The 41,172-nt window shown below is 36.9% G+C and carries 38 protein-coding genes and 3 tRNA genes (1 of these 41 cut by a window edge); 20 read left to right on the top strand and 21 right to left on the bottom strand.

What is annotated here, in order from left to right:
• Positions 1 to 365: 365 nt before the first annotated feature.
• The 4 genes from thrS (at position 366) to rplT (ending at position 3,602) form a co-directional block, all read left to right on the top strand.
• Positions 366 to 2,312 (top strand): threonine--tRNA ligase, encoded by a 1,947-nt coding sequence (gene thrS / locus GUB10_RS14880; RefSeq protein WP_193712250.1) that lies wholly within the window; start codon positions 366 to 368, stop codon positions 2,310 to 2,312.
• Between the two features lie 23 nt (positions 2,313 to 2,335).
• Positions 2,336 to 2,887, top strand: a complete 552-nt coding sequence (gene infC, locus GUB10_RS14875) for a translation initiation factor IF-3 (RefSeq protein ID WP_289024626.1) — start codon at positions 2,336 to 2,338, stop codon at positions 2,885 to 2,887.
• 36 nt (positions 2,888 to 2,923) lie between these two features.
• Positions 2,924 to 3,121, top strand: a complete 198-nt coding sequence (gene rpmI, locus GUB10_RS14870) for a 50S ribosomal protein L35 (protein ID WP_011708523.1) — start codon at positions 2,924 to 2,926, stop codon at positions 3,119 to 3,121.
• Between the two features lie 133 nt (positions 3,122 to 3,254).
• Positions 3,255 to 3,602: a 50S ribosomal protein L20 gene (rplT, locus tag GUB10_RS14865; protein WP_193712249.1), complete on the top strand. Its 348-nt coding sequence runs from the start codon at positions 3,255 to 3,257 to the stop codon at positions 3,600 to 3,602.
• A 231-nt stretch (positions 3,603 to 3,833) separates the two neighbouring features.
• Here rplT and GUB10_RS14860 read toward each other — a convergent pair whose 3' ends face one another.
• The 6 genes from GUB10_RS14860 to tgt all read right to left on the bottom strand — a co-directional run bounded on the left by GUB10_RS14860 (position 3,834) and on the right by tgt (position 10,746).
• On the bottom strand, positions 3,834 to 4,256 hold the full coding sequence (locus tag GUB10_RS14860) for a secondary thiamine-phosphate synthase enzyme YjbQ (RefSeq protein WP_193712248.1): 423 nt from the start codon (positions 4,254 to 4,256) through the stop codon (positions 3,834 to 3,836).
• Between the two features lie 181 nt (positions 4,257 to 4,437).
• Positions 4,438 to 5,622, bottom strand: coding sequence for an asparagine synthetase B (locus tag GUB10_RS14855; RefSeq protein ID WP_289024625.1), 1,185 nt, complete (start codon positions 5,620 to 5,622; stop codon positions 4,438 to 4,440).
• 127 nt (positions 5,623 to 5,749) lie between these two features.
• A complete protein-coding gene (gene dnaB / locus GUB10_RS14850) occupies positions 5,750 to 7,315 on the bottom strand; it encodes a replicative DNA helicase (protein ID WP_193712247.1) in 1,566 nt (521 codons plus the stop codon).
• A 168-nt stretch (positions 7,316 to 7,483) separates the two neighbouring features.
• The gene (locus GUB10_RS14845; protein ID WP_193712246.1) at positions 7,484 to 8,437 is read right to left on the bottom strand and encodes an acetyl-CoA carboxylase carboxyltransferase subunit alpha; all 954 of its coding nucleotides are present in this window, start codon (positions 8,435 to 8,437) and stop codon (positions 7,484 to 7,486) included.
• Between the two features lie 98 nt (positions 8,438 to 8,535).
• Positions 8,536 to 9,612, bottom strand: a complete 1,077-nt coding sequence (locus GUB10_RS14840) for an LptF/LptG family permease (protein WP_193712245.1) — start codon at positions 9,610 to 9,612, stop codon at positions 8,536 to 8,538.
• Positions 9,613 to 9,615: 3 nt separating this feature from the next.
• Positions 9,616 to 10,746, bottom strand: a complete 1,131-nt coding sequence (tgt, locus tag GUB10_RS14835; protein ID WP_193712244.1) for a tRNA guanosine(34) transglycosylase Tgt — start codon at positions 10,744 to 10,746, stop codon at positions 9,616 to 9,618.
• A gap of 364 nt (positions 10,747 to 11,110) precedes the next feature.
• Between tgt and GUB10_RS14830 the strand changes: the two genes are divergently transcribed.
• From GUB10_RS14830 to GUB10_RS14820, 3 genes are all read left to right on the top strand, one after another.
• Entirely contained in the window at positions 11,111 to 11,959 is an 849-nt protein-coding gene (locus tag GUB10_RS14830; protein ID WP_193712243.1) for a transketolase, read from the top strand.
• A gap of 129 nt (positions 11,960 to 12,088) precedes the next feature.
• Positions 12,089 to 13,042 carry a transketolase family protein gene (locus tag GUB10_RS14825; protein ID WP_193712242.1) on the top strand — a complete coding sequence of 318 codons (954 nt, stop codon included), beginning with the start codon at positions 12,089 to 12,091 and terminating at the stop codon, positions 13,040 to 13,042.
• Positions 13,043 to 13,349: 307 nt separating this feature from the next.
• Complete coding sequence (locus tag GUB10_RS14820; RefSeq protein ID WP_193712241.1) at positions 13,350 to 13,946, top strand: outer membrane beta-barrel protein; 597 nt, start codon at positions 13,350 to 13,352, stop codon at positions 13,944 to 13,946.
• Positions 13,947 to 14,167: 221 nt separating this feature from the next.
• Here GUB10_RS14820 and GUB10_RS14815 read toward each other — a convergent pair whose 3' ends face one another.
• Positions 14,168 to 15,073 (bottom strand): FKBP-type peptidyl-prolyl cis-trans isomerase, encoded by a 906-nt coding sequence (locus GUB10_RS14815; protein WP_193712240.1) that lies wholly within the window; start codon positions 15,071 to 15,073, stop codon positions 14,168 to 14,170.
• An 80-nt stretch (positions 15,074 to 15,153) separates the two neighbouring features.
• Here GUB10_RS14815 and GUB10_RS14810 point away from each other — a divergent pair, with 80 nt between their 5' ends.
• From GUB10_RS14810 to GUB10_RS14800, 3 genes are all read left to right on the top strand, one after another.
• Positions 15,154 to 15,546: an RNA-binding S4 domain-containing protein gene (locus GUB10_RS14810; RefSeq protein WP_193712239.1), complete on the top strand. Its 393-nt coding sequence runs from the start codon at positions 15,154 to 15,156 to the stop codon at positions 15,544 to 15,546.
• On the top strand, positions 15,509 to 16,129 hold the full coding sequence (locus GUB10_RS14805) for a methyltransferase domain-containing protein (protein ID WP_370591106.1): 621 nt from the start codon (positions 15,509 to 15,511) through the stop codon (positions 16,127 to 16,129). Before GUB10_RS14810 ends, GUB10_RS14805 begins: the two co-directional genes overlap by 38 nt.
• A 78-nt stretch (positions 16,130 to 16,207) precedes the next feature.
• Positions 16,208 to 16,708 carry a phosphoribosyltransferase family protein gene (locus GUB10_RS14800; RefSeq protein WP_193712238.1) on the top strand — a complete coding sequence of 167 codons (501 nt, stop codon included), beginning with the start codon at positions 16,208 to 16,210 and terminating at the stop codon, positions 16,706 to 16,708.
• Here the strand turns inward: GUB10_RS14800 and GUB10_RS14795 are convergent.
• The gene (locus GUB10_RS14795; protein WP_193712237.1) at positions 16,703 to 17,221 is read right to left on the bottom strand and encodes a shikimate kinase; all 519 of its coding nucleotides are present in this window, start codon (positions 17,219 to 17,221) and stop codon (positions 16,703 to 16,705) included. The genes GUB10_RS14800 and GUB10_RS14795 overlap by 6 nt on opposite strands.
• Positions 17,222 to 17,346: 125 nt before the next feature.
• On the opposite strand from GUB10_RS14795, the gene GUB10_RS14790 reads away from it, so the two are divergent.
• The 3 genes from GUB10_RS14790 (at position 17,347) to GUB10_RS14780 (ending at position 17,694) form a co-directional block, all read left to right on the top strand.
• Positions 17,347 to 17,419 (top strand) — tRNA-Lys (locus tag GUB10_RS14790).
• 33 nt (positions 17,420 to 17,452) lie between these two features.
• A tRNA-Lys gene (locus tag GUB10_RS14785) sits at positions 17,453 to 17,525 on the top strand.
• A gap of 85 nt (positions 17,526 to 17,610) precedes the next feature.
• Positions 17,611 to 17,694: transfer RNA gene (locus GUB10_RS14780), tRNA-Leu, on the top strand.
• A 12-nt stretch (positions 17,695 to 17,706) separates the two neighbouring features.
• Here GUB10_RS14780 and GUB10_RS14775 read toward each other — a convergent pair.
• Together GUB10_RS14775 and GUB10_RS14770 are read right to left on the bottom strand one after the other, a co-directional pair.
• Positions 17,707 to 19,083: an aldehyde dehydrogenase gene (locus GUB10_RS14775; protein ID WP_193712236.1), complete on the bottom strand. Its 1,377-nt coding sequence runs from the start codon at positions 19,081 to 19,083 to the stop codon at positions 17,707 to 17,709.
• Between the two features lie 10 nt (positions 19,084 to 19,093).
• Positions 19,094 to 19,891 carry an SDR family oxidoreductase gene (locus tag GUB10_RS14770; protein ID WP_193712235.1) on the bottom strand — a complete coding sequence of 266 codons (798 nt, stop codon included), beginning with the start codon at positions 19,889 to 19,891 and terminating at the stop codon, positions 19,094 to 19,096.
• A 105-nt stretch (positions 19,892 to 19,996) separates the two neighbouring features.
• Here GUB10_RS14770 and GUB10_RS14765 point away from each other — a divergent pair, with 105 nt between their 5' ends.
• The 5 genes from GUB10_RS14765 to GUB10_RS14745 all read left to right on the top strand — a co-directional run bounded on the left by GUB10_RS14765 (position 19,997) and on the right by GUB10_RS14745 (position 24,909).
• The gene (locus tag GUB10_RS14765; RefSeq protein WP_193712234.1) at positions 19,997 to 20,890 is read left to right on the top strand and encodes a MerR family transcriptional regulator; all 894 of its coding nucleotides are present in this window, start codon (positions 19,997 to 19,999) and stop codon (positions 20,888 to 20,890) included.
• 6 nt (positions 20,891 to 20,896) lie between these two features.
• On the top strand, positions 20,897 to 22,357 hold the full coding sequence (locus tag GUB10_RS14760; RefSeq protein ID WP_193712233.1) for an NAD(P)/FAD-dependent oxidoreductase: 1,461 nt from the start codon (positions 20,897 to 20,899) through the stop codon (positions 22,355 to 22,357).
• A 3-nt stretch (positions 22,358 to 22,360) separates the two neighbouring features.
• Positions 22,361 to 23,200: a phytoene/squalene synthase family protein gene (locus GUB10_RS14755; RefSeq protein ID WP_193712232.1), complete on the top strand. Its 840-nt coding sequence runs from the start codon at positions 22,361 to 22,363 to the stop codon at positions 23,198 to 23,200.
• 1 nt (position 23,201) lies between these two features.
• Positions 23,202 to 23,651, top strand: a complete 450-nt coding sequence (locus GUB10_RS14750) for a sterol desaturase family protein (protein WP_193712231.1) — start codon at positions 23,202 to 23,204, stop codon at positions 23,649 to 23,651.
• A gap of 121 nt (positions 23,652 to 23,772) precedes the next feature.
• Entirely contained in the window at positions 23,773 to 24,909 is a 1,137-nt protein-coding gene (locus GUB10_RS14745; protein WP_193712230.1) for a lycopene cyclase family protein, read from the top strand.
• A 1-nt stretch (position 24,910) separates the two neighbouring features.
• Here the strand turns inward: GUB10_RS14745 and GUB10_RS14740 are convergent, their stop codons facing one another.
• From GUB10_RS14740 to GUB10_RS14715, 6 genes are all read right to left on the bottom strand, one after another.
• Positions 24,911 to 25,474 (bottom strand): TlpA disulfide reductase family protein, encoded by a 564-nt coding sequence (locus GUB10_RS14740; RefSeq protein ID WP_193712229.1) that lies wholly within the window; start codon positions 25,472 to 25,474, stop codon positions 24,911 to 24,913.
• Positions 25,475 to 25,685: 211 nt separating this feature from the next.
• Positions 25,686 to 27,953 (bottom strand): aconitate hydratase, encoded by a 2,268-nt coding sequence (locus GUB10_RS14735; protein ID WP_193712228.1) that lies wholly within the window; start codon positions 27,951 to 27,953, stop codon positions 25,686 to 25,688.
• A gap of 533 nt (positions 27,954 to 28,486) precedes the next feature.
• Positions 28,487 to 28,660, bottom strand: coding sequence for a PLDc N-terminal domain-containing protein (locus GUB10_RS16190; RefSeq protein WP_227740433.1), 174 nt, complete (start codon positions 28,658 to 28,660; stop codon positions 28,487 to 28,489).
• A 134-nt stretch (positions 28,661 to 28,794) separates the two neighbouring features.
• Positions 28,795 to 29,748 (bottom strand): MoxR family ATPase, encoded by a 954-nt coding sequence (locus GUB10_RS14725; protein WP_193712226.1) that lies wholly within the window; start codon positions 29,746 to 29,748, stop codon positions 28,795 to 28,797.
• A 10-nt stretch (positions 29,749 to 29,758) separates the two neighbouring features.
• Positions 29,759 to 31,207 (bottom strand): peptidylprolyl isomerase, encoded by a 1,449-nt coding sequence (locus GUB10_RS14720; RefSeq protein ID WP_227740430.1) that lies wholly within the window; start codon positions 31,205 to 31,207, stop codon positions 29,759 to 29,761.
• Positions 31,182 to 32,045: a peptidyl-prolyl cis-trans isomerase gene (locus GUB10_RS14715; RefSeq protein ID WP_227740429.1), complete on the bottom strand. Its 864-nt coding sequence runs from the start codon at positions 32,043 to 32,045 to the stop codon at positions 31,182 to 31,184. The genes GUB10_RS14720 and GUB10_RS14715 overlap by 26 nt, the downstream gene beginning before the upstream one ends.
• 220 nt (positions 32,046 to 32,265) lie before the next feature.
• Here GUB10_RS14715 and GUB10_RS14710 point away from each other — a divergent pair, with 220 nt between their 5' ends.
• Together GUB10_RS14710 and GUB10_RS14705 are read left to right on the top strand one after the other, a co-directional pair.
• Positions 32,266 to 32,715, top strand: coding sequence for an SRPBCC family protein (locus tag GUB10_RS14710; RefSeq protein WP_193712225.1), 450 nt, complete (start codon positions 32,266 to 32,268; stop codon positions 32,713 to 32,715).
• A 68-nt stretch (positions 32,716 to 32,783) separates the two neighbouring features.
• Entirely contained in the window at positions 32,784 to 33,311 is a 528-nt protein-coding gene (locus GUB10_RS14705) for an OmpH family outer membrane protein (RefSeq protein WP_193712224.1), read from the top strand.
• A gap of 170 nt (positions 33,312 to 33,481) precedes the next feature.
• On the opposite strand, the gene guaB is transcribed toward GUB10_RS14705, so the two are convergent.
• The 5 genes from guaB to GUB10_RS14680 all read right to left on the bottom strand — a co-directional run.
• Complete coding sequence (gene guaB / locus GUB10_RS14700) at positions 33,482 to 34,954, bottom strand: IMP dehydrogenase (RefSeq protein WP_193712223.1); 1,473 nt, start codon at positions 34,952 to 34,954, stop codon at positions 33,482 to 33,484.
• Positions 34,955 to 35,050: 96 nt separating this feature from the next.
• Positions 35,051 to 36,037, bottom strand: coding sequence for an ABC transporter ATP-binding protein (locus tag GUB10_RS14695; protein ID WP_193712222.1), 987 nt, complete (start codon positions 36,035 to 36,037; stop codon positions 35,051 to 35,053).
• Between the two features lies 1 nt (position 36,038).
• Positions 36,039 to 37,703: an iron ABC transporter permease gene (locus GUB10_RS14690; protein ID WP_193712221.1), complete on the bottom strand. Its 1,665-nt coding sequence runs from the start codon at positions 37,701 to 37,703 to the stop codon at positions 36,039 to 36,041.
• On the bottom strand, positions 37,684 to 38,730 hold the full coding sequence (locus tag GUB10_RS14685; RefSeq protein WP_193712220.1) for a Fe(3+) ABC transporter substrate-binding protein: 1,047 nt from the start codon (positions 38,728 to 38,730) through the stop codon (positions 37,684 to 37,686). Before GUB10_RS14685 ends, GUB10_RS14690 begins: the two co-directional genes overlap by 20 nt.
• A gap of 138 nt (positions 38,731 to 38,868) precedes the next feature.
• Positions 38,869 to 41,172 carry the 3' portion of a TonB-dependent receptor gene (locus GUB10_RS14680; protein WP_193712219.1) on the bottom strand. The gene runs 129 nt beyond the window's last position, so the window shows 2,304 of its 2,433 coding nt (coding positions 130-2,433); the start codon falls outside the window, past its right edge; it ends in the stop codon at positions 38,869 to 38,871.

Here is a 41,172-nt window from a genome sequence, read left to right as displayed (position 1 = left end):
TTTTTTTGAGCTTTCTTAGCCCTAAAAACATCGTAATCCCAGTATGTAATGAACTTCTTAACTTAGAACCCCAAACCTCTTGTGGCGCAAAGCGGGTGCAAATATACTGCTGTTTTTTACTCCCACAAGCTCAACTTCACATTTTTTTAAAGAAAACTTAAAACAAAATTATAACAGCCTCTAAAAAAGGAACTTGTAAGATAAAAAATTTTAAAGAAAATTTTAGAATTGAAAAGTTAATATTTCAGAGATAATTATAAAGGCTTATTTTTATTTTTCAGCAATAATTATTCTCCTTTATATATAAGTATATTGCGCAGGCAAAATCAACCTATTATCTTTGCGCTCATTAAAACTACATATACATGATTAAGGTAAGCTTGCCCGATGGCAGTATAAAAGAATTTGAGAAAGGATCTACTCCAATGGATGTTGCTAACAGCATAAGCGCTGGATTGGCACGAAACGTAATTTCAGCAAAATTCAATAATAAAACTGTAGAAGTTTCTACACCATTAACTACAGATGGCAGTTTAACCTTATTCACCTGGAAAGATGACGAAGGTAAAAAAGCATTTTGGCACTCTACTTCCCACGTAATGGCCCAGGCTATAGAGGAAATGTACCCCGGTTCTAAATTAACTATTGGACCGGCCATTGAAAATGGCTTCTATTATGATGTAGATTTTGGAGAGCACAAAATTTCTGAAAATGATTTTAAGAAGATTGAAGATAGAATGCTTCAAATTGCTCGTGAAAAACATGACTTTAAACTTCGTGAAATTTCTAAAGCTGACGCCCTCTCCTATTATAAAGAACAAAACAACCAGTTTAAAGTAGAGCTTATAGAAAACCTGGAAGACGGCGATATCACTTTCTGTGATCATGACAGCTTTACCGACCTTTGCCGTGGTGGCCACATTCCAAATACCGGTTTTATAAAAGCGGTAAAATTAATGAGTGTTGCCGGCGCCTACTGGCGAGGTAACGAAAACAATCCGCAGTTAACTCGTGTTTACGGAATTTCATTTCCGAAGCAAAAAGAATTAAAGGAATATCTAGAACTGCTTGAAGAAGCTAAGAAAAGAGATCACCGTAAGCTCGGGAAAGAATTGGAGCTATTCACCTTTTCCCAAAAAGTTGGACAGGGACTTCCATTATGGCTTCCTAAAGGTGCAGCTTTAAGGGAAAGACTGGAAAATTTCCTTAAAAATGCTCAAAAGAAAGCAGGTTATGAAATGGTGGTAAGTCCGCATATTGGTCAAAAAGAACTTTATGAAACTTCAGGACATTATGCAAAATATGGCGAAGACAGCTTCCAGCCCATTCATACTCCTAATGAAGGGGAAGAGTTTTTATTAAAGCCTATGAACTGCCCTCACCACTGTGAAATTTATAATTCACAATCATGGAGTTATCGCGATCTTCCAAAACGTTTTGCCGAATTTGGCACTGTTTATCGTTACGAGCAAAGCGGCGAATTACATGGCTTAACCAGGGTAAGAGGCTTCACTCAAGATGACGCCCACATTTTCTGTACTCCAGACCAGTTGGACGAAGAATTTAAAAAAGTAATAGATCTTACCTTATATGTATTTGATTCTTTAGGTTTTGAAAACTTTACTGCTCAGGTTTCTTTAAGAGACCCGGAAAATAAAGAAAAATATATAGGCTCTGACGATGTTTGGGAGAAAGCCGAATCTGCGATAATTAATGCTGCAAAGGAAAAAGGTCTTAATTATGTTGTTGAAACCGGTGAAGCTGCGTTTTATGGACCTAAGTTAGACTTTATGGTAAAAGATGCGCTTGGCAGAAGCTGGCAACTTGGCACCATTCAGGTAGATTACAACCTGCCAGAAAGATTTGAACTTTCTTATAAAGGAAGCGACAATGAGACACATCGTCCGGTAATGATTCATCGTGCCCCCTTTGGCAGTATGGAACGTTTTATTGCTATTTTACTGGAGCATACCGGAGGAAATTTCCCTTTATGGTTAATGCCAGAACAAGCTATGGTGCTCTCAATCAGTGAGAAATATGAAAAATACGCTCAAAAAGTTTTAACTTTGCTGGAAAATAACGAAATTCGCGCCCTAGCAGATAATCGAAACGAGACTATAGGAAAGAAAATTAGGGAAGCCGAAATGAATAAATTCCCATATATGTTAATTATAGGGGAACAGGAAGCAGAGGATGGTACGGTTTCTGTACGAAAAAGAGGGGAAGGCGATATTGGCACCATGCCAGTAGAAGACTTTGCCGAAATAATAAATAAAGAAATTAAAGAAACGTTAAAGACGTTTAAAGTTTAACCAAAAATAGATCAGCCATAGCAATACGTAGAAAAAAATCGAAAAGACCGCTTAGAGCAGTCAAAGAAGATCAACACAGGATTAACCAAAAAATCAGGGCAGAAGAAGTTCGTCTTGTTGGTGATAATGTAGAAATGGGTGTTTATCCCACAAGAAAGGCATTATCTATAGCAGAAGAATTAGGCCTGGATTTGGTAGAAATATCTCCAGATGCTAAACCCCCGGTGGTGAAAGCAATGGACTATAAGAAGTTTCTTTACGAACAAAAGAAGCGCGAAAAAGCTATGAAAGCTAAAGCGAGTAAAGTTGTTGTAAAAGAAATACGTTTTGGTCCGAATACCGATGATCACGATTACGAATTCAAAAAGCGTAACGCAGAGAAATTTTTAAAAGACGGAGCCAAATTAAAAGCTTTTGTATTTTTTAAAGGCCGCTCTATCGTTTTTAAGGATAAAGGAGAAATACTACTACTTAGGTTAGCTCAGGATCTTGAAGAGCTTGGAAAAGTAGAGCAGATGCCAAAACTGGAGGGAAAACGTATGACCATGTTTTTATCTCCCAGGAAAGCAAAATAAAATAATAAGAGAGTTATAATATAAAAAGAGGATAACATGCCTAAGATGAAAACCAAATCTAGTGCTAAAAAGCGTTTTAAGCTTACAGGTACTGGGAAAATAAAAAGAAAGCACGCGTTTAAAAGTCATATCTTAACAAAGAAGTCTAAAAAACGTAAGCTTGCCCTTACTCATAGTACATTAGTACACGATGCAGATAAGGACAATGTTAAACTTCAACTTCGTTTAAAATAGGTTGAAGCTCTTAACGGTTTAATTAATTTAAAAACCCTGGAGTTGGGCAACACTTCGACTTCGCTCAGTGTGATGTTTGAAGTTAAGTTAAAAGTGTCTATTATGGGCCGCCTGCTACAAAACACATAAAAATATGCCAAGATCAGTAAATTCAGTTGCAAAAAGAGCCAGAAGAAAAAAGGTTCTTAAGCAAGCAAAAGGTTACTTCGGACGTCGTAAAAACGTTTGGACAGTAGCAAAAAATGCGGTTGAGAAAGCAATGCTTTACTCTTATAGAGACCGCAAAGCAAAAAAGCGTAATTTCCGTTCGCTGTGGATAATGCGTATTAACGCTGCAGCCCGTGAACACGGTATGTCTTATTCTCAATTTATGGGAGCTGCCAAAGCCGGTGGAATAGGTTTAAACCGTAAGGTACTTGCCGATTTGGCAATGAACCATCCAGAAGCTTTTAAAGCAATTGTAGATAAAGTAAAAAAGTAATTACAAATTAATTATACTCTCTTATTTAAAAATCCGGTTCTTTTGAGCCGGATTTTTTTGTTCTCATTTTTCGATAACGAATGAGTTGACTAAGAGTTGATTTAATTTCTGCTCTAAACGAATGACAGTTCATCTTGCCAGCAATACACGATTTTTTTAAGATTTATTGATGAATTCGTGGCTCCTTAAGTTTTTTCACGATTCCCTACTACCACCCATACCGCAAATAAATTAAACTCCATATAGGCTTAGAACCAATTTTCTGGCACCTCCAAAATCTCTATGTTCTCCTAAATAAATTCCCTGCCAGGTTCCCAGGTTAAGTCTTCCATTGGTCACCGGAATTTGAAGCGAACTCCCCAACAAAGATGCTTTAATGTGCGCCGGCATATCGTCTGGCCCCTCTACTGTATGTTTATAATACGGCATATTTTCCGGAACCATCTTATTAAAATGACTTTCAAAGTCTTCCAGCACCGTAGGATCGGCATTTTCATTAATTGTAATTCCTGCTGAAGTATGTTTTATAAACACATGTAATATACCCGATTTTATTTCTTTTAATTCCAGTAATTGGCTTTCTACCTCGTTTGTCACCAAATGAAAACCTCTAGACCTGGCCTTTAATTTTATTTCCTTCTGAAAAAATTTCATAATTACTGCATATTATTTTCTTTAGATGAATTCTAATAAAAGCCAATATTCCAGCCGAAATAAATAAGACTGAAGATATTGAATTTGATTAAAAATGTATTTCATTTAAACCTAAGGCAAGAAAAATAACCACTAACAAATTAAATATACTTACAAATTAACCAGGTTATTTCTGTTCATCTTAAGTTTTTTGAGGCTTTTTCTTCGCCGCCGGGAAAAGCACATTATTTAAAATTAGTCGGTAGCCCGGTGAAGTGGGGTGCAAATCAAGTTCGGTTTTTGGATCCCCTACCCTATGCTGATAATCTTCAGGATCGTGGCCTCCGTAAAAAGTAAAAAATCCTTTCCCTTTTATTCCATGAATATATCGAGCTTCACCATTTAATTTACTCTCTCCCATCACCAAAACATTTGGTTTAATATTTTTAGGATTATAAGCGGTTGTTTGCCCCATAAATCCTTTAACCAATCGCGTATGATTTTGAGTTAGCATAGTTGGTACCACATCCCATTTAGCGGAGAAATCCTTCAATGTAAAATAATCAGATTCCTTCGGAATATTCCTTTTAGCCGTCATATCTATAGAAGAAAACTCGTAAACCATAGGGCTTCGTTCTAAAGTAAAATCTGTAAAAGCAAAGGTATTGCTAAAGTCTATTTTAGATTGGTAACCCGGTTCACTGGGATCGCCGTCAAACATAGTTTCAGCAATATCTACTCCCTCTGCCGCCAGTGCGATATCAAAACTATCGGTAGCACTACACATGGCAAACATAAAGCCACCACCAACTACATAATCCCTAATTTTTAGAGCTACATCCAGTTTCTCCTCTGAAACTTTATTATAGCCCAACTTTTTAGCCAGAGCCTCTGCTTCTTCTTTTTCCTGAATATACCAGGGAGTGGTTCTAAAAGTCCTATAAAACTTTCCGTATTGCCCGGTAAAATCTTCGTGATGTAAATGCAGCCAATCAAATAAAACCAGTGCATCATTAAGCACAGCTTCATCATAAATGGTTTCATAGGGAATTTCAGCATAGGTAAGCGCCATGGTTACCGCATCATCCCAGGGTTTGTTTCCCTGTGGTGAATACACTGCAATTTTTGGAGCTTTTTCCAATAATACGACTTCCTGGTTTTGCGACGGACTACTAATCTCTTCGAGGATAGACTGGGTTTTAGCATCACTAATTACCTCAAAAGAAACCCCTCTAATTTTACATTCTTTACGCAATAAATCTGTGTCTGAAATTAAAAAAGATCCACCTCTATAATTCAGTAACCATCTAACTTCTAATTTTTCTTCCAGGGCAAAGTAAGTTATCCCGTAAGCTTTTAAATGATTCTTCTGGGAATCTTCATCCATGGGAATTAACAGCTGTGATGCTGTCGCAGAAAAAGAGTTTAAAACCAGAAAAATAAAAAAGACCAGAAAAGGGTTTGTTTTTCCCTTTTTCTGGTCTTCAAGACTTAATATTTGAATTTTATTTTTTTTAAAACGGCACTTCGTCATCATCTTCATTATTTAACCCACTATTCATAGAACTGCCAAAGGCTTCATTCGCACTCGGGTTAGGCAGGTTTGGAGAACCAAACTCATTCTCTTCATTCTCCCCGGTATTCATTTTAGAATGATACTCGAAAGGTGAATCAAACTCTTCTAAGTTATCAAATTTACCAAGATGACCAATAAATTTAAGACGTATATTTTCCAGTCCACCATTTCTGTGCTTGGCAACAATAAATTCTCCCTGCCCATCGGTAGGTGTGCGTTCTTCGTCATCCCATTCTTCAATTTTATAATACTCTGGACGGTAAATAAAGGAAACAATATCAGCATCCTGCTCAATAGCTCCAGATTCCCTAAGGTCAGACAGTAAGGGTCTTTTACTACCTCCCCTGGTTTCAACCGCACGAGATAACTGAGAAAGCGCAATTACCGGTATATTCAATTCTTTGGCCAGGGCTTTAAGGTTACGGGATATTGTAGAAATTTCCTGCTCCCTGTTACCTCCTCCTTTTTGGCTTCCGCCCGCGGTCATTAACTGTAAATAATCAATTACAATAAGTTTAATACCGTGTTGCGAGGCCAGTCTTCTCGCTTTTGCCCTAAGGTCGAAAATTGAAAGTGAAGGTGTGTCATCTATAAATAAGGGGGCATTTTCAAGATCTCTAACCTTTACATTTAGTTGCTCCCACTCATGTTTTTCTAGATTTCCGGTTCTAAGTTTCTCGGAAGAAAGACCGGTTTCTGAAGAAATTAATCGCGTAATTAACTGCACTGCCGACATCTCCAGAGAGAAAAATGCCACGGCCATATTTTGCCCTACCGCAATATTTCTCGCCATCGATAAGGTTAAAGCGGTTTTCCCCATACCGGGACGTGCTGCCACAATAATAAGGTCACTGGGCTGCCAGCCGGAAGTTAGCTCATCTAATTTATCAAAGCCGGAAGGCACACCACTTAAACCTTCTTTATTAGAAATCTCTTCAATTCTATTTTTTGCCTGAATCACGAGGCTTTGTGCTGTCTCTGTAGATTTTTGAATATTCCCCTGGGTTACCTCATATAATTTAGCCTCAGCACTATCCAAAAGATCAAAAACATCGGTAGATTCGTCGTATGCTTCTTCAATAATCTCATTTGAAATTTTAATAAGGCTTCGCTGAATATACTTTTGAAGAATAATACGCGCATGAAATTCAATATGCGCAGATGAAGATACTTTTTGAGTTAGTTGAATAAGGTAATAATCTCCTCCTGTCTTTTCAAAATTACCATCTTTCTTTAACTGGTTAGAAACGGTTAATAAGTCAATCGCTTCAGTATTTTCAAAGAGCTTATGTATGGCTTCGAAAATTAATTTATGGGAATTTTTATAAAAAGCATCGGGGCTAAGAATATCAATTATCTCATCCACACCCTTTTTATCTATCATCATTGCACCCAACACAACTTCTTCTAAATCAACAGCTTGAGGCGGAAGCTTACCTTTCTCAAGACTAATAACATTACTTTTTTTAGCTGAAAATTGCTGCGGGGCGGTCATTTTATCCATATTACGAAAATATAAAATTTGTTAAGAGCATCTTAATTTTACGACAACTAGTTAATCAACAGATAGTCAACATTTAACCTGTTGAAAACTATATATTAGTGTTGATAAGTGCAAAAAAAACCGAAACCAGGGTTTCGGAAATTAAATGGGTTATGATATGTGGGGGTATTAGCCTTTAAAAACCCCCATATTCAAATACTTATCCATTCTTTGATTAACCAAATCTGTTGGTGATAAGTTTTTAAATTCCTCATAAGCCTCAAGAATTGCATCTTTAACGGTAGCAAAAGTCTCTTCTCTATTGCTATGCGCGCCTCCAATTGGCTCTTTTACAATTTCATCTATTAGCTTCTGTTTTTTCATATCCTTTGCAGTAAGCTTTAAAGCATCTGCTGCCTGCTCTTTATACTCCCAGCTTCGCCATAATATCGAAGAACAAGATTCTGGAGAAATCACCGAATACCATGTATTTTCAAGCATCATGACTTTATCGCCAACCCCAATACCTAAAGCACCTCCACTAGCACCTTCTCCAATAATAACAACAATTACCGGAACCTTCAGCCTTGTCATTTCCAGAATATTTCTAGCAATGGCTTCTCCCTGGCCACGTTCTTCGGCTTCAAGACCTGGATAAGCTCCCGGAGTATCCACAAACGTCACTACAGGAAGTCCAAATTTTTCGGCAGACTTCATTAAGCGCAAAGCTTTACGATAACCTTCGGGGTTTGCCATTCCAAAATTTCTATACTGCCTTGTTTTAGTATTATAGCCTTTTTGCTGGCCTATAAACATAAAACTCTGATCCTCTATTTTACCAAGACCACCAATCATCGCCTTATCGTCCTTTACATTTCTGTCTCCGTGAAGTTCCAAAAACGTATCACCACAAATAGCATTAATGTAGTCTAAAGTATAAGGCCTATTGGGATGTCTTGAAAGTTGAACCCGCTGCCAGGCCGTTAAATTCTTATATATCTCCTTTCGGGTATCCCTTAATTTCTTTTCAATTTGCCTACAAGTAGCCGTAACATCCACATCGCTCTCTTGCCCTATATTACAAGCTTTATTGTATTGTTCTTCCAACTCTTTAATGGGTAATTCAAATTCTAAATATTCCATAAGTTGTTATGGTTTGTTTTTATTAGCTTACAAATATAACAAACTTTAAAAGGAAGAATTATGAAGAAAGAGCATTAATTTTCGACAAATTTTTGACGCTATCTTTTAGCCCTATATAGTAGAAAAATAGCCAAAAGGCCAAAACTAATATTTGGGAACCATACAGCAATTAAAGGAGAGAAGGTTGATTGTTCGGCCATAGTCCCAAAAACTTTGTCGAAGAAAATAAAAATAAATGCCAGGGTAATGCCTACAGCCAGGTTAACCCCCATACCTCCACGACGCTTCATAGAAGATACGGCCACTGCAATAATGGTTAAAATAAAGGCTGAAACCGGAATACTCCATCTTTTATAAGCCACCACCAGATATCTATTAATATTTCCTGAGCCCCTACGCCGCTCTTGTTCTATAAATTCATTAAGCTCGGTATAATTTAAGGTCTCGGCGATATAGGTTTCAGGGGTTAACTCATCAAACTCGAAAGGAAGAATGGTATCTAACTTGTTTTGGTGAAAAATTGAATCGCCATCCACACCAATAATACGTTTATTTACGTTAGTTAACGAGTAGGTTGTATCTTCCTCATTAAATCTTAAGCTCGAAGCGCTAATTTTAAACTTCAACCTATTTCCTTCAAAATGCTCTAAAGTAAAATTACGGGCAGATTTTCCCAGGGGTTGAAAATGACTCGCATAAATAAACTCATTATCATTTATTTGCCGGTAAACGTCCCTGGTTTCCTGTGTTTCTACGTTCTTTTTTAAGTACTCATACTTAAACTCATTGAAGCCCTTACTGGCCTTTGGAGCCAGAAACATACCAAGAATTAAGGCTAAAATACAAACAATACTCGCACCGATTAAATAAGGCCGTAAAAACCGCCAAAATGAAACACCACTACTTAAAAAAGCAATAATCTCGGTATTATTCGCAAGCTTAGAAGTAAACCAAATAACCGATAAAAATAGAAACAGCGGGAATAATAAATTAGCAAAATAGATTGTAAAATCTACGTAATAAAGCGCCACTTCTATAAAAGGCACTTCGTTATCCAGTATTTTACCAATTTTTTCAGCAAGGTTTACCGTAATACCAATTGGTATAAATAGTAAAAGCATCAGGAAAAAAGTTCCTAAATAGCGCTTTAAAATGTACCAATCTAATATTTTCAAAGTTTACAGTCTTTTATCCATTTGTTTCACCATTATGTTTTTCCAGGTGGTAAAATCTCCTGCTAAGATATGTTTTCTGGCTTCACGTACCAACCACAAATAAAATCCAAGATTGTGAATAGTGGCAATTTGCTTACCAAGAAGCTCGTTCACACTAAATAAATGTCTTACATAAGCTTTGCTATATTCTCTATCAACAAAAGTGATTCCCATTTCATCTATTGGAGAGAAATCATCTTCCCATTTTTTATTCTTAATATTAATCGTTCCATGAGCCGTAAAAAGCATACCATTACGTGCATTTCGGGTTGGCATCACACAATCAAACATGTCTACTCCCAAAGCAATATTTTCCAGGATATTAATAGGAGTTCCCACACCCATTAAATATCTCGGTTTATCCTCGGGAAGAATTTCGGTCACCACTTCGGTCATGGCATACATTTCTTCAGCTGGTTCCCCAACCGAAAGCCCACCAATAGCATTCCCTTCTGCTCCAACTGAAGCGATATATTCTGCAGATTGTTTTCTTAAATCTTTATAAGTACTTCCCTGTACTATTGGAAACAAAGTTTGGTTAAACCCATACAAAGGATCTACCTTCTCTAAATGATTTACGCACCTATCCAACCATCTATGAGTCATATGCATAGAGCGTTTTGCATATCTATAATCACACGGGTACGGTGTACATTCGTCAAAAGCCATAATGATGTCTGCTCCAATAGCACGTTGAATCTCCATAACATTTTCTGGTGTAAATGTATGATAAGAACCATCTATATGCGACTTAAATCTCACCCCTTCCTCCTTAATTTTTCTTCGGGCAGAAAGGGAATAAACCTGGTACCCACCACTGTCGGTTAGGATATTACGATCCCAATTCATAAACTTATGTAAGCCACCGGCTTTTTTAAGAATTTCTGTTTGAGGCCGTAAATAAAGATGATAGGTATTTCCTAAAATAATATCGGGATTAATCTCTTCTTTTAGCTCCCGTTGATGAACTCCTTTTACCGAAGCAACGGTACCAACAGGCATAAAAATAGGGGTTTCAATTTTACCGTGATCGGTTGTTATAGTCCCGGCGCGGGCTTTACTACCGGCGTCGGTACTCAGCAAATCAAATTTCATAGTGCTTATTAAGTGAGCGCAAAGATACTCAAGTAAACTACCTTTAGGCAAACCCGCGAGATATTTTTTTGTTTTCAAGGCATCTCTATTTCCCTGAACAAAACATTTAATTCTAGATTATAGAGTAAATAACAAGTAAACTACCGAGGGGCAAGCCCACGAGGCATTCGTTGGAAACAAATTTTTAATTTCGAGGCAAGCCTCGGAGTATTAAACCCTTTGGCGGTGCCAATAAAAAAGTTTAAAACAGGAAAATGTTAGTTACTTCATAAGTTTTCTTGATAACTGCCTGGCAAGCACTTTGACAAAGCCTTATAAAAACCTATTTTTGTGGCTATTATTTTAACAACACAATTTTACTTTAATGTCAAAAATCAAAGAATTAGAAGATTTTGCCACCCAGGTTCGCCGGGATATCTTAAGGCAGGTTCACAAGGTGAACTCGGGGCACCCCGGAGGTTCGCTTGGTTGTACAGAATTTTTCACCGCTTTGTACCAGGGCGGAGTTATGGAACACAATCCCGAATTTAATATGGATGGAAAAGACGAGGATATTTTCTTCCTGTCTAATGGCCATATTTCACCGGTATTCTATAGCGTTTTAGCCCGCAGTGGTTACTTCCCTGTAGACGAACTTAATACTTTTCGTCTAATAGATTCAAGGTTGCAGGGTCACCCTACCACACACGAAGGTTTACCGGGAATTCGCATGGCTTCGGGCTCACTGGGCCAGGGACTATCTGTAGCCCTTGGGGCAGCTCAAGCTAAAAAGCTTAATAAAGATAATCATTTAGTGTTTGCCCTTTTAGGTGATGGTGAATTGCAGGAAGGACAGAATTGGGAAGCTATAATGTATGCCGCCGGAAATAATGTAGACAACCTCATCGCTACCGTAGACCTTAACGGGCAGCAAATTGACGGAAGTACAGAAACCGTTTTACCAATGGGCAACATGAAAGCTAAATTTGAAGCTTTTGGCTGGGATGTTATGGAGATTGAAGATGGTAACAACATGGAACAGGTAATTGATGGCTTAAATGAAGCCAAGTCCCGCACCGGAAAAGGAAAACCTGTTTGTGTTCTTATGACAACCGTAATGGGTAACGGCGTAGATTTTATGATGCATACACACGCATGGCACGGAAAAGCTCCCAACGACGAGCAATTAGAAACAGGTCTTGCCCAAAACCCTGAAACTTTAGGAGACTATTAAAGCCCCATTTAGCTTCCCTCAAAAAGGGAGGCATATAAAAATTAGGGGAATGGACATACAATAATATAGATTTCCACCTATACTGAAATGAATTCAGCACAGGCTACGGAAACGACAAAGAATAAAAGAATGAAAACATATATAGATACAGGAAAGAAAGATACCCGTTCTGGTTTTGGGGAAGGCCTTACCGAACTTGGTAGAACCAATCCAAACGTAGTGGCACTTTGTGCCGATCTTATAGGATCGCTTAAAATGCAGGATTTTATTGACGAAAATCCAGATCGTTTTTTCCAGACAGGAATCGCTGAAGCCAATATGATGGGAATGGCTGCCGGGTTAACCGTAGGTGGTAAAATTCCTTTTGCCGGGACATTTGCCAATTTTGCTACCGGTAGAGTTTACGATCAAATTCGTCAATCTATTGCATATTCAGGGAAAAATGTAAAGATTTGTGCTTCTCACTCTGGAGTTACTTTAGGAGAAGATGGTGCTACCCACCAAATCCTGGAAGACATAGGACTTATGAAAATGTTACCGGGGATGACGGTAATAAATACCTGCGATTTTAATCAAACCAAAGCAGCTACCATTGCCATAGCAGAACATGATGGACCGGTTTATCTTCGTTTTGGAAGACCTAAAGTAGCTAATTTCACTGCAGAAGACCAAAAGTTTGAAATTGGAAAAGCAGTTCAATTATACGAAGGAACAGATGTTACTATTATTGCTACCGGCCATTTAGTTTGGGAAGCAATACAAGCTGCACAACAACTTTCAGAAAAAGGTATTAGTGCTGAAGTTATCAACATTCACACCATTAAACCTTTAGATGAAAAAGCTATAATCGATTCGGTTAAAAAAACCGGTTGTGTGGTTACTGCTGAAGAACACAACTTCCTTGGCGGTCTTGGGGAAAGTGTTGCACGTACATTAGCTGAAAATAATCCAGCACCACAAGAGTTTGTGGCAACACAAGATACTTTTGGAGAAAGCGGTACACCAGATCAATTAATGGCTAAATACGGTCTTAATGCAGAGGCTATTATCAAGGCTACCGAAAAAGTATTAAAGAGAAAGTAAATAAACTATTGGCAAGCCAACAAATATTTATTTTTTCTTGGATTTTTTGGCAAGCCATAGATTATTAAATCTCGATTATCGAGTAAAAATTCTTTTTAAGTATTTTAAGAGGCTATTTTTAAAGTTATTAAAATCGTCATCCTGAAGTAATTTCAGGATATAATATGTTTATTTTTAAAACATGTTAGAAGCTGAAACAAGTTCAGCTTGACGATACAGGACTTTTTAAATAGCCTCTTTTTTATTTTATATAGAATAATAGGCATTATTAATGCGTTATCTACATCTAATAATAAAACAATCTACTATGAAGAAATTAATGTTTATCGCTGTTTTTTTGTGCTCCTCTGCAGGGCTTATGGCACAGGAAGCAGATTTTGGAATTAAAGGTGGTTTCAATTATGGAGCTACAGGAGATTATGAGAGTATTGGTGAAGGTGCCGATGATTTTAATCAAATAATAAAAGGAAAAGAAAAATCAGGCTACCATATTGGACTTTTTAGCCGCTTTGAAATTGTGGGTATCTTTCTGCAACCCGAATTAATGTATACCCGCTTAAATACCGAATACGAAACTTTTAATTATAAAATAGATAAAATAGATGCTCCTATTTTGCTGGGTGTAAATGTTTTTGGGCCTCTTAATGTTAAAGCCGGACCTTCTTTTCAATATATTATAGACAATGAATTGGAAGACACTACGCTTAAAATTGGCGATGTTGAAAAAGACATTACCGTAGGCTACCAGTTGGGTGCGGGCATTAATCTGGGACGTCTTGGGTTTGATGTAAGGTATGAAGGTGCATTTACCGAAAACACAGCTTTTAGCGAAGAAGCTTCTGAAAACTTCCGAATTGATTCAAGGCCTTCTCAATGGATTTTGAGTTTATCTTATGCCTTTTAAACCGTCTTAGCCAGAACTGCAGAAAGTAAACCACCTTGTAGGTGTTATGATCTTTGGCGGTACAAAAAAAGGCTGTTCGAAAAGTTTTTTGAATCGTCATCCTGAACTTACTTCAAAATCTAAAATGTTAATAAAGCAAACAATTTAGAAGCTGAAACAAGTTCAGCTTGACGAGCTTAGACTTTTCGCACAGCCTTTTCTCTTATAATAATTGACCTGACCTATTGAAAGGTATCAGGATCTAAATAATCTGGAGTACCATTTCCATTAGTATCTGGAAACTCTATACTCCCATCTTCATTAATAATTATTTCATCTTTGGTTGGTGTTCCGTCACCATCATCATCAGGGTCGGCAAAATTTGGAGTTTTATCCCCATCACTATCATCGTCTAAAACATTATTATTCTCATTAAGATCTTCCATCCAGCTTGGTATACCATCCTTATCATGATCGGCCTCGTTTACACCTAGTAATTGCACATTAAAAATTAAAGGGCTATAAGGCGGTATACTGGCTTGTGAACTTGAAAAATACCCTAATCCTGAAGGAAAAATAAGCGCTCCTATACCATAATCATCATTAAACTCTACGGTATTATCAGAATTTGTGGTATATCCTGTTGCACCTTTAAATTCAACAATTCCTTGAGAGAAACCTTTTATGAGCGAAGGCAGATCAAACCATACCGGAGTACTGGCATTATCAAACGAATTAAGGTTTAGTAATTCCCCACGATAAGTAACCAATGTGGAATCGGTAAACCTTGCCTGCTGTCCTTCCCCTTCTCTTACTTTAAGCACGTACATGGTATATTCTACATCATTGCTTACCACTGTTTTTGTGATTAAATTTTCTTCTTCAGAAAGTGGCGTTTTATTGGCATTATCACCAGCTATAGTATCAAAACGAACCATATAATCAAAATCATCTGAAGGATTTTCAAACTCTTCGTAGTTGTAAAAATGCGTTTCCAGGAAGTTATGAATAGAATCTTCATCAGCTATGGCCTGCTCTTCAGGGTCTCTTTCTTCAAATTCAGAAGAATTTCCGTTATCATCGTCCTTACATGAAATCAATGTTAAAGCGGAAATAAAGCTTAGAATAAAAAATTTGTTTAATTGCATTGTCTATATTTTTGGCGCGCAAGATACAATATTCTTGTATTTTTGTTTACAGATTAACGCAGTTTTAAAGTAGAGATTTTATGAGAGTTGACAAGTTTTTATGGTGCGTAAGATATTTTAAAACCCGAAGCATTGCTACCAATGCATGTAAGCAGGGAAAAGTGAAAATGGATGGTACCAGTGTAAAGCCTTCTAAAGAAGTGTTTCCTAACGATAAACTTAGCGTACGAAAGAACCAAATAGATTATCAAATTGAAGTATTAGACCTCCCTCCTAGCAGGGTTGGAGCCAAATTGGTAAATCTTTACCTTATTGATGTTACACCAAAAGAAGCTTTTGAAAAGCTGGAACTTTTAAAGTATTCTAAAGATTATTACCGTAAAAAAGGTACAGGCAGGCCCACTAAAAAAGATCGGCGCGATATAGACGATTGGTTTGAAAACACAGATCCCAATCCAGATGATGTCAAATAGTAGTTTTTCCAGTGAATTCTGGTCTCAGCGTTATAAGCAGCATAAAACGGGCTGGGATCTTGGCGAGATCTCCAGGCCTCTTAAAACCTATATAGACCAGTTTACAAACAGGGACTTAAAAATTTTAATTCCAGGTGCAGGTAACGCCTATGAAGCCGAATATTTATTCAGGAAGGGTTTTAGCAATGTTTTCGTTGCCGACATTAGCGAAAAGCCACTTCAAAATTTTAAATCACGGGTTCACGGCTTTCCTGAAGATCAATTACTGCACACTAATTTTTTTGATATAAAAGGGCAATTCGATCTTATTCTGGAACAAACCTTTTTTTGTGCGCTTCCTGTAGAAGCGAGACCGGAGTACGCAAAAAAAATGTCAGTACTTTTAAAAGACCAGGGGCTACTGGTAGGCTTACTTTTTAGTTTTCCGCTTACAGAAAATGGTCCACCTTTTGGCGGAAATAAAGAAGAATATTTAACGTATTTTAGTCAGTATTTTGAAATTGAAGTTCTGGAAGACTGCTATAATTCTATTACGCCAAGACAGGGAAACGAATTATTTTTCAAATTCAGAAAAAAGCTATAATAAAATCCAGACCGGATTAAGTCTGACAATATTTTAAAAACTCTAACGAATTCCCTAAAAGGGATAAAATTGTACCAAATGAAAGAAAGTGTACTTATATTAAATCACGACCAAATTCAGCATAAAATAAAAAGAATAGCTTACCAGATTTATGAAAGTAATATTAATGAACAGGAAATAATCCTGGCAGGCATCGCCAAAAAAGGCTATCAATTGGCTACACTATTAAAAGAAGCCCTGGAAGCTATTTCCCCACTTGAGATAAAACTTTGTAAAGTACAAATAGACAAAAAAAATCCGCTAGAAAAAATCGATACATCGCTTTCACCTAAGACATACCAGGACAAATCGGTTATCCTGGTAGACGATGTTTTAAATTCTGGAACCACCTTAATTTATGGGGTAAGACACTTTTTAGATGTTCCACTCAAGCAATTTAAAACTGCTGTTTTGGTTGATAGGAATCATAAAAAATATCCCGTAAAAGCCGATTTTAAAGGAATTTCCCTTTCCACTTCTTTAAACGAAATGGTAGAAGTTTCATTTGAACCCAATACCTATAAAGCTGAACTTTTATAGTTTCTCTATAATTTGAGCTACAATCGTTTCAGGTTTTTTGTCATCTACCGTAACATTCAAATCTGATTGATTGTAGTAGTAGGCACGCTCAAAAAGATGTTTTCTTATAAATTCTTCCAAAGCTTCCCGGGTTTCGAGGTGGCTAATAACCGGGCGATGGATTTTTTCAGGAAAAAGTCGGTTTAATAAAGTTTCAACAGAAGCTTTTAAATAAATACTTAAGCTATCTTTTTGAGCAGAAATTCTTTCAAGATTATTTCCATAACAAGGCGTTCCACCCCCCAATGAAATGATCATATTCGAATTATTTTCTAAAATATCATCTAATGCCTGTGATTCTAGCTTTCTAAAATACAACTCGCCTTTTTCTTCAAAAATAGCGTTGATGCTCTTCCCTTGCATCACTTCAATTTGATCATCAAGATCTACATATTTGTAATTCAGCTTTTTAGCAAGCATTTTACCTACAACCGATTTACCGGAACCCATATAGCCCGTTAAAAAAATTTTCATCGTTAAAGTACTTATTATTAGGAGAATCCAAAACTAATATAAATTTATCTCAATTTAGGCTTGAAAAATAAATTAATGCGTGTATATTTGCACCCGCAATCGCAAAAAGATGATTGCCTTTTATTGATCTGGTAGCTCAGTTGGTAGAGCATCTCCCTTTTAAGGAGAGGGTCCTGGGTTCGAGCCCCAGCCAGATCACTTTTTAAGTTCTGATTAAAATATAACAAACCAGATCTGGTAGCTCAGTTGGTAGAGCATCTCCCTTTTAAGGAGAGGGTCCTGGGTTCGAGCCCCAGCCAGATCACTTTTTTAAGTTCTGAATTCTTAACTCGTAGAATTCAATTTTACTACAGCCCTTGGAAACTTCATTATTTCCAGACTTGTTTTAAGCCCGGGTGCTGGAACTGGTAGACAGGCATGGTTGAGGGCCATGTGTCCATTAGGGCGTGCGGGTTCGACTCCCGCTCCGGGCACTTACAAATCTTTTATCCTATTATTTTCTTAATTAGACCAAAAAACTTATAAGGTGGATATTTTAAAGGTATATCTACTTTTGTTGTAGAATTTACCACCCCTCTTTCGTGCGTAAATGCAAGAAAGCTTTCTTTACCATGATATTTACCCATACCACTATGCCCTACCCCGCCAAACGGTAATTTATGGTTCGCCACGTGTATAAGCGTATCGTTAACACAGGCACCACCAGAGCTAGTTTCCTGCAAAACTGTTTTTGCAGTTTTTTTATTTCCAAAATAATAAAGTGCTAGCGGCTTTTTATTACTATTAATATAGGACAAAGCTTCCGCCAATTGGTTAAACTCCATTACCGGTAATATAGGCCCAAAAATCTCTTCTTGCATAATTTCATCTTCAGGCGTTACATTATCTAAAATTGTAGGCGAGATGTACTTTTCTGCTGCATCTATACTCCCTCCTGAATAAACATCCCCATTTAAATACTTTTTCAACCTGTTTAGAGCCGCAGTATTTACAATTCGACCGTAGTAATCGCTTTTCTGAGAATCCTCTCCCAACATATCCTTAAAGGCTGCAGAGATTTCGGCTAGAAGCTGTTTTTTCACCTCTTTATGAACCAATAAATAATCTGGCGCAATACAGGTTTGTCCGGCATTCATTATTTTACCCCAGGCAATGCGTTTTCCTGCAGCCTTTATATTTGCATCCTTATCTACCACACAGGGACTTTTCCCTCCTAATTCCAATACCACTCTACTTAAATGTTCAGCTGCGGCTTTCATCACTATTTTACCAACGCCCGGGCTCCCGGTAAAAAACATTATATCAAAAGGAAATTTAAATAACTCTTGGTTTGCCTCCTTTCCACCCTGAACTACCGTAATATATGCTGGCGAAAAATGCTCTGCTATCAATTCTTCAATTACCAGCGCAACATTTGGTGTATCTGGCGAAGGTTTTAAAACCGCACAACAACCGGCAGAAATTGCACCAATTAAAGGATTAAGGCTTAATTGAAATGGATAGTTCCAGGGTGCCATTATTAAAGCAACCCCTAAAGGTTCATAGAGAATTCTTGAACTTGAAGGTTTTATTTGCAAGGGAGTACTAACCTTTTTTGGTTTCGCCCATTTCTTTAAATTTTTAATATGATAATTAAGCTCTTCTATTAGAAGGCTTACCTCTGTTAGGAAAGCTTCTTCTTTAGATTTATGCAAATCCTTCCATAATGCCTCATTTACTTTATCTTCATATTGTAGAATAGCTTTTTTAAGTTTCTTTAATTGTTCAAGTCTAAAATTTATACTTTTTGTTTCCTGAGAACCGAAAAAAGCTCTTTGGACCTTAAAAATTTTGGAGATATCTTTTACTGAAGTTTCTTTCATATTCTTATTTTTAACGAGCTTTGAATTCATCCATAGTTTTATATACGCCAATCACTTTTCCCACAAACCAATCATAAAACCAAATTGGAAAAAGCCCCTGAAAAAACCTTACAAAACGTATACTCCAGGGCATGCTTAAATAAATTCTATTACGTTCAATAGCTTTAATCACCTTCTTTGCCACTTTATCCTGATCCAGGATAGGAATAGTAGATTTTACCCCATCAAACATTCCTGTATTTATATAATAAGGAGTAACCGTGGTAATTCCTACTCCTGTTTTTAGCTGCTTCATCTCCAGACGCAAACTATCAGACCAACCCGTGGCAGCCCATTTACTAGCCGCATAGACAGCAAGTTTAGGATTTGAAACCAGGCCTGCAGACGAAGTAATATTACAAATATGACCTTGCTTTCTTTTAATCATACCCGGTAAAAAAATAAGCGCAAGCTGCATGGGAGCAATAGCATTTACTTTCATAACTTTTTCAATACTTTCGGAAGAATTCTCATGAAAATAATTCCCAAATACTATTCCGGCATTATTAATTAAAATATCTACAGCACCAATCTCCAACTCTACCTGTTCAGCAATTTCCCGAACCCAATTGGTATTAGTAATATCTAAAGTATAGCCATAAGCCTCCCCAATAACTTCAAACTCTTTTAAAGTTTGTTGCAAACTAAGTTTATTTATATCCCATATTACCAGTTTTCCACCTTTTTGTAGTATTTCACGCCCCATTATTTTACCTATACCAGACGCTCCCCCGGTAATTAGTACAATTTTAGAAGAAAAATTCGTCATAAATCTTACTGTTTAACCTTTTAACTAAAAAATTAAACATTTTAACAATTCCATAAAGTGTTTAATGTTCAAATTTAGTTAGATTTGGTGTATCTTAATTACATTATGGAACTAATAAAACAAAATTTCAGCATAAAAGACCTTGAAAATTTAAGCGGAATTAAGGCGCATACCATAAGAATTTGGGAAAAAAGATACAATATTTTAACTCCCGACCGTACTTCTACAAATATTAGAACCTATGATAGCGCTAATCTGCAAAAAATTTTAAACGTAGCTTTTTTAAATGAACACGGTTACAAAATTTCAAGGATTTCCAAACTAAGTGAAGAGGAAATATCAAAAATGGTACGCAGTATTTCTGCTCGTTCCAGTAAGGAAAATCGTGCTCAGAATTCATTTAAGCTCTCCATGATGAATTTCGATGAAGAGCTTTTTAATACCACATACAGCAACTTACAAAAGGATAAAAGTTTTAGAGAGATTTTTAATCAGGTTTTTCTTCCGCTTTTAGAGCAAATTGGCATGTTATGGCAAACCGATACTATAAAGCCAATTCATGAACATTATATAGTAGACCTCATTAAACAAAAGCTATATTTTAACCTAGCGGAAATAAAAAAAGAACTCAAACCTACCTCCGATAAATTGTATGTTCTTTTCCTTCCAGAAAATGAAATTCATGATATTGGTATTATTTACTTATATTATGAACTATTATTCCACGGCAATAAAGCCATTTATTTAGGCCCAAGTCTTCCATTAAGTGACCTCGATTATTTATTGGAACGTCATAATAATATCAGCTTTGTAAGTTATTTTACCACAGCTCCCGGAGATGTTGAAGGTTTTATAAATGAATTCGAGGAAAGGGTTTGCGAAAAAGAAACTTACGAATTATTACTATTTGGACACAAAATTAGGGACATTCAGCATAAAGAGTTACCAACTTTTGTAAAAACCCATACAAGTTTAAATCAATTTATAGATAAGCTTTAGAAATATATGAAAAACAAAATTGCTATTATTGGTTCGGGTTTTGCTTCTCTTGCCGCTGCCTGCTATTTGGCCAAAGATGGATATGAAGTTGAAATTTTTGAGAAAAATGCTGATATTGGTGGTCGTGCACGCCAGTTAAAAAAAGACGGCTTCTGTTTTGATATAGGTCCTACCTGGTATTGGATGCCCGATGTCTTTGAACGTTTCTTTGCCGATTTCGGGAAAAAACCTTCTGATTACTATGAACTGGAAAAGTTAAGTCCGGCCTACAAAGTTTTCTTCGGAAAAGAAGATGCTATAACCATAGAAGATAGCCTTGAAAAGATTTGCACTGCTTTTGAAGCTGAAGAACCCGGAAGCTCAAAAAAGCTAAAAGAATTTATTGAAGAAGCTAAAAACAACTATGACATTGCAATTAAAGATCTTGTATACCGCCCGGGTGTTTCTCCTTTAGAGTTAATAACACCAGCTACCGCTCGTAAAATTGGGCAGTTTTTCAGTACTATTTCCAAAGAAGTTCGAAAAGAATTTAACAATACAAAACTGGTTCAAATTTTAGAATTTCCGGTGCTCTTTTTAGGTGCCAAAGCAAGCAATACTCCGGCCTTTTACAGCTTTATGAACTATGCCGATTTTGGCCTGGGCACCTGGCATCCCAAAGGCGGTATGTACAAAGTGATTGAAGGCATGGAAAGCCTGGCAAAATCACTGGGCATAAAAATAAACAAGAATGCCCCGGTTTCTAAAATTTTTGTAGAAAATGATACAGCTACTGCAATTCAGGTAAACAAAGAAAAAATTAAAGCCGATTATGTCGTAAGCGGTGCCGATTATCATCATACTGAAACTTTATTACCGGAATTTAAAAGACAATACAAAGAGTCTTATTGGCAAAAAAAGACCTTTGCTCCTTCAGCTCTATTATTTTTCGCGGGTTTTAATAAGAAATTAGAAAATATAACACACCATACATTATTTTTCGATACCGATTTTGAAAAACATGCAAAAGCCATTTACGACGATGCCCAATGGCCTGAAGAGCCACTTTTTTATGCAAGTTTTCCATCTATCACAGATCATTCTGCGGCCCCGAAAGGTAAAGAGGCTGGAATATTTTTAATTCCTTTAGCACCGAATATTGAGGATACTCCTGAAATTAGAGAAAAATATTTTAAAAAAATTATAACGCGTTTTGAAAGTTTAACCAATCAAAATGTAACCGATCACCTTCTTTTCAAGGAATCTTTTTGTGTAAAAGATTTTAAAGAAGAATATAACTCTTACAAAGGCAACGCATACGGTTTGGCAAATACCCTTTTGCAAACTGCATTTTTAAGACCTAAATTGAAGAGTAAAAAAGTACATAAATTATTTTTTACGGGACAGCTAAGTGTTCCCGGACCAGGGGTGCCACCTTCCCTTATCTCAGGAAAGCTTGCAGCCGGTTTAATTCAAAAAGAAGATTAAATTATGAAAGCCATTTTTGATACGGTTTCAAGGGTTTGCAGCAAAACTGTAACCCATCATTACAGTACCTCGTTCTCTACGGCAACCAGGATGCTTGCGCCCTCTATACGTCAGGACATTTATAATATCTATGGCTTTGTACGTTTTGCCGATGAAATAGTTGATACTTTTCACGATTATAATAAAGAAAAACTTTTTAATGATTTTGAGGCAGATCTTTATAAAGCGATTGAAAATAAAATTAGTTTAAATCCTATTTTAAATGCATTTCAGGAAACTATACACAAATATAATATAGAAGAATCCCTTTATCGCGCATTTATGAAAAGTATGCGCCTTGATTTGCATAAATCTGATTATCTTAGTGTAGCCGAATACAAAGAGTATATTTATGGAAGTGCCGATGTAGTTGGCCTAATGTGCTTAAAGGTTTTTGTAAACGGAAATCAGGAAAAATATGAATCTTTAAAAGAATCTGCTATGAGTTTGGGTTCTGCTTTTCAAAAAGTAAACTTCTTAAGAGACTTGAAGGCCGATTATGAAGAATTGGCCAGAAGTTATTTTCCGGGGACAAATTTGGCACAATTAGATGAAACCAGTAAGCAACGAATTATCGCTGAAATTGAAGAGGATTTTAAAAATGGTTTAAGTGGAATTTCCCACTTACCGGTAGAAGCTAAATTTGGGGTATATACTGCTTATATTTATTATAGAAAATTATTACATAAATTAAAGAAAGTCCCATCTTTGGAGATTAAAAATAGTAGGATTAGAGTTCCAGATTATGAAAAAGCCGGCTTACTGGCCAAATCTTATATTTCGTATAGATTAAAACTTATATAGCATGAACATTTTATTATGGATCTTTGTTTTTCTAGGTACTTTTATAGCTATGGAAGGCATGGCCTGGTTTACACATAAGTACATTATGCACGGACTCCTTTGGAGCTTACATAAAGATCACCATCATAAAGATCATAGCCATTGGTGGGAGCGAAACGATCTCTTCTTTATTTTCTATGCTCTGGTGAGTATAGGATTCTTTTTACTCTGGCGATATGGAGGTGTTTGGTTTGGACTGCCTATTGGTTTAGGAATCCTGGCTTATGGTATAACCTATTTCACAGTTCACGATATTTTTATACATCAACGTTTTAAAATGTTTAGAAATGCCAATAACAAATATGCAAAAGGCATAAGAAGGGCTCATAAAATGCATCACAAACACCTTGGAAAAGACGATGGGGAATGTTTTGGTATGCTGTTCGTTCCTTTTAAATATTTTAAAAAATAAATTAGCCCGGGGCAAGCCCACGAGGAATTGGTTGGAAACAAATTTTTAATTTTGAGGCAAGCCACAGGATATTAAACCCTTTGGTTACATCAGTAAAAACAGCGTATACACACATTAGTCTATGTTAGGGCCCAGTTATTTTTATGTAATTATTGGAGGAGGTCTTGCAGGTCTTCAGCTTGCCCGGCAACTTAGCCGGGATGTTTTTTTTAAAGGAAAAAAGATCGCCATCATAGATTCAGATTTTGCCACACCTATCAAAACCTGGTGTTTTTGGGAAAAAGGTTCAGGCAAATGGGATAATCTGGTTTTTGCATCCTGGCAAGAAGGTAAATTTATTTCTTCTAAAGCAGATATAGATTTAAAACTCCCCCCCTACTCATATAAAATGATAAAAGCTGCAGATTATCATCAGCACCTAAGAAATGAAATAGAAAAATCTGAGGACATTGAATTTATTACTGATGATATTCAGCATATAGATCCTGTTACCATGAAGGCCAGGGGACAAAAAACAACCTATACAGCCACTCATTTTTTCGACAGCAGAGTAGATCCATCTTACCTGGAGAGTGAGAAATACACCAGTATTTTTCAACATTTTAAGGGCTGGGAAGTAGAAACAAAAAACCCGGTTTTTACACCAGGCTCTTTTACTATGATGGATTATAGAATTAAGTATCCAAACGCCACTGCCTTTACTTACATTCTCCCCTTTACAGAAACAAAAGCTTTAGTTGAATATACCTTCTTTTCACCTTTTTTAACCGAGGACAAAGTATACGACGAAAAACTTCGGCATTATTTTGATAAGATATTAAAGACTAAAGATTATGAAATTAAAAGCACCGAATCTGGCGTCATCCCTATGACCGATTTTCCGTTTGACAAGGAAAATAGCATGCAAATCACCAAAATTGGTACCGGTGGTGGTTGGGTAAAACCTTCAACAGGCTATTCCTTTAAAAACACCGAAAAACGCATTTCAAAAATCATTGAAAATATTAAAGCCGGTAAACTTCCCGGAGAAAATTTAATCAATAACAGGTTTAGAAAATATGATGCCATATTTTTGGATGTACTCTCACAAAACAACCAAAAAGGCGAAGAGATTTTCACAAAATTCTATACTAAAAATACACCACAGGATATTTTTAAATATTTAGATGAAGAAACTTCGGTTTCAGAGGACCTTAGAATTATGTTTTCTCTTTACAGCTTTGACTTTATCAAATCTTTTTTTAGAAAAGCTTTTTAAATTACTCGGCCAAAAGCTGGTTCAACAGGTTCCTAAAGCTCTGACTATTCCAATCGGCGGCACCCTTTTTATCTACCACAATAGTACCGTTTTTGTCTATTACATAGGTAGAAGGCAAGGTATAACCATCTAAAGGCTTAGGATCTTTAGAAAGCATTCTATAGCTAGAAAAACTGTAACCTTTACGTTTAAGAAAATTATTAGTGGTTTCGTGATCTTCGCCCGAAATAAAATAAAACGCTACTTTATCTTTATAATCATTGTAGAGCTCCTGAAAACTTGGCATTTCAGCGATACAAGGAGGACACCAGGTAGCCCAATAGTTTACCAGGATTACTTTTCCTTTAGATTCAGCAAAATCTATTTTTTTTCCAGATTCTGTCTCCAGGGTCCAGCTATAGGTTTCTAGCTGTTTCCTATCCTCCTCATCGGTGGCAGAAGGACTAAAAGCAAATATTTTATTTACTACAATTTGAATAGGTTTTCGGGTTTGGGGAATAATCATTGCCAAAATGATTATAATAAAAATAATATTACTCCATTGATTCTTGAAAAGCTTCTTCATTGCCGTTTTTTAATGCTTAGACGTAAAAGGCAAAGATACTTAACATCTCAATTTAAAGCATAAAAAAGAGGCTGATTAATTGATGTTCTTTCCGCGTCCCCCTGAACTGGTTTCAGGGTCAAACTCCTAAGAATTGTAGATTCTGAAACAAGTTCAGAATGACGGGAGGATCAAATAATCAGCCTCTCTATAAAATATACTTCTTAACTAATTAAGCTGCGTTTTGCTTCTTAATTAAGTTAAGTGCAGAACCATGCTTATACCACTCAATTTGAGGTTGGTTGTACGTATGGTTTGCTTTAATCGTATCTTTGCTACCATCGGCGTGTACAATTTCAATTGTAATTTGCTTGTCTGGAGCAAAATCTTCAAGGTCTATAAAGTTAAAGGTATCATCTTCCTGAATGAGGTCATAATCGGCCTCATTATCAAAAGTTAAACCTAACATTCCCTGTTTTTTAAGGTTTGTTTCGTGAATACGGGCAAAAGATTTTACCAATACCACTTTTACTCCTAAATGACGAGGCTCCATGGCCGCGTGCTCTCTTGAAGAACCTTCTCCATAGTTATGATCTCCCACAACTACCGTTGGAACGCCTTCTTTTTTATACTCACGTTGCACGGCAGGAACGCCATCGTATTCCCCTGTAAGTTGATTCTTTACAAAGTTTGTCTTTTTATTAAAAGCATTAACCGCTCCAATAAGACAGTTATTAGAAATATTATCTAGATGCCCTCTATAACGCAACCATGGCCCGGCCATAGAGATATGGTCTGTGGTACATTTCCCAAAGGCTTTAATAAGCAATTTAGCTCCGGTAAGGTTTTTACCATCCCATGGCTCAAAAGGAGTTAATAATTGAAGCCTTTCACTATCTTTAGCTACTTTCACTTCAACTGAACTTCCATCTTCTTTTGGTGCAATATAACCTGCATCTTCTACTGCAAAGCCTTTTGTGGGTAATTCTATTCCCGTTGGCTCGTCTAGCATTACCTCTTCCCCATCTTCATTCATCAACTTATCACGGGTAGGATCAAAATCTAAACGACCGGAAATAGCAATTGCTGCCACCATCTCTGGCGAACCTACAAAAGCGTGGGTATTTGGGTTACCATCGGCACGTTTAGAAAAGTTACGGTTAAAAGAATGTACAATGGTATTCTTTTCTTCCCCTTTTCTATCGCTACGATCCCATTGACCAATACAAGGTCCACAGGCGTTTGTAAATACAGTTGCATCTAAATCTTCAAATATTTGAAGCAAGCCGTCACGCTCTGCGGTATATCTAATTTGCTCAGACCCCGGATTAATACCAAAATCAGATTTTGCTTTTACTTTTTTCTCTACTGCTTGTTTTGCAATAGATGCTGCACGGGTAAGATCTTCGTAAGAAGAGTTGGTACACGAACCTATTAATCCCCAATCTACGTTAATTGGCCAGTCGTTCTCTTTTGCTTTAGCCCCCATCTCAGAAATAGGCGTTGCCAAATCTGGAGTAAATGGCCCGTTAAGGTGTGGCTTTAATTCTGAAAGGTTAATCTCTATTAACTCATCAAAATACTGCTCTGGGTTTGCATAAACTTCATCATCTCCGGTTAGGTGCTCACTAACTTCGTTTGCCGCATCAGCAACATCGGCGCGGTTGGTAGCACGCAGGTAGCGGTCCATAGACTCATCATACCCAAAAGTTGAAGTGGTTGCACCAACTTCTGCCCCCATATTACAAATGGTTCCTTTTCCGGTAGCCGACATAGAGCGGGCACCTTCACCAAAATATTCTATAATTGCACCGGTTCCACCTTTTACGGTAAGTATTCCGGCTACTTTTAAAATAACATCTTTAGGAGCCGTCCAACCAGAAAGTTTTCCGGTTAATTTAACTCCAATAAGTTTAGGGAATTTAAGTTCCCAGGGCATTCCGGCCATTACATCTACGGCATCGGCTCCACCAACACCAATGGCAACCATTCCTAAACCACCGGCATTTACCGTATGGGAATCGGTACCAATCATCATCCCTCCAGGGAAAGCGTAATTTTCTAATACTACCTGGTGAATAATTCCTGCACCGGGTTTCCAAAATCCTATTCCGTATTTATTTGAAACAGATTCCAGAAAATCAAAAACCTCACTACTGGATTTATTGGCAGCCTGCAAATCTATAGCAGCTCCCATTTTGGCCTGGATAAGATGATCACAATGCACTGTAGTAGGTACTGCAACCTGCTTTTTCCCGGCTTGCATAAATTGCAATAAAGCCATTTGGGCAGTTGCATCCTGGCAGGCAATCCTGTCTGGCGCAAATTCTACATAGTCTTTTCCTCTTTGGTAGGCCTCTTTGGCCGCACCATCCCATAAATGCGAATAAAGGATTTTCTCTGAAAGGGTTAAAGGTTTTCCAACAACCTCACGCGCTGTATTTACACGCTCGGCCATTTGGCTGTAAACCTTCTTGATCATATCAATATCGTATGCCATATTATTATGTATTTTAGTTCTAAAAAAGTCTAGCAAAAATAAGGATTTCGAGTGGATTTTGAAAATAAGAAGTGATTATCAAAATTTAATGAAAATAATTTTTCATTTCGCAATTATAGATAGTTAAAATTCAACTAAAACTAATAATTAGGTTGAAATTTATGAATTTAATAAATTAACTTAATAAGATTAAAAAAAATATAATCCGTTGCCGGGAAGAAAATAAAATTTAAACCCATTCTTGATAAGCTCTGCGAGATTAAAAAAGCAATTCCTTAAGTTTATTTGTTTAAAATTGAAAGTGGCTTCACCCTAATATCTTTTAAAAGTCTAAGTTTTTTCTGAATTTGACTGGTAGCTCTAAGTGAAGTACTTTACTTATTTAGAGGAACGAGGACTATTACAAGCGAAACTTTAAAATCCCGGAATGGAAATTGGCAAACTACAGAATTATAACAACTGTTATAGAATCACCCCCAATTTACAGATGATATTACAACAAGGCCTAAATGACGATAAAACGTATTTTATCATTAAAAACTTCTAAACTTATTGTTTTGAAGGTGTATCAAATTTTTTCTTTTGAATAAATAAACTATTGGAGAAAAGAAAGGCAGGAGAAATATAGAGAGTATCCAAAAAGTTTTACCTTTTAAATTCTGCTTACTTATATCAAATAAAATAAACAACCAGAATATAAATAGCATCACAAGTGCAGTCCAATTGAAGTAAGTACTTACTTCTTTACTTAGTTCCAGCACATTTGTAATAAAATCACTCCCCCATAAAATATAGAAAACAATACTAACCAGTACTCTATATTTAATAAAGTGCTGAATCATTATAAGAGGTTTTGAATTATCTTTTCTTCAGAAATACCTTCGGCTTCAGCTTTATAGTTTTTAATGATTCTGTGACGTAAAATACCTATAGCTACTGCCTGCACATCTTCTATATCTGGTGAAAACTTTCCATTTACGGCAGCGTGGGATTTTGCGGCAAGAATTAGGTTTTGTGAAGCTCTTGGCCCTGCTCCCCAATCGAGGTAATTTTTTATAAGTTCAGGAGCTTCGGCAGTATTAGGCCTGGTTTTTCCTACCAGTTTCACTGCGTATTCTACCACGTTATCGGCCACGGGTATTCTACGAATTAATTGCTGAATTTCCACAATTTCTTCCGCAGTAAATAAGGCGTTTATTTTTTGGGTTGTATCTGTTGTGGTACTTTTTACAATAGCTACTTCTTCCTTAAAACTAGGATATTCCAACAAGATAGAAAACATAAACCGGTCTAATTGTGCTTCTGGTAACGGATAAGTCCCTTCCTGCTCAATTGGATTTTGTGTAGCCAGTACAAAATAAGGATTGGCCAGGCGGTAATGATGCCCGGCAACGGTTACAGACCTTTCTTGCATGGCTTCCAGTAAAGCTGCTTGCGTTTTGGGCGGAGTTCGGTTAATCTCGTCGGCAAGAATTATATTGGAAAAAACCGGGCCTTTTATAAATTTAAAGGTTCTGTTTTCATCCAGAATTTCGGCTCCAAGAATGTCACTGGGCATCAAATCGGGCGTAAATTGAATTCTTTTAAAATCCAGGCCCAGCGCCCTGGCAATGGTGTTTACCATTAATGTTTTTGCCAATCCGGGAACACCCACAAGCAAAGAATGTCCTCCTGAAAAAACAGAAAGCAGGATTTGGTCTACAACCACATCCTGCCCTACAATAGTTTTAGCAATTTCGTTTTTTAAATCGCGGTGTTTACGCACCAGATTTTCTACAAGAGCAACATCTGACATTGATAAAAAACTATTTTTTTAACCAGTTACTACTATACTCACAATCTTTAAACTTACCGTTTACTTTAATGTAAGTATCCCCAATTTTTTCCTTCTGCCATTCCTCAATAGCTTCCAGTTGTTTATCTCGTAATGCCAACTCTTTTATTTTAGAAAAATCTTTAGCATAGTTGGCTTTGTGCTCTGCAATTCTTTTATCTATTCTTACCAGTTTAAAAAACGGACGCCCTGTTCTATCTTGATCACGCAACCTTAAAGAAATTTCACCTTCCTGTAATTCTCCAACTTCTCGATATAACTTAGGATCTACTCGAGCAAGTTCTTCAAAACGAGTACTACCTGTTTGTGGATTAATAAGTTTACCACCATCTCCTCTAGTTTCCTCCTGGTCAGAAAATTCACGAGCAGCTTCGGCAAAATCTAAAACACCTTCATCCAGCCTTTTTCTTATACTATCTATCTTAGCCTTGGCCTCCTCAACAGAGGTATTGGTCACATCAGGAATAAGAAGTATATGTCTTAAATCTACATTTTGCCCCCTAATTCTATCTATTTGAATAATATGATACCCAAATTCGGTTTCAAAAGGCTCACTTACTTCACCTTCCTGAAGGCTAAAAGCAACATCTTTAAACTCTTTTACAAAATTATCTTTTCTGGAGAGCGAAATTGCGCCACCTTCACTGGCACTCCCAGGATCTTGTGAATATAAAACTGCCTTAGTAGCAAAACTCGCATCATTATCTAAGACATCTGCCCTAAATTCATTTAAACGATCTATTACTTTTTGTTTTTCACTTTCGGGAATTTCAGGTTTTATCACAATTTGGCTAAGCTCTATTTCTTCTCCAAAAACCGGGCGTTCATCTTCAGGAATACTTTCATAAAAAGCCCTCACTTCTTCTGGGGTAATTTCTACCCCTTCAATAATTCGTTGCTGCATACGACTGGCCAATTGGCGCTCTTTGTTTAGCTCGAACAATTCACTTCTAAATTCAGCTTCATTTTCTTTGTTATAAAACTCAAGCACCTTTTCCATGGAACCTACCTGGCGAACCATTTCAGAAATTTGTTGGTCTATATAATTATTTACTTCGGCATCCATAATAATAATACTATCCTGGATAGCGTGGTGTGCATACAACTTATTTTCCATTAAAGAACCTGCCAGTTGGCAATCGGTAACATCAGCGGTAGACATTCCCTGGCTCTGCATATCCTTATACATCATGTCTACATCGCTGTCCAGAATAATATAATCACCAATTACTGCGGCAATTCCATCTACCTTTCTGCGCTCTGAACTGTTTTCCTGGGCAACCGTATTCTTTGCAATTTCATCTTCTGGCTGAATGGCCGTACTATCGGTAACAATTACATCCTGAGCATAACCGGTAAAGCCAAATAAAATGGCTAAAAGCAAGCCGGTGATTTTAATTATAGATTTCAAATTCTTCATTTTTAATTGCATCTTTTGTAATATCTTTTTCAAGTTCTTTTATCAGGTTTAATTTTCGCTTATTCAGCAAAATTTTCTCAATTGTTGGCTCGGCATATTCAAAGGGCGCATCTTCCCCACGCTCCAACACATCTTTTATAAAAATCAAATATACGCCTAATGAATCTTCTACCTGAAGAAAATTAGATTTGTTTAAAAGTTTATCTCTATGCTCTATGGTGAGCGCAGGAATTTTATTGTATACCGTTTTTAACTTTACCCAAACCGAATCGTTTAGAGAATAATTCTTAAACTGAAGTGAAATTTTCTCAAGTTCCTCTATATCCTCTTCTTCAAAGCTAGTTAAGTAAGAGGCTATTTCATCTATTTTGGTATTTTTTGGAGCCAGGCTTACATATCTTAGTTTCAATAAATCGTCTGAAAGCTTAAAATTTCCTTTATTCTCTTCAAAGTATGACTGCTTTTCTTCAATAGACAAAGTACTGTCTAACTCCCTACTTACCACCGCATCTTTATAGGCACTGGTATAAAGCTCATTCTTATAGTTTTCTATAAGGTCTTTAAATTCCCTAAGTTGACTCTCCGGAAGATTTAATTGTGCCCTATCTATAAGCAATTGCTGTGTGGCCCAATTATTTATATAATTAGAAACAATAATTGCACTGTCTTCTGCAGAAGTATTTTCATTGATTAAGGCATTAATATCTTCCTTATACAAATAAGTATCATTAACCCTTACCACAACTTCCCTATCATCCTCTTTTTCAAGATAGGAACAACCCGCAAGCATAAAACCGCTTAGTAAAAAAACTATAAATACAGGTACTATTTTCAACATTTTCAATTATTGCACTAACAATATACATACCATTATTAAATATCTAAGAGCCTGTAAATTGCCGGTAAGCAAAAATAAGAATTCATTTAGGTTCTACAAGCTTATATTTAAACGATTACAAGTAAGCAAAAATTATAAGTATATAATTGAATTTTCTTAAGTATCTTTAAATGAAGTATTTATTAATTGTTTTATTCAAGTTCCATAAAAAACTTTTAATATGAAATATACCAGTGAAATTAAAATTAAAAAGCCCCTGCCCGAAGTAATTAAAAAATTTAGCAATCCAGATAACATGAAGCATTGGCAGCGCGGATTTATCTCTATGACACCTATTTCCGGAAATTTAGGAGATAAAGGCTCCAAAAATATGCTAATATATAAAATGGGAAAGCGAGAAATTGAAATGGTAGAGACCATTGTAGAAAATAAGCTTCCGGCTATTTTTCACGCAAACTATTCGGCCAAAGGCGTCTATAATATTCAGAAAAATAGTTTTAAAGAAACTGAAGAGAACCATACGCTTTGGATATCACAAAACGAGTTTATTTTTAGTGGTTTTATGAAGCTCATGGGCTTATTTATGCCAGGCGCTTTTAAAAAACAGACTAATCAATATATGAAAGATTTTAAAAATTTTGTAGAAAACAACCAAAGCGTGTTAGATTAAGAAATAGTTTCACATTTTAATATGAATAATTAAAAGCTGCTATTATATTTGCCAAAAACAATTTTATTATGATACGAAGCAGTTTAATAATTGCCTTTTTAACTTTTAGCATTTTTGCTAGTGCCCAAAGCAAGATAGGAACTATAGATACCGATTACATTCTTTCCCAAATGCCTGAAATGGAAGAAGTAAATAAAGGACTGGAAGCCTACGACAAAAAATTACAGCAAGACTTCCAAACTAATGTAAAACAATACGACACCCTTGTAAAAAAATACCAGGCCAATGCCGAAAGCCTTGCTGCTGAAGCCCGCCAGGAAAGCGAATCTGAAATTATTGAACTCGAAAACCAAATAAAGCAGTTTAGGCAAAGAGCACAATTAATGATGCAAATGCGAAGAAACGAGCTTACCAAACCACTTTATGAGAAAATTGACGCCGCAATGCGCCAGGTAATTGCCGCAGAAGGATTCACCCAAATCTTTCACGCAGGTGGCAACAACCTCGCATTTTCGGCAGAAGAATATGATATTACCGAAAAAGTGATGTCTAAAATGGGAGTAGAACCCAAAGCGGCCGGCACAAACGAAGAATAGTGCCTTTTAAAATAATTGAAGCTTATTACAACCTACTTGCAACATGACACTTAATTGGTGATACAGGTTGAAACAAGCTTTAACTTAATAAAGACTTTACTCCTTATAAAAAGTCCCCGTAAGTTTTAAAACTTACGGGGACTTTTTTATTGTGATAAATGTAAACGCATCTACCTACTATAGTTAGGCGATTCGTTGGTGATAGTTACATCGTGTGGATGACTTTCGTGAATTCCAGAAGCCGTAATTTTAACGAACTTTGCTGTCTCTTTAAGAGTCTCTACATCTTTTGCACCGCAATAGCCCATTCCTGCTTTTAGACCTCCCACAAATTGGTGGATACTTTCTTCAAGCTCACCTTTGTAAGGAACACGCCCCACAATACCTTCAGGTACCAGTTTTTTAATATCGTCTTCAACATCCTGGAAATAACGGTCTTTAGATCCTTTTTGCATGGCCTCTACAGATCCCATTCCGCGGTATGACTTAAATTTTCTTCCTTCGTAAATAATAGTTTCCCCCGGAGATTCTTTGGTCCCGGCAAGTAAAGAACCTAGCATCACACAATCTGCTCCCGCAGCCAGTGCTTTCGGAATATCTCCCGTATAACGAATTCCTCCATCGGCGATAACCGGAACACCACTGCCTTTTAGGGCTGAAGCTACTTCAAGTACCGCTGAAAATTGTGGAAAACCAACTCCGGCAACTACCCTGGTAGTACAAATAGAACCAGGACCAATTCCTACTTTAACCGCATCTGCACCAGCTTCTACCAAATATTTTGCAGCCTCACCGGTAGCGATATTTCCTACAACCACTTGCAGGTCTGGAAATTTGGCTTTTACATCTTTTAGCACTGTTACCACCCCTTTGGTATGGCCATGGGCAGTATCAATAATAATGGCATCTACTCCAGCATTCACAAGAGCCTCAGCTCTCTCTACAGCATCAGCAGTAACTCCTACCGCTGCTGCTACGCGAAGCCTTCCAAAACTATCTTTATTGGCGTTGGGCTTAAGGGTAAGTTTAGTAATATCCCTAAAAGTAATAAGCCCAACTAACTTATTGCTATTGTTTACTACCGGAAGTTTTTCAATCTTATTTTCCTGTAAAATATCCTCGGCCTGTTCCAGGGATGTCCCTTCAGCTACAGTTACCAGGTTCTCTGAAGTCATTACCTCAGCGATTGGGCGTTTAAGGTTTTTCTCGAAACGCAAATCCCTATTGGTTACAATTCCCAACAATTTCCCATCTTCATCTACAATTGGAATTCCACCAATACTATGCTCGCGCATACTTGCTTTAGCATCGCTCACACTTGCATTAATAGGCAAGGTTACGGGATCTATAATCATTCCGCTTTCAGCTCGTTTCACCTTTCGTACCTTTAGAGCTTGTTGCTCAACAGTCATATTTTTATGCAGCACACCAATTCCACCTTCACGGGCCATAGCAATGGCCATTCTGGATTCGGTTACCGTATCCATCGCTGCCGATACAATAGGAACGTTTATAGAAATATTTTTAGTGAATTTTGTACGGATACTTACTTCCCGTGGTAGTACTTCAGAATAAGCAGGGACAAGCAATACATCATCGTAAGTAAGGCCTTCTCCTAAAATTTTGGATTCGTGTGCGATCATAGCAATTAAAGATTTAATTGCGTGCAAATATACGTTTTTTATAGAAAAAATAGGTTTAAAACCTATTAGTTATCAGAAAATTACTTTAGGGAAAATTTAGCTACCAAATTCGAGTACATCGGTAGAATTAAAGCCAATCTTTATCCTATCGGCCACATGAGTCTCTTTAGTAACCACCGAAACCTGATGACCGTTGTCTAACTTTAACAACAATTGGGTGGTATTCCCCATAAAGGTTTTCTTCAAAACCCTGGCATGGGTAATATACTCGCATTCCTCGTTAATACTAAGGTTTTCGTTGCGTATAGCATGATTACAATTGGGGTTTAAAGGACAATTAAAAGCGGTTTGTAATTCTTTATTTAGTTGAATAGTATTTCCAAAAAGAGAAGCCACATACACCGAATTAGGTTTTGTATACAAATTTGAAGCCTGGTCTTTTTGAATTACTTTTCCGTGTTGAAGAATAAGAATTTCATCGGCCACAGAAAGAGCATCCTGCGTATCGTGAGTCACAAAAATTGCGGTAACGCCAGTTTTCTTTATAATTTCAAACACCTGGCTACGCAACTGCATTCTTAGCATCGCATCAAGATTGCTAAAGGGTTCATCTAAAATCAACAAAGAAGGCTCTGGTGCCAAAGCCCGGGCCAGAGCAACTCGTTGTTGCTGCCCTCCTGAAAGTTGATGCGGATAACGTTTTTCCAATCCGCTTAGGCCAACCAAATCCAACATCTCCAGGGCGCGTTCTTTTTTATTCTTAAGCTTAGAAATCCCGTAGGTTACATTTTTTAAAAGGTTAAAGTGGGGAAATAAAGCATATTCCTGGAAAACCAAACCTATTTTCCGTTTTTCGGGCGGCACTAGTTTATTGACCGAAGACAGCTCTTTACCATTTAGCACAATGCTACCGTGATCTGGCCTTTCCAAGCCAGCAATAAGCCGAACCAGGGTTGTTTTTCCGCTTCCGCTTTCACCAACAATAGCACAAACATTTCCCTTTTCTAAATTAAAAGAAACCTCCTTTAAGGCAAAATTTCTACCTTTATCAAAGCTTTTAGAAATGGAGTCCAGGCTTAGCATACTAGTCTTTTATCAATAATTTATTCAAAAATATCACCGGAATTGTTGCCGTGAAGATAATAAATAATGAAGGAATGGCAGCCTCCATAACCATTTCATCGCTTGCATATTCAAAAGCCTTCACTGCGAGTGTGTTAACATGAAAAGGTTTTAAAATTAACGTAAGCGGTAGTTCTTTTAATACATCAATAAACACCAATATCATCGCACTTAAAATCCCGGTTTTAATAAGTGGAAACTCTATTTTAAAAAAGGTCTTAAAGTTTCCCACACCCAGCATCTTAGACGAATCTGGTATACTATTACTTACTTTTAAAGCGGTAGATTCTATTGGGTTATGCGCTACCGCCATAAATCTAACGCTATAGGCATAGACCAGTGCCACCAGGGTACCGTTAAATAAGAATCCGGTTTTAATTCCAAAAAGTGAATCCATCGTAACTATAAACCATTTATCGAAAGCAAGCGTAGGGATCATAATGCCAATGGCCACAACAGCTCCGGGAATTGCATAACCTAAAACCCCAAATTTAGATATACTTTTAATTCCGCTGGTATTACTCCATTTAGCAAAATAAATGAGTAAGGTAGCAAAAAGCACCGTTACCAAAGAGGTGATGAAAGCTATCCCAAAACTTTGTAATGAAAGTTGAATAAAATTAAAATCGAACACTTGTTCGGCCGTTAAAAATGCCCAATAGCCTAATTGCGCCACAGGAATAAAAAAGCCTAAGATTACGGGAATTAATACCAATAAAAACTTTAGGTTTTGCATTAGTCGGGTACCGGTTTTTCTATGAATATATCTGGAAGCCCTATTTCCGGAAACCTGAACACTTTTTCGCTGCCATTTCTCGATTAAAATTAATGCAAAAACTATAAAGATGAGTAATGCTGAAAGGTAAACAGCAGTTTCCGGTTCCTCCAGAGAGAACCATGCCCTAAAAATACCGGTTGTAAAAGTATTTACCCCAAAATATTGTGCCGCACCATAATCATTTAAAACCTCCATGAGTACCAATATGAGTCCCGCAATAATTGCCGGTCTTGCCAATGGCAACATAAGTCTAAAAAAAGATTTAAACTCCCCCACCCCTAACATCGTTGAAGCTTCCAGTAAATTTCCTGCCTGGTTTAAGAAAAAGGCACGCGAACTAACATACACATAAGGAAAAAGGGAAATACTTAATACATAGGCCAGCCCATATTTATTCATAATATCTATTCGAATAAATTCCAGATTTAGAAATCTAAAAATAAGATCAAGGCTTCCGCCATAATCAAACACCCCGGCATAGGCATAGGCTACGATGTAAGATGGAATAGCCAATGGAAGTATAAGCAACCACTCCAGTTGTTTTCTAAAGGGAAATTCAAAACGCGCTACCAACCAGGCTGTACCCACCCCGGTGATAAGCACTAACAAACTACAGGCAAAAATCAGAAAAAAGGAGTTCCCTATGTAGTCTACCAATAGATTATCTACAAGATGCCACCAGGTTTCCCCGGGCCCCTCCAATAGTTTTACTGCAATAGCAATTACCGGTAAGGTGATAAAAAGAACGATGGCCAATGTAAAAATTGACCATCGATTTGTATCTCTTTTAAGCCTCCTTAACCTGGCTTTTATTGAGAATATGTCACTATTATTTCCAGCCTGCTTCATCAAATAGCATTACTGCTTTTTTATTGTTTTCGCCAAGTTTAGAAAGATTAAGGGTATCTTCTTTAAATTCGCCCCATTCCTGTAATAATGCTGCAGGTGCTACCGCTTCGTTTATCGGGTATTCATAGTTTGAATGGGCAAAAACTTTTTGAGCTTTTTCAGAAATTAAAAACTCTATAAATTTAATAGCATTTTCTTTATTAGGAGCATATTTTGCCACCCCGGCCCCGCTTACATTAATGTGTGTGCCACGACCATCCTGATTAGGAAAGAAAAGTTTAATACTCTCTCCTGCTTTTACTTCTTCGGGATCTTCAGAATTTAAAAGTTTACCTATATAATAAGTGTTTACAACAGCAAGATCACCTTCTCCTGCAACTACCGCCTTCACCTGGTCACGATCATTCCCTTTAGGAGCCCGCGCCATATTTTCAACGATTGCCTCAGCCCATTTTTTCGCCTCTTCTTCCCCATTATGAACCATAATAGAAGCCATAAGTGACTGATTGTAAATATTCCCGGAAGAACGTATTAAAAGCTTATTTTTCCATTTTTCTGAAGCTAAATCCTCATAAGTAGATAATTCACTCTCATCTACCCTATCTTTAGCATAGGCTATTACCCTGGCTCTTTTGGTAAGTCCGAACCAATGGTTATCGGCATCTTTAAGATGAGACGGAATGGTTTCTTCCAGGGTTTTTGAAGACACCGCTTGCAAAAGCCCACCGCTTTTAGCTCTTTCTAATCTACCTGCATCTACAGTAATAAGCACATCGGCGGGAGATTGCTCTCCTTCCATGCTCATTTTTTGTATAAGCTCATCGGCGTTGGCATTTATTACATTTACAGTAATCCCTGATTCTTCTTCAAATTGTTTAAACAACTCCTGGTCCGACTCATAATGTCTATGAGTATAAACATTTACTTCTTGAGTTTTTTCTTCCTCAGTATTTTTATCTTTCTCTTCTGCGTTTTTGCAGGAAAAGACTAAGCTTAATGCCAGAAGACCAATTAATGTTTTCTTCATTGCTATCTTTTTTAAAATTTTGTTCAAATATAATTATTTAGAATAGGTTTAAATAAAAAATAAGTACTTTTTTAAGCCGAATAATATTCCTGATTCAGGCTAAGTAGGCTTTAATTATTCATTTCTACCACCTAAGCTTTAAAATTTAAATTGAAGACTTGTATACCAGGTTATGGGCTGTGCCGGAATAATCCCCGGACCGGGGTAACCCGTAGCTCGTCTTGTAAAATAGGAGTTATCTAAAAGATTATTCACCCCAGTTTCTAACTTAAACTTACCTAAACTATAGGAAGCCGAAAAATCTAAAATCCCATAAGCCGGAATACTCCCTTCTATACCGCGTTGGTTATCATCAACATCTTGTGGGGCATTGGTAGCATCTGTATATTGCTTAGACAAATAGGTATATTGAAGACCGGCCAGAAAATTAGCATAACCAAAATTTAAACCTGTTTTTAGGTTTACGTAGGGAATAAACTCTACCTGATTCCCCTCCACATTAGTTTCTTCTGAGGCGGTATATTCAGAATTTGTAAAAGCGGTGTTTAGAAAAAGGTTTAATCGGTAATTCTTAGCTTGTTCAAAAAAAGTATTCTTAATGTTCCAGTCGGCAAAAGTTTCTAAACCATAAATAAACGCATCTCCAATATTTCCACGCCTTCTAACTATAAAGCCATCTTCAACTCCCAAAACTTCCCCGATCCTATCTCTATACCATAAACCAAATATACTGGCGTCGTAAGACAGGAAGTTTTTTAAATTCCCCCTAATTCCAAAATCTGAGGTAAAGCCGCGTTCTTCTGAAATATTTGGATCTACCACAAAACTCGGATTTACAATTCTAATATCGCTAAAGGTAACCGACCTGTAATTTTGGGAAAAATTAGCATATAATTCATTAGATGAATCCAGGTTATAGCTGGCTCCAATTCCTAATAACACAAAGCTTCTTTCCAGGTCTTTATCCTCTTCTTTGGTTCTATTAATTAAAGGATTATCGGCCAGGTCCAACACTATTTCTTTATAAAAACCATTGGCCTTTGTATTTATATACTCTAACCTAAAACCGGGTGTAACCGACAATTTATTGGTAAGATTAAAGATATTTTCTCCAAAAATGGCAAGGTTTTTATTTGGAAATTTATACTCAGATTGCCTTGGGTAATTTGGGTATTCATTATTGGTAAAAGTAAATTCAGGCTTAGCCGAAACTGTTCCCGGACCTTGTTTTTGAAAATTATTGGCATCGTAATATTTACTTCCAATTAAAAAAACCGATTCCCCATCAAATAAATTATACCTGCTTAATAACCTGGCCTCTGCACCCCAATTAGAAAAATCGTCTACCAACAATTCCCTTGGTGCCGAAAGATCATCAGGTTGCGAGACACGGTTTTCCCTAAAACCAACGGCTTTACGCGATGCATCCAACCCAAACAGGTTTAAACTAAAGTCTGTTCTATTAGAAAAGCGATGTTTAAATTTTAGCGCATATAAATTCCAGTTTACATCAAACCAGTTTCGCTCCCTATTGCTAAATGTAGGATCTTCATAAAACTGTGCATCGGTGAGGCCGCCGGGTTGCTGAGCTACATAATCTAAATAAGTATACTCAAAACTAAGCCTGGTTTTATCGCTAAAATCCCATCCAAAATGAGAAAAGAAATTATTAGAGGTATATTCTGAATTAGGCCTAAAACCTTCTCCGATTTTGTAGTTGTAGTAAGTGTAGTAGCTAAACTTACCAATAGTACCTGCCAAACTATTAAAACTAGTAAAAAGGTTATAAGAACCTACCGACTGCCTTGAAACCAATTCTATTTTTTTATCGCGCGGAGGCTTTTTAAATTTGAAATTAATGAGACCGCCAAATTGTGTCCCATATTGTAAGGAAGCTGCACCTCGCACTACTTGAATTTCCCTTAGCGCCTCAGGCGGTGGGGTATAATAACTCTCGGGATATCCCAACACGTCGGCCGAGATATCGTAACCATTTTGCCGGGTGTTGAAATTCTGGGTTCGGTTAGGGTCAAGGCCGCGCCCACCAATATTTAATTGAAGCCCCGCATCGCCATTATCATAAATATTTAAACCAACCACCTGGTTATAAATCTCCCTGGCATTATTGGCGGCGAGATTTCCGGAAACTTTATCCATAAGAACCACTTCACTTTTTTTACCGGCATAGATAGCAGTTCCCTCTACCTTTCTAAGCTTTCTTAAAGCGAATAATTGCTCTCTTCTATTGGTAATCATCACCTCACTTAGACTTTCGGCTAATGGCGAGAGGCTAAAATCCATTACAAGATCTCTATTTATTGTTATTTGCTTTTCCAGGATAGTGTGTTCGTAACTAAAAACAGCAAAAATATAAGTACCTGATTTAATGCCCTTTATTTCAAAACTACCACGTTCATCGGTCACCACTACATCAGATGTTGT

It is taken from the genome of Salegentibacter sp. BLCTC (assembly GCF_015143665.1).
GTDB lineage: Bacteria > Bacteroidota > Bacteroidia > Flavobacteriales > Flavobacteriaceae > Salegentibacter > Salegentibacter maritimus.
The sequence above is the reverse complement of the archived record's forward strand: the minus strand, read 5'-3'. Positions and strand labels throughout refer to the sequence as shown.

Bases quoted from the DNA above. Each gene is read 5' to 3' on its own strand.
- thrS (WP_193712250.1), top strand. From the start codon at position 366: ATGATTAAGGTAAGCTTGCCCGATGGCAGTATAAAAGAATTTGAGAAA.
- rpmI (WP_011708523.1), top strand. From the start codon at position 2,924: ATGCCTAAGATGAAAACCAAATCTAGTGCTAAAAAGCGTTTTAAGCTT.
- rplT (WP_193712249.1), top strand. From the start codon at position 3,255: ATGCCAAGATCAGTAAATTCAGTTGCAAAAAGAGCCAGAAGAAAAAAG.
- GUB10_RS14860 (WP_193712248.1), bottom strand. From the start codon at position 4,256: ATGAAATTTTTTCAGAAGGAAATAAAATTAAAGGCCAGGTCTAGAGGT.
- GUB10_RS14855 (WP_289024625.1), bottom strand. From the start codon at position 5,622: ATGGATGAAGATTCCCAGAAGAATCATTTAAAAGCTTACGGGATAACT.
- dnaB (WP_193712247.1), bottom strand. From the start codon at position 7,315: ATGGATAAAATGACCGCCCCGCAGCAATTTTCAGCTAAAAAAAGTAAT.
- GUB10_RS14845 (WP_193712246.1), bottom strand. From the start codon at position 8,437: ATGGAATATTTAGAATTTGAATTACCCATTAAAGAGTTGGAAGAACAA.
- tgt (WP_193712244.1), bottom strand. From the start codon at position 10,746: ATGAAATTTGATTTGCTGAGTACCGACGCCGGTAGTAAAGCCCGCGCC.
- GUB10_RS14830 (WP_193712243.1), top strand. From the start codon at position 11,111: ATGTCAAAAATCAAAGAATTAGAAGATTTTGCCACCCAGGTTCGCCGG.
- GUB10_RS14825 (WP_193712242.1), top strand. From the start codon at position 12,089: ATGAAAACATATATAGATACAGGAAAGAAAGATACCCGTTCTGGTTTT.
- GUB10_RS14820 (WP_193712241.1), top strand. From the start codon at position 13,350: ATGAAGAAATTAATGTTTATCGCTGTTTTTTTGTGCTCCTCTGCAGGG.
- GUB10_RS14815 (WP_193712240.1), bottom strand. From the start codon at position 15,073: ATGCAATTAAACAAATTTTTTATTCTAAGCTTTATTTCCGCTTTAACA.
- GUB10_RS14810 (WP_193712239.1), top strand. From the start codon at position 15,154: ATGAGAGTTGACAAGTTTTTATGGTGCGTAAGATATTTTAAAACCCGA.
- GUB10_RS14800 (WP_193712238.1), top strand. From the start codon at position 16,208: ATGAAAGAAAGTGTACTTATATTAAATCACGACCAAATTCAGCATAAA.
- GUB10_RS14795 (WP_193712237.1), bottom strand. From the start codon at position 17,221: ATGAAAATTTTTTTAACGGGCTATATGGGTTCCGGTAAATCGGTTGTA.
- GUB10_RS14775 (WP_193712236.1), bottom strand. From the start codon at position 19,083: ATGAAAGAAACTTCAGTAAAAGATATCTCCAAAATTTTTAAGGTCCAA.
- GUB10_RS14770 (WP_193712235.1), bottom strand. From the start codon at position 19,891: ATGACGAATTTTTCTTCTAAAATTGTACTAATTACCGGGGGAGCGTCT.
- GUB10_RS14765 (WP_193712234.1), top strand. From the start codon at position 19,997: ATGGAACTAATAAAACAAAATTTCAGCATAAAAGACCTTGAAAATTTA.
- GUB10_RS14760 (WP_193712233.1), top strand. From the start codon at position 20,897: ATGAAAAACAAAATTGCTATTATTGGTTCGGGTTTTGCTTCTCTTGCC.
- GUB10_RS14755 (WP_193712232.1), top strand. From the start codon at position 22,361: ATGAAAGCCATTTTTGATACGGTTTCAAGGGTTTGCAGCAAAACTGTA.
- GUB10_RS14750 (WP_193712231.1), top strand. From the start codon at position 23,202: ATGAACATTTTATTATGGATCTTTGTTTTTCTAGGTACTTTTATAGCT.
- GUB10_RS14745 (WP_193712230.1), top strand. From the start codon at position 23,773: ATGTTAGGGCCCAGTTATTTTTATGTAATTATTGGAGGAGGTCTTGCA.
- GUB10_RS14740 (WP_193712229.1), bottom strand. From the start codon at position 25,474: ATGAAGAAGCTTTTCAAGAATCAATGGAGTAATATTATTTTTATTATA.
- GUB10_RS14735 (WP_193712228.1), bottom strand. From the start codon at position 27,953: ATGGCATACGATATTGATATGATCAAGAAGGTTTACAGCCAAATGGCC.
- GUB10_RS16190 (WP_227740433.1), bottom strand. From the start codon at position 28,660: ATGCTATTTATATTCTGGTTGTTTATTTTATTTGATATAAGTAAGCAG.
- GUB10_RS14725 (WP_193712226.1), bottom strand. From the start codon at position 29,748: ATGTCAGATGTTGCTCTTGTAGAAAATCTGGTGCGTAAACACCGCGAT.
- GUB10_RS14720 (WP_227740430.1), bottom strand. From the start codon at position 31,207: ATGAAGAATTTGAAATCTATAATTAAAATCACCGGCTTGCTTTTAGCC.
- GUB10_RS14715 (WP_227740429.1), bottom strand. From the start codon at position 32,045: ATGTTGAAAATAGTACCTGTATTTATAGTTTTTTTACTAAGCGGTTTT.
- GUB10_RS14710 (WP_193712225.1), top strand. From the start codon at position 32,266: ATGAAATATACCAGTGAAATTAAAATTAAAAAGCCCCTGCCCGAAGTA.
- GUB10_RS14705 (WP_193712224.1), top strand. From the start codon at position 32,784: ATGATACGAAGCAGTTTAATAATTGCCTTTTTAACTTTTAGCATTTTT.
- guaB (WP_193712223.1), bottom strand. From the start codon at position 34,954: ATGATCGCACACGAATCCAAAATTTTAGGAGAAGGCCTTACTTACGAT.
- GUB10_RS14695 (WP_193712222.1), bottom strand. From the start codon at position 36,037: ATGCTAAGCCTGGACTCCATTTCTAAAAGCTTTGATAAAGGTAGAAAT.
- GUB10_RS14690 (WP_193712221.1), bottom strand. From the start codon at position 37,703: ATGAAGCAGGCTGGAAATAATAGTGACATATTCTCAATAAAAGCCAGG.
- GUB10_RS14685 (WP_193712220.1), bottom strand. From the start codon at position 38,730: ATGAAGAAAACATTAATTGGTCTTCTGGCATTAAGCTTAGTCTTTTCC.